This is a genomic window from Pseudomonas syringae, assembly GCF_000737245.1.
GTDB classification, from domain to species: Bacteria; Pseudomonadota; Gammaproteobacteria; order Pseudomonadales; family Pseudomonadaceae; genus Aquipseudomonas; species Aquipseudomonas syringae_J.
This window is the reverse complement of the sequence record NZ_JPQU01000016.1, coordinates 57,672-113,098: the sequence shown is the minus strand read 5'-3', so window position 1 is coordinate 113,098 and position 55,427 is coordinate 57,672. Positions and strand designations below refer to the sequence as shown.

Sequence of the window (55,427 nt, the reverse complement as noted above, 5' to 3'; positions counted from 1 at the left end):
TGTGGGCGAAACTCACAAACCCCAAGCGGCGGCAATGGAGAGAGTGGGTAATTCGCGGGTATTGCCTTTTGTTTCTTCAAGCAACCGATAAGCCACGGGAGTATTCCATGCAGGTTAACAACGATAACAAGGCCCAACCCTCAATGGCCGGGTTGCCAGAACCCGTGAAAAATGTGATCAGTACACCAGATGGCACGCCATCGTTCTCAACGGTCCTGACTCAGGTAACACCGTGTTATGAGCCTCAGCGACAGCTACCGGGTCGGATACCAAATCTGGAGATCAGGGAGAGCATCATGAGAGACGCAAGGTCCTCTCCTGAGGAAGCCTACAACCTTGCACATACGTATGCCTTCAACTCACTGACAATGCCGCTCGTGACATCACTGACAGTGGTCCCTCAACGCTATGCAACCGGCGAACTGATCACCGAGGAATCAAAGGCTTACTTCCAAAATACTATGCTCGCCATGCAGCGCGAGCGGACAGAACTTTATAAAGCAGAGATGGACAAGGGCACTCCCCCCGTGGAAATCGTCGAAAAAATCCTGAATTTCAACGACTCGCTGCCCCCTCGATTTCTTGACATGTGCGCTTGGTAAACAAAGGTTCGCACCCGCACAATGTGCAGGTGCGAACCTGATTAATCACCAATCGACAGTGATGCGACCGACCTGCCCCGCAATAGGGGCTGGACCAGAAGGAGACAGCTTCAGCTCATAATAAAACGGCTGCTTCGCGAGAAGGCCTTTGAACGCCGGCGTAGACCCAACTCGATTTCGAGACACATCGATACACCTGTGGGCGGCTTGGCAAAGTTGCACCTGCAATCCTCGGGGCCATCCCTGGACATTCCAATTCCAGCTCACGTTTTGGATAATTTGCCCCGCCCTCACACTAGCTGAAACTGGAACCCGTGCGGTATAGACATACCCCTTGGAATGCAGCACCGGCAAGTTGACAGAGGACGAGTAACTCCCTGCCATTGCCTGCTGTGAGCAAAAAACTGCAATAGAAGCAAAGAGTGCAGACGTAATGATACCTTTCAACTTTTTATAGTTTTTCATTTTTTCTTCCTGAAATTTGGATACAAACCTGCTGATCCGTAACTTCGAATCGTGCAGGCTCAAGGTATCGGAGCAGCTCTACTTATGAGCTTTGCCTCTCGACACATCCAACGTTACTCAGGAAGAAACCGGCAACCGCACTAATCTTATATATCTAACTGGATTTATTTATTGGCGCACCACACTAGCTTTTGGCACTAAATAAAACACCCCTGCGCCTTAATTAATTACCTACGCAACCCATTGCACTTGCTATTCACTGTTAGCGGCGGCGTTGGTTATTCCTGCAGACCGTCACAAATCCATCACCCGACCGCCACATAACCGCAACCATCGCAGCCGAGACTGGCTGTCATGAGCAAATCTCTTCATGTCACCCTCATCACCGAAACCTTCTCTCCCGAAATCAATGGCATCGCCACGACCCTGGGGCGGCTTTGTGACGGGTTGCGTTTGCGTGGGCATCGGGTCGAGTTGGTTCGGCCTCGTCAGGCGGAAGATACCGGCCCTCCGGCGGATGACCTGATGCTGTGTCGCGGCTGGCCGATTCCGGGCTATCCAGGGTTGCAGTGGGGGCAGTCGTCGATGCGTAAATTGCTGCGCCGTTGGCAGCGCCAGCGCCCGGACGTGCTGTATATCGCCACTGAAGGCCCACTTGGGTTGTCTGCCCTGCGTGCCGCGCGGCGTCTGGGGATTGCAGTGGTCAGTGGCTTTCATACCAACTTCGCGCAGTACGCTCGGCAATACGGGATTGGCATGATCAGCCGCATCCTGACCCATTACCTGCGCTGGTTTCACAATCGCTCGCATATCACCCTGGCGCCCAGCGTGAGCCAGAAGATGGAGTTGGAGCGACGGGGTTTCGAGCGGATCGAGTTGTTGTCCCACGGTGTGGACAGCCAGCTGTTTCATCCGTCGAAACGCAGCCAGTCATTGCGCGACAGCTGGGGATTGGCAGCGGACGACGTAGCGGTATTGCACGTGGGGCGGCTTGCGCCAGAAAAGAATCTGGGGTTGCTCAAGACGGGCTTCGAGGCGCTGAAAAGCCGATACCCGCAACGGACGTTGAAGCTGATTATGGTCGGCGACGGTCCGCAACGCGCCAGCCTTGAACAGCAGATGCCGGAGGCAATTTTCTGCGGGACTCAGCGGGGTGAGACATTGGCCGCGCACTACGCATCTGGGGACATGTTTCTATTCCCGAGCCTGACCGAAACCTTCGGCAACGTGGTACTCGAAGCGCTGGCGTCCGGGCTTGGCGTTGTGGCCTACGATGAAGCGGCTGCGGCGCAACATATACGCCATGGCCACAACGGAGCGTTGGCCATGCCGGGAGATGAAGAAGCGTTTATCGATGCCGCCTGCTGGCTGCTCGAAGACAGCGAAACCTTACGCAGAGTGCGCCTCAACGCCCGGCAGCACGCAAGCCGCCAAGGCTGGGCAGCGATTATCGATCTGTTCGAACGACAGCTGCTCAGCGTTTGCCCGGTGCCGCAATTGCTGGCTCTAGGGCAAGTCCCGCGCTGAGCTGAGCTCAATCCACATCAGATCAATGTGGTCAGGGCGTCGCGGCTGAAAGGCAGGATGTCCTGCTCACGGCCTTCACGCACTTTCAACGCCCAGTCCGGATCCACCAGCAACGCACGGCCCACCGCAACCAGGTCGAACTCGTCGTTGCCCAGACGCTGCAATAGATTTTCCAGGCTGGCGGGTTGAGCGACTTTGTCGGTATTGACCATGAACTGCAGAAATTCACCATCCAGTCCGACGCTGCCCACGGTGATGGTTGGCTTGCCGGTCAACTTGCGTGTCCAGCCTGCCAGATTCAGCTCGGAGCCTTCGAATTCGGGCTCCCAGAAACGTCGTGTGGAGCAGTGGAAAATATCCACCCCCGCGTCGGACAGCGGCTTGAGAAAGGCTTCCAGCGCCTCCGGCGTTTCAACCAGTCGAGCGCTGTAATCCTGCTGCTTCCACTGTGAGAAACGAAAGATGATGGGATAGTCCGGTCCAACGGCTGCACGTACCGCCTGGATCAACTCGATGGCGAAACGCGATCGGGCAGCCAGGTCACCGCCATATTCATCAGTACGCTGGTTACTGCCCTCCCAGAAGAACTGATCCACCAGGTAACCGTGGGCGCCGTGGATTTCCACGCCATCCATGCCGATGGTCTGCGCATCTTTAGCGGCCTGAGCAAAAGCCGCGATGACCTCGGCAATGTCTGAGTGGGTCATGCCGTGGACAACCACCTGGCCATCCTTGAGTTTCTCGCTGGGGCCATACGCCGGGACGCTGCCATCGGGCTCCGTGCCCAAGCGACGCACCGCACCGACGTGCCACAGCTGAGGAACGATCTTGCCGCCCTCGGCGTGCACTGCGTCGACGACTTTTTTCCAGCCAGCCAAGGGCGCTTCGCCAAAGAACTGTGGAACGTTGGGGTACCCGTTGGAGGCCTTGTGATTGACCGTCGTGCCTTCAGTGATGATCAGCCCGACGCCAGCAGCAGCTCGTCGACGGTAATACTCGATCACCTTTGAATTGGGTACATGGCCGGGCGAGAAGGAGCGGGTCATGGGTGCCATCACTACCCGTGATGACAATTCGAGGTTGCCGAGACGAAAGGGTTTGAACAGGGCTTTGACCGGCATGTGAGCGTCCTTGATGATTTTTCAATGGCCAAGGATAGAGCGCAGCATCACAGAGGTGACAGCACTATTGATTTGAGTGATTGGGGTTTAGAAGTGGATTGGGAAATAAATGAGATCAACCTCTGTGGGAGCGAATTCATTCGCGAAGAGGCCAGAACACTCACTGCATAGTCAGCGTCTGAAAGATAGATTCGCGAATGAATTCGCTCCCACAGAGTCGGTTGCGCAATTCACAACTCAAGCCAACGCTTTTTCAATCGCCTGAATCACCGCCGGATCATCCGGTGCAGTGCGCGGGGAGAAACGGGCGATGACGCCGCCGTTTTTGCCGACCAGGAATTTTTCGAAATTCCAGGTGATGTCGCCCGGGAACTCCGCGCCTTCGCCGGCCAGCAGGCGATACAGTGAATGGCGCTGCGGGCCGTTCACTTCAAGCTTTTCGCCCAACGCGAAGGTCACGCCGTAGTTGAGGCTGCAAAACGCCTGGATCTCTTCCTGAGTACCAGGTTCCTGTCCGGCAAACTGATTGCAAGGCAGACCGAGAACGTTGAAGCCTTTGCTTTTATACGTCTGATAGAGGGTTTCGAGCGCGGCGTATTGAGGCGTCAGCCCACATTTCGAAGCCACGTTAACGACGAGAACCACTTGCCCCTTGAACGGCGCCAGCGGCAGCTCCTGTCCATCCAGAGCTTTGAGTTTCATGTCGTGAAAAGCACTCATGACCAATTCCCCCTTGACTGCAATACGTACCAGCGGCGTACTAAAAAGGCGCCTTGCCAGGCCGCGCTAACATGTCGTCTACGCGGAACCGGCCTGGGCGCCTTTTCAGCTACCTGAGCTTAGCAGCTCAGATTAATGGTGGTGACCACCTTCGCCATGGACGTGACCATGAGCGATTTCTTCTTCACTCGCGTCACGGATATCAACGATCTTCACTTCGAAGTTCAGGCGCTGACCAGCCAGAGGGTGATTGCCGTCAACGGTCACATCGTCACCATCCAGGTCGCGAATGGTCACGATCTGCATGCTGCCGTCAGGGCCGGAAGCGTGGAACTGCATGCCGACTTCAAGTTCGTCGACACCTTCGAACATGCTGCGGCTCAGAGTGCTGACCAGTTCGGCAGAGTATTCGCCGTAAGCATCTTCGGGCTCGATGGCAACTTTCAGTTCGTCGCCGACGTTCTTGCCGTCCAGCGCTTTTTCCAGACCCGGGATGATGTTGCCTGCGCCTTGCAGGTAAACCAGCGGCGCGCCTCCGGCGGAGCTGTCGATGACCTCACCAGCGTCGTTGGTAAGGGTATAGTCGATGGAGACAGCCTTGTTGGCGGCGATCGGCATGAGGGCAAGACCTTTGCTTAAGATTGAAGAACGAGCAAGTTTAACCAAGCAATCGCCCGAAAGCGAACGCAACTCTGACAGACGGCCCAATTTGCAAAACCCGACGGTGGTTGATTTCCGGCAGGACGAGGACGGTCATTGGGTCGTGGTGTTGTCGTGCGGGCACACTCAGCACGTGCGCCACCAGCCGCCGTGGCAATCCCGCGCCTGGGTTCTCGATCCAGCGCAGCGCCAGAAGAAAATAGGTGAAAGCTTTCACTGTGGCTGGTGTGCGCAGGCCTCGGATAACGATAACCTTAGGCCCCGTTGAGACGCTGCGATTCGACAGCGCCCTGATTCCCGGTCGAGGCTGATCATTGGCGCCACGACCCTTGTACTGCTTACGCTTATGCGAGAACTCTGAATGCAGACTTTCTTTATTGCGCCCACCGACTTTGGTGTGGGCCTGACGTCCATAAGCCTTGGCCTGGTGCGCACCCTTGAGCGGGCCGGCCTGAAAGTCGGCTTCTTCAAGCCCATCGCCCAGCCGCACCCGGGCGATCTTGGGCCGGAACGCTCTACGGAGCTGGTCGCTCGCACCCATGGTCTCAATCCGCCACGGCCGCTTGCGTTGTCCCATGTTGAACGGATGCTCGGCGACGGGCAGCTTGATGAGCTGCTCGAAGAAATCATCAACCTTTATCAACAGGCAGCCATCGGCAAGGACGTGCTGGTGGTCGAGGGCATGGTACCGACCCGCAACGCCAGCTACGCGGCGCGGGTGAATCTGCATCTGGCCAAAAGCCTGGATGCGGATGTGATCCTGGTTTCCGCACCCGAAAACGAAGCGCTGACCGAACTGTCCGGCCGAGTCGAACTGCAGGCACAGTTATTCGGCGGACCCAAGGATCCGAAAGTGCTGGGCGTGATCCTGAACAAAGTTCGCACTGAAGAAAGCATGGAAGCCTTCGCCACGCGCCTCAAAGAACATTCGCCGTTGCTGCGCAATGGCGACTTCCGCCTGTTGGGCTGCATTCCTTATCAGGCTGAACTCAACGCTCCGCGCACCCGGGATGTAGCCGAGTTGCTGGGTGCACATGTGATCAACGCCGGCGACTACGAACAGCGCCGCATGTCGAAGATCATCATTTGTGCGCGCACCGTGCTCAACACCGTGCAGCTGCTCAAACCGGGCGTACTGGTGGTAACCCCGGGGGATCGCGACGACATCATTCTCGCCGTCAGCCTCGCCGCGATGAATGGCGTACCGTTGGCTGGCCTGTTGCTAACCAGTGACACGGTGCCTGACCCGCGGATTCTGGAACTGTGTCGCGGCGCACTGCAAGCCGGTTTACCGGTGCTGTCGGTGAGCACAGGCTCCTATGAGACCGCCACGCAACTCAACCAATTGAACAAAGAAATCCCCATTGATGACCGGGAGCGGGCCGAGATCATTACCGATTTCGTCGCCAGCCATCTGGACGCTGCCTGGCTGCATCAGCGTTGCGGCACGCCACGGGAATTGCGCCTGTCGCCAGCGGTGTTCCGCTATCAACTGATCCAGCGCGCACAGTCGGCCAACAAACGGATTGTTCTGCCCGAAGGCAGCGAGCCTCTGACCATTCAGGCTGCTGCGATTTGCCAGGCGCGGGGCATCGCTCGTTGTGTGTTGCTGGCCAAGCCCGAAGAAGTGCATGCGGTCGCCAAAGCTCAGGGGATCGAGCTGCCGCCGGGGCTGGAGATCCTTGATCCGGACGTGATTCGCGAGCGCTATATCGTTCCCATGGTCGAGTTGCGCAAAAGCAAAAGCCTCAATGCGCCCATGGCCGAGCAGCAACTGGAAGACACGGTGGTGATTGGCACCATGATGCTGGCACTGGATGAAGTGGACGGACTGGTTTCCGGGGTCATCCACTCCACAGCCAATACCATTCGCCCTGCCCTGCAACTGATCAAGACCGCACCGGGCTGCACGCTGGTGTCTTCGGTGTTCTTCATGCTGTTTCCGGAGCAGGTGCTGGTCTACGGCGACTGCATCATGAACCCACACCCGAGCGCCAGCGAACTGGCCGAGATTGCGCTGCAAAGCGCTGACTCTGCGGTGGCCTTCGGCATTGCTCCGCGGGTCGCGATGATCAGCTATTCCAGCGGCAACTCGGCCAGCGGTGAAGAAGTGGAAAAAGTCCGGGAAGCCACGCAACTGGCCCAGGAAGCCAAACGCGACCTGCTGATTGACGGGCCGTTGCAGTACGACGCCGCGGCCAATGAAAACGTGGCGCGGCAACTGGCGCCCGACAGCTCAGTGGCCGGGCGTGCCAATGTGTTTGTGTTCCCGGACCTGAACACCGGCAACACCACCTATAAAGCCGTACAGCGCAGCGCCGATTGCGTCAGCCTCGGCCCGATGCTGCAAGGACTGCGCAAGCCGGTCAATGATCTGCCACGTGGCGCTCAGGTCGATGACATCGTCTACACCATCGCACTGACGGCGATCCAGGCCGACACCCTTCACTGACACACAACCTCGGTACACTTCGCCGCTGTCGCTTCTCTGACGACAGCGGCCGAACATTTTCTGGAGTTTGATCCACCATGGATTTCCTGCCTGCCCCATTGCGCGGCGTTATTGCCTCGCTGCTGTTGGCGCTCAATACGGTCGTTTGTTGTACGCCGCTGTTCATCGTCGCCCTCTTCAAACTCTGCCTGCCCTTCACGGCGGCGCAACGGCTGACCGACTGGCTGATGAGCCATATCCACGAAGCCTGGGTCGCCAACAACAGCCGCTGGATGAATCTGCTGGGCCATACCCGCTGGCACATGAGAGGGCTGGAAGGCCTGGACTATGAACACTCCTATCTGGTGACCAGCAACCATCAGAGCTGGGTCGACATCATGGTGTTGCAGTACGTGCTGAACCGCCGGATCCGCCCTCTCAAGTTCTTCCTCAAGCAGGAGTTGATCTGGGTGCCGGTGATTGGTCTGGCGTGGTGGGCGCTGGGCTTTCCGTTCATGAAGCGCTATTCCAAGGCGTACCTGGCCAAGCATCCGGAAAAGAAAGGCAAAGACTTGGAAACCACTCGCCGTACGTGCGCGAAATTTCGCCATAACCCGGTAGGAATCTTCAATTTCGCCGAAGGCACACGCTTTACCGAGGGCAAGCATGCCCAGCAAAACTCACCCTTTCGCCATCTGCTAAAACCAAAGGCTGGCGGGATCGCTTTTGTGCTGGATGCAATGGGTGAGCAGCTGGAGTCGATCATCAATGTGACGATTCACTATCCCGACGGGCGTCCGGGTTATTGGGATCTGCTGTGCGGGAACGTCAAGGAGGTGGTTGCGCATTTTGAAGAAATCAAAATTCCGCAGCATTTCATCGGCAAGAACTACGACCAGGACGGCGAGTACCGCCTGGAGTTTCAGCAGTGGATCAACCATCTGTGGGAAGAGAAGGACCTTTTGCTGGATCGGTTGCATGCCGAGTATCCCGGCAAAACGCGTTAATGCTGGGGCGCGCCCGTCATCCGGACGCCGCTGTCGCGCAGCAAACACGGGACGCTGTAGCAACAGTCGAAGGTTACGACGTCGACGAATGCGGTTTGCCTCACACGCCACGTTCGCAGCCTTCGGGCAGTTTCTATAGGGCAACGACTAATGACTAGGCAGTGACTTGGCATGCCTGGCACAAGGCTGGACTGTAGGAGTGACCGGGGTGGCGCTCCACCTTGCTCGCGATAAAGTCGGAACGACTTTCCTGCGGTGGTGAATTCGATATTTTCACGACTGCTTCGCAGCCGATCGCGAGCAAGCTCACTCCTACAGATTCAGGGTGCACTTCACGGTTCTGAGCGCGCTTCGTCTGGGCCGCATCCGAAGAGGCAGTACATCATCGAAAACCGTGTTGCCTGACATGAGGCTATCGCGGGCAAGCGCGCTCCTACAAAAACAGCATTGCATTTCAAATAGTTATTTTTATGTTTGATGAGAGCTGCCAAAGCTGCGAATGGCGCCGTTTAAGATGCATAGCCTTCGGCAGCTCCTACAGGTTTTACTGCTGATACTGCTCGTATTGCTGCCCCGGAATCGGCTTGAGGTTGACCTCTACCCGACGATTCTGGGCGCGGCCGTTTGCGTCGGCGTTGCTTGCGATCGGCTGATCGGGGCCTGCACCGCGTACCGACAGGTGTGAAGAATCCACGCCCTGAGAAGTCAGGTAAGTGCTGACACTCTGCGCACGCTGCAAGGACAGGTCCATGTTGTGCTGACGCGAGCCGGTGCTGTCGGTGTAGCCAATGATTTCGATGTTGTTCTGGTTGAACTGCTTCAGCGAGCCCGCCAGGTTGTTCAGTGGCGAATAGAAGCTGCTGGCGATGGCCGAAGAGTCGGTGGCAAAAGTGATGTTGCCCGGCATGATCAGCTTGATCTGATCGCCTTGGCGCTGAACTTCAACCCCGGTATTGGCCATGCTGGCCCGCAACGCGGCTTCCTGCTTGTCAGCGTAATAACCGTAACCGGCCGAGGCTGCGCCCACGACAGCAGCACCAATCAAGGCCCCTTTGCCACGGTTGTTATGGTCGATGGCCGCACCGGCCAAGGCACCGGCCAGAGCACCCAGCCCACCATATTTAGCAGTTTTGCTGACACCACCAGAGCTTTGCGCCTGACCCTGGTTGTCATATGGATTCTGCGACGCACACCCGGAAAGCATGGCCAGAGCAGTAGCGGCAATAATCAAACGACGTGAGGTAAACATGGAGATGCTCCTGATTCTATGAACATCAAGCCTTACAGACTTGTGCGCGAATTAGAGCATGACACTCGTCAAAAATTCCTTAACCGGGCCTGAACAGCCCAGATCCGCCCGGAAAGCGATCGCGCCGCTGGGGCGATAGGCGCAAATGGCGATGAGTAAAGCCGGCTATTGGGTTGATGGCCATGGGCAACCGACACCGCTCAGTCATTACGACTCCAACAACACAAACAGCAGGGATTAAAAACGAACAGTTGCTTGATGCTTAACCGTTGAGGACGTTTTTAAGCACGTGCCTCGCCTCCCATTACTCATGTGTTCGACGCCAAAAAACAACACTCATAAATAGCAAATAACGAGTGATGGATGATGCATATGGCGCTTGCTTGATCGCCATCAAATCCCGGCTGTATTTTTAGATCTCCCCCTATGATGGCACATGGCAATCAGGCATCATCCGAGTGTGTACATTCCGCCCTCATGCTTATCTGCCAGCTTCAAAGCGAATGTCATGAATTGCCATGTCCCTAACTTCAAACTCGATGGTGCGCAAGGCAGCAGCACATCAAGGCCAAACAGGAATCAGGCAATGCTGAAAAAGATCCCGGTTTGCGAATTGATGCTGGGCATGCACATCCATGAGTTCTGTCGACCTGCGCTAAGCGAACCGTCGTGGGCAAGTCAGGTTGATCTTGAGCTTAATGACGCCGAACTGCTCAGACAGATTCAACAGTCCACTATCAATGAAGTCTGGATCGACACCAGCCTGGGCCTGCGACCCGACGGTACCGCTGTGCCCGCTCCAGACGAAGATGACCTTGGCAGCACCGCATCATCAAGCATGGCCAAGGAGCTGCTGCGAGCCAAATTGATCTGCGGCCGGGCCAAGAGCGCGGTCATGACCATGTTCACCGAAGCCAAAATGGGCAGAGCCATGAACGTGGCAGACGTTGAGCTGCTGGTCGAGGAAATCTCCAATTCGGTGTTGCGCCATCCTCATGCGCTGATCAGTCTCTCGCGTTTGAAAACTTCGGATGAATACACGTATATGCATTCCGTCGCAGTCTGTGCGCTGATGGTCGCATTGGCGCGGCGTATGTCCTTGAGCGAGGAAAAGGTGCGCGAGGCGGGGGTTGGCGGGCTGATGCATGACGTCGGCAAAATGATGATCGCGCCTGAGATCCTCAACAAACCCGGCCGGCTGACGGAAGAAGAATTTGCCGTCATGAAGTATCACCCTGAAGCGGGTCTGAAAATCCTTAAGGAAAGCAATACAGCCAACGCCACGGTGTTGGATGTTTGCCTGCATCACCACGAGAAACTTGACGGCTCGGGCTACCCGCACGGCTTGGTGGGCGAAAAAATTGGTCTGTTCGCCCGCATGGGCGCGATATGCGATGTCTACGATGCGGTGACTTCCGACCGGCCCTATAAAAAGGGCTGGGGCGCTGCACGTTCAATTCGTGAAATGGCCAGCTGGAAAGGTCATTTCGACGACGGGATCTTCCAGACCTTCGTCAAAACGCTGGGCATCTATCCTGTGGGCACGCTGGTGAGGCTCGAAAGCGGCCGTCTAGGGGTTGTGGTTGATCAGAATAGCCAATCGCTGTTGCTGCCACGGGTAAAAGTCTTCATGTCGGCGCGTACGCGGCGTCCCCTGGAACACAAGGTCATCAACCTGGCAAACCAGCAGGAGCACGACACCATCATCAGGGTCGAGTCCCCGGAAGACTGGGGCCTGACGGATATTGATGAGCTTTGGTTGGGGTTCAAGCCGGAGGGGAATTAAAAGCCGAGGGTGCACCGCATATCCATGGCGATTCGACGTGGGACCGGCTTTAGCCGGGAATAGGCCTGTACATCCAAACTATATTTATCGTCCGTGAGACCGCTTTCCCGGCTAAAGCAGGTGCCACGTCGCAATTCAGCTTGCGAGCAGCCATAGAATTTCCTGCAGGTTCTGCGGTGTCCTTAGCCCAACAACCCCAACTCCTGCGCCCGCGCCACCGCCTGGGTACGACGCTCGACCCCCAGTTTGCTGTTGATATGGCTGGCATGGGTTTTAACGGTGTGCAGCGAGATAAATAGCTGGTCGCTGATTTCCTGGTTCGAACAGCCCTGTGCGATCAGTTGCAGGACGCCCAGCTCTCGCACACTGAGAGTATCGACGGTATGTGTGGTTTCGCAGCTCTCCCGTTGCGCGCAGGCTGCGACCGGGAGTTTTTCCAGCAGCAGATCGCGAATGCGGCAAGGTTCGGCCTGGAGCAGCTGTTTGCGCATCCAGTCAGGGTGCTGTTCGATCAGCTCATTGAATGGCAACGATGCCCCACCACTCGCCGCGCGCAAACAGCGTTGCAACAAAGCAGTCCCCTGCCCCTCGTCCGCCGTACCCAGTACCAGTCGGATCTGCTGGATTAACGCCGCCATGAGCAATAATTGCGCATCGATCTTCTGCGCGTAGTCTTCCAGGGTTGCGAGCCGTCTCGCACAATCGCCGCTGCGCCCCTGAATACGTTCAAGCGCGGCGCAATGCAGCTCGACATGTTGAGGCAATTGCGGATCGCACTCCGGAGAGGGCGCCGGCTGCTCACTGTTGTAGGTCTGGGTCAGACGCAATAACCAGGCCTCGGCCAGATCGATGCGCCCCTGACGCAGCCATAACTCGCACTTGGCAAGGGTGATCATCGCCAAGTAGTAGATGGGCGGCACGTCCCAGATATGCATCAAGCGCTCGGCTTCAGCGAGTTCGGCGAACGCCTCGGCAAAGCGCCCTTCACGCCCTTCCAGCCCGGCGATGGCACAGTGCGCGATCAGCACACTGATATCGCGACAAGCACGCGCCTCGCCCAGGCCCGCCAGTAACTGCGCGCGACCGTCCTGGCCACGCAGTGTCAGCAAATAACCTTCGTACAAGGTCAGGCGGGCGCGCACGGCGTAGAGCCGCTGCGCGGACAACCCCTTGAGGCGCTGCAGCCCGTGGTGCACCTCGTCCAGGGCACGTAACACCTCGCCCCGAGCGTGCAATACCCTGGCGCGATCGTAATGCGCGAGCGCTTCGAAAAGCGGGTTGGCGACTCGCTGCGCCAATTCGAGAGCATCGCGATTCAACGCCCTTGCGCGCCACATATCGCCTTCGGTAATCGCCAAGCCGGCCAGCGTCGACAGGCACAACAGCCGCTGGCCATAGCGCTTGCGGGGCAGGCTGAGCAAGGCTTCGTTGCAGTAACGCTGGGTCTTTTCACTGTCACCTCGACCACGAGCGATAATGCCGCTGAGCGCCAGCCATTGAGCAAGCATGGATTGCTGCGCGGTGGCCGAAGGGGCAGGTAGAAAACGACTCAGATGGCTGGCCAGCTCCTCAGCGGCGTCGAGCTGACAGGCCAGCCCTAGCGCCCATGCGTAGAGCACGATCAAGCGCGGCGTGCTGATGAGCAAGCTATCGGGCAAATCCATTTTCCAGCGCAATAACATGCCGACATTCTGTTCGGCCAACAGCTGCTCTTCGGAAAGGTTCTGAACCAGATTGGCCGCCACATCCAGATGCCCGGCGCGCAATGCCTGCTCGACCGCCTCGTCCAGCAACCCCTGATCACTGAACCAGCGACACGCATTGAGGTGCAGGCGATTCTGTTGAGGTCCGGCCTGAGTGCGCGCGCGCAGCAGGTCGGTAAACAAATGGTGGTAGCGAAACCAGCGACCATGCTCGTCCAGCGGAACCAGAAACACTTGATGCGCTTGCAGATAACGGAGCATCTCCGGACTGTCGTGGCTGTCCCTGACCGCGTCGCACAACTGGCTGCAAAAACGCTCAAGGCAGGCGGTGTCATACAGGAAGGCTTGCACTTCGGCAGGCAGGCACTCGATGACTTCTTCGAGCAAATAGTCGCGAATCAACCCTTCACCGCCATGTAGCGCCTGTGGCAGCTCGCTGTCGGCACCGGCTTCGGATGCCGCCAGTAGCCAGAATCGCAGCCCTGCAACCCAGCCTTCGCTGCGTTCGATCAGGCTTTGCAGCGCATCAGCGTCCAGCGCGCGGCTGTGCTGGCCGAGCAGGGCCACTGATTCGGGGTGAGTCAGGCGCAGATCCTGCTCGTTGAGCTCCAGCAATTGCTGGCAAAGGCGCAGCCGTGCCAGGTGCCAGTCTGGACGTTGCCGGCTGGTGACCATGATGACCAGCCCGGCCGGGAGATGATTGAGAAAAAATTGCAGACAACGATCCAGCACCGAACCCTGAGCCAGATGGTAATCATCAAGCACCAGCAGCAACGGCTTGCTGAGCATCAGGTGCATGGCCAGCTCATCCAGCAAACCGTCGAGCCATTCTTCAAAAGCAAAGGGTTGGTGGCGCTGGCGCATTTTCAACAGACCTGACGCCTGCGCGCCCAGTTGCGGAAAAAATTGCTGCAAGGCCGTCAGCAAACGCTCAAGAAAACGCCCAGGATCGCTGTCGCGTTCGCTGAGCCCCAGCCATACGCTTTGCCATTGCGGCGGCAAGTTCTGGCAGAACTCCACCGCCAGTGAGCTTTTACCAAATCCTGCAGGCGCGCTAACCAACAACAGCCGCCCGGACAAACCCGCAGTCAATCGCTCGCACAAACGGCTACGGGCAACGTAGCCGTCAGGCAATGGTGGTCGAAAGAATCGCCCTTCCAGCGCGGGAAGGGCGCTGTTTGCGAATCCTTGCAAACGGGACAGGTCTGTCATGGCCGGCTCTGTTGTTTAAGTCTTATCGGCTTGGCGGATGCACCGGAGACTAGACGCTAACTGAGCTCTTTTGAAGGCTGGTACGGAAAAGACTGTAACAATTTCCCTACAATCATCGAACCGAATACGCGGCCATAAAAAAGCCCCCGTGAAGGGGCTTCGGGTGACAGGGTTGGTAATCATCTGTGGGAGATTCTATGTTTGCTCGCAAGCGGATCTGACGTGGGACCGGCTTTAGCCGGGAAGGCGGCATTTCAGACGATAAATATCGGATGGATGTACTGGCCTCTTCCCGGCTAAAGCCGGTCCCACGTCGTCGCGCCACTATTGAGATCACTCTTGTGGGTGCTTGCCCCGATAAGGACACCGCGATCTGAAGTGAACCGCGTCCAGCCTTATCGTCGGAATGCCGCCCAGAACAAGCACCGCTCCCACAGGTTTTTGATCTCCTACAAACTTACCGAACCCCCTCCTGGCGCAGTGCGTTAGGCGTGAATTCGCTGGTAGTTGCAGTGAAGCCGAAGTCGTAAGCACTCTTCTCTTCGTTCTTCATGCCCAGTGCCAGATAGCGTCCCGACTGCAGGTCGTACAGGGCTTCCAGGGCGTACCACGGAACCTGTTTGTCGTAGTAGTTCTCGGCATGAGCCTCGGCGACGCGCCACAGTTGGCCGCGACCGTCGTAGTGGTCGATCACCGCAGCCTGCCAGGTGTCTTCGTCGATGAAGAAATCGCGTTTGGCATAGATGTGGCGCTGACCTTCCTTCAGCGTGGCGGTGACGTGCCAGACGCGACGCAGCTCGTAACGGGCCAGATCCTGATTGATATGGCCGGCCTTGATGATGTCGGCGTATTTCAGCTTGGGATCGTCCAGCTTGTGGCTGTTGGACGCGATGTAAAGCTCCTGTTTGCCGATGAGCTTCCAGTCATAACGATCCGGTGCGCCGTTGTACATGTCCAGATTGTCGGAGGTGCGCAGACCGTCCGCCGCCGTACCCGGCCCGTCATAGGACACTTGCGGAGCGCGACGGACCCGGCGTTGTCCAGCGTTGTAAACCCAGGCAGACCGCGGCTCCTTCACCTGATCGAGGGTTTCATGAACCAGCAGCACGCCACCGGCCAGACGCGCCGGAGCAGTCACTTCCTGCTTGAAATAGAACAGCACGTTGCCGGGATTTTTCGGGTCGAAATCTTTCATCTTGTCGCGAAACACGAACTGATCGCGGAAATACACCAGACTGTAAGAGCCGTTTGGCTGCGGGGTCGCCTGGGTCACCAGACGGGTCACGCTGCCACCGCGATAGCGGGTGATGTGGTTCCAGATCACCTCATTGCCGTTTTGGGGAATCGGGAACGGCACGGCAGTTTCGAAGTTCTCCAGTCCATTGCCGCCAGCCGCCAGCTTGGTGCCGGTGGCATTTCTCTTGATCGCGGCATACACATCATCGGGCACAGTGGCGCCACGGTGTGAGGGATAGACCGGCATCTTGAAGCTTTCCGGGTAACGCTTGAACATCGCGTATTGGCCAGGGGCCAGATTGGCCTTGTACTGCTCAACGTTGGCCGCCGTGATGATGAACAACGGTTTCTCGCTGGCATACGGGTTGGCCAGGAAGCCTTTACTGTCCACCGCCCCCGCATTTTTCGGCATAGGGCTCCAGGCGGGAATGGTATTGGCGGCGTTACCGGCCTTTTCCGCGCCCATGGGTGTCAATGTGGTACCCAGCTTTGCTGCTTCCGATTCAGACACTGCGGCCATGACGCCGGTCGCCAACAACGACAGACTCAACACACCGACCTGCAACAGACCTTTTGTTATTTTCATTTTCATAGTCGTCCTGGAAAACCGTGTTCTTAGAAGTTCATGCCAAAGCTGAGGGCAACAAAGTCGCGATCATCGACAGTGGTGTACTTGCCATCAAAGAAGTTGGTGTACGAAAGGCTCGCGGTGTAAGTGTTCTGATACTCGGCATCCAGACCCAGGCTGACCGCCTTGCGACCTTCCTCGAAGTTGCCGCCAGGACCAGGCGAGTAACCTTCGACGTCATGGGACCAGGCCACGCTAGGGCGCAGGTTGACGCCGGCGAAGACGCTGTTGTAGTCCCAGATTGCCCGGGCGCGGTAACCCCAGGAGTTGGCGGTGGTGAAGCCGTCATTTTCGCAGTAGCGGGTGAGGTTGTTTTGCGCAGCGCCGGTCAGGGTGCCTGCGTTGAGGGTTGCGCACTGCCCGGCTGGCAGCGGACCAGGGCCATAGCTCGGGTCACGGCCGTAACGGATTTTCGACGTGTTTTCCAGACCGCCCACGTGGGTCCAGCCCACTTCACCGACCACGGTCAGACGCTCCGCACCCATGACCTGGTCAAAGAACTGAGTGAAGGTGGTTTGCATCTGGGTGATTTCTTTGCGGCGGTAGCCCGGCTGGTCGGTATTCGGCTGGCCTTGCAGCACCGACACGTTAGGGTTCAGCGGCGTGATGCCGGAATACAGAATGTCGGTGGTATTGACCTGCACCGGCGCATTCGGACGGTAGCTGATTTCGCCGCTCCACGCGGTGCCGGTAGGCAAGGTGGTGGAGAAGCTCAGGCCGTACAGGTGAATGTCTTCCGGGTATTCGACGTAATAACTGGAGTTACCGGCGACCACCACAGGCAGCAAAGTCGGCGCCAATGCCGTGGCAGTCGCCACTGGAATACCCGCCCGCGCCAGGGAACCGACTAAACCTGCCGCGCTGTAGGCGCTGGCCGGGCCGCCACGACCACTGAAGATCGGGGCGCGGCTGTGGTAGTTCATGAAGTACGCGCCGAACTCGGTGTCCAGCGGCTCAAAGTTGTAGTGCATTGCCAGACCGAACTGGCCGCCATCACGCGCATCCCGGTCAGGACCACGACGCACAATGGCGCCCTCGTCCGGGTTGCCGAAGCGAACGCCCTGTTGGGTCAGCGAATTGAGAATCGCAGTCCGAGCGCCTGCCGGCAGGCCCGCAGCAGTGAGCGAACTGTTCAAGCCATTGCGACTGCGCAGCACCGCCAGGTTGTTATCGCAGCCGTCGGAGATGACGTCAGGTTGCGAGAAGAATGTGCCGCAGTTGTCAGTAACGGTCTGATCCCATTCCAACTGGTAGAAACCTTCAGCAGAGAGGTTTTCAGTGAGGCTTTGGGACAGGTAGAACATGTTGACCGGAATCAGGCCTTCCTTGATTTCCGCGCCAGGACGGCGGAACGCTGAAACGTCCACCGGGTTGATGCTGTTGATACCGTTCTGGATAAAGGTACTCTCACCCCAGCTAACGACCTGTTTACCCAGACGTACCGAGCCTGGCTCATCGCCAATGCTGTAGTTGTGATACACGAAGGCGTCGAGAATCTGTCCGCCGGAAGACTTGGCGCCTTCCTTGCGATTGGAATCGCTGATGTCCTTGAATTCGCGCCCTTCGTCCTTGAGTTCAAAGTCATACCAGTACTTGCCCCGCACGAACACGCCGGTGTCGCCGTACTTCAGTTCCAGATCGTGAATGCCCTTGAAGATCTTCGAAAACGTCTCACCCCGTTTGAAGTTCAAGTGCCCGTCATCAGACGTTTGCGACAGGCCATGCCCGCCGTTGTTGGACCCGATCAGATTCTTGTTGGCCTTTTCGGTCGACCAACTGGCGCCAACGGAGAGCGACGAGTCGAACTTGCCTTCGATTTCGCCAATATTGAAACTGACGCCGAACGCAGGACCGGCGAGCGTAGAAGCGAGACTGACGGCCAAGGGCAGTTTCGCCCGGCGCCAGAACTGGTTTGCTGTTGTCATCGACGCTACTCCATGTGTTTTTTATTGTTTTGGCAGTGGTATGGGTTAAAAACGCTGCGAGCTTTATCTCGAAAATCGCTGGACGCTCATCGGGTAACCCAGAAGGTTACAACACGAAGGCGCATCCCCATTCGTTTTTACCCAGCCCATGCCGACTATATCCAGCCGGATGCACTGCATGATCCCTCTAAAGTGTGATTTGTTGCCTGAAACCGTCTGGGACGGGGATTGTGGGAATGTTGTCTCTGGAGGAACGGGGGCCAACGTGAGAGCGGTGCTTGGTCTGGGCGGCATTCCGACGATAAGACTGGACGCGGTTCACTTTAGACCGAAGTGCCTAAATCGCGGGCAAGCACCGCTCCCACAGAAAACCGCGTTTCAAAGCGGAAATGGGCTTGCCAAGGAAACTCAAAGAGTAGAAAGAAAAGCGCTATTCGCGCTCTGCCACTCGACGATATCCAGCCGCATGCGTTTCTTGTCGAGCTTGCCGACACTGGTCTTGGGAATTTCAGTAACAAGGGCTATCTGATGGGGGATTGCCCACTTGTTGATATGCCCCAACTCAACAAATGGCTTGAGGTGCTCTTTCAGTGCTCTGGCGTCGATGCTGTGGCCTTCACGTACCACCAGCAGCGCAAATGGCCGCTCGCCCCATTGCGGGTCGGCGATGCCCACCACTGCCACTTCGCGTACGCCCGGATGCCGACTGCAGAGATCTTCCAACGCCAGGGACGAGATCCATTCGCCACCAGTCTTGATCACGTCCTTGATACGGTCGCGAATATCAATCACGCCCATGCTGTCCAGCGTCGCCACATCCCCGGTGTGCAGCCAGCCGCCCGCCCAGAGCTCGGCACCCTTCTGTGGCTCACGGTAATAACCTTGGGTCAGCCAGGGGGCGCGCAGCACCAGTTCGCCCATGGTTTCACCGTCGGCGGGAAGAAAATTGCCGTTTTCGTCGACAATCGCCGCATCCACCAGAATCCCGGGCACTCCCGCCTTGATGCGATAGGTGACGCGCTCATCTTCAGTGCCGGCGCGCAATTGATCGTTAATATGCGCTACGGAAATCAGCGGGCCGGTCTCGGACATGCCATAAGCGCCGGTCAATGCGATGCCGCGCGCCTTGGCGGCTTCGTACAGGCTGCGAGTCAGGGAGCTGCCACCAATGATGATCTTCCAGCCGCTGAAGTCGACGTCCTGGGCGCTTTTGCAATTGAGCACCATCTGCATGATGGTCGGCACGCAATGGGAGAAGGTCACCTGCTCCTTACGCCACAACGCCACCAGCATTTCCGGATCATAACGACCTGGGTATACCTGTTTGATCCCCAGCATGGTTGCGGCGTAAGGCATGCCCCAGGCATGGACGTGAAACATCGGCGTGATGGGCATGTATACATCATCGGTGCCAAGCAAGCGTTCGGCACTGCCAACAATGGTCGCCACGCCCATGGTGTGCAGCACCAGCTGTCGATGGCTGAAGTACACGCCCTTGGGGTTACCCGTAGTGCCGGTGGTATAGAAAGTGGTTGCGACCGAATTCTCGTCGAACTCTTCGAACTCATATTCGCTGCTCGCCTGGGCCAGCAAGGATTCGTACTCGCCCACCAGATTCGGCAGATCAGCGGTTTTCTCCGGCAAATCCGTTAGCAGCAAGGTTTTTTCGACGGTGGTGAGATGCCCGGCAATGGCCTGGTACAAGCCGACGAACTCACTGTTGACCAGCACGAATTTATCTTCCGCGTGGTTCATCGTGTAAACGATCTGCTCGGGAGACAGCCGAATATTGACGGTGTGGATCACCGCGCCAATCATCGGCACGGCGAACATGCATTCCAGATAGCGATGGCTGTCCCAATCCATCACCGCCACCGTATCCCCGGCCTTGACCCCGGCTTCGGTCAGCACGTTGGCCAGCCGGGACACGCGCTCGACCAGCTCTGGATAGGTGTAGCGCATGATGTCGCGGTAGACGATTTCCCGGGTTTTTTCGTAGCGGCTGCCGGACATCAATAGCCGCTTGATCAAAAGTGGATACTGATAGGCACCATCGGCTGGCGGAATAACGCGGGTCTGCAACATAGGAGTTCCTTTTCAAAGTACACAGGCGTGGCTTGAAATATGGACTTTAGAGGCGGACCTCGCCAGCCAGATCAGCCGAAAGGATGATTTGCTGACCGAGCGCGGTGCAGGGATCAGGGTTGGGATCTTGGGAGTGGGACTTCCGACATGGGACCGGCTTTAGCCGGGAAGACTGCATTCCTGGCGCAACAGATGCAGCGCTTATACCACCCCTTCCCGGCTAAAGCCGGTCCCACGACAAATTGCGAGCAAGATCCTAAGGCTTCAATGCACCTCGGTAAACGCCAGCTTCAACCCCAATGCCACCAGCACTCCGCCCATGGCCCGGTCGAACCAGTGACCCATGCGCGCGAAACCTGCACGCACGCGCTCCTGGCTGAACAAACGCGCCACCAGGCAGAACCAGATACCGGTCGCCACGGCCAGATAAACGCCATAACCGGCCTGCACCCAGAGCGGGGTGTGGGGGTTGATGACCACGGTGAACAGCGACAGAAAGAACAGGGTCGCCTTGGGGTTCAGGCCATTGGTGATAAAGCCGCTGGTAAACGCGCCACGAGCGGTCCGCTCGCCCACCGCAACATTGACCGGAGCATCGCTGGCACTGGCCGGCTTGGCGCGCAGGGCTTTGAAACCGATGTACAGCAGATAAGCCGCCGCAGCCCATTTGAGCGCGTTGAACAGCACGATGGATTGAGAAACGATCAGGCCGATCCCCAGCAACGAGTAACCCACATGCAGGAAAATCGCCGTCCCTACACCCATGGCGGTATAAGTGCCCGCCCTGCGCCCATGGGCGACGCTTTCGCGCACCACCACAGCGAAATCAGGACCTGGGCTGGCAACCGCAAGTAAATGGATCAAGGCAACGGTCAGAAACTCTGCCCAGTACATAGGGTTCTCCAAAAATGTAAGCAAGCGTTTCGCTCTGTTAGGCTGACCACCTTAAGCCTTCAAAACCTCCAAGAACAGGTACAGCTGATGAGCAATCACGGTAAGGCAGTTTTCCTCGACCACACTTCTCTGGATCTGGGTGATCTTGACTTGAGCACACTGCGTGAGTGCTTCAGCGAGCTGATCTTGCACGCCAGCACCACTGCGGAGCAGGTGATCGAACGCTTGCAAGGTGCACAAGTGGCCATCAGCAACAAGGTCATGATTGATGCCGCCACGTTCGCCGCCTGTCCCGAGCTTAAGCTGGTGTTGGTGACCGCCACTGGCACTAACAATGTGGATCTGGTCGCTGCTCGCCAGCACGGGGTTACGGTCAGTAATTGCCAGGGTTATGGCACGCCTTCAGTTGCCCAGCACACGTTGATGCTGTTGCTGGCCCTGGCGACGCGCTTGCCTGACTACCAGAATGCCGTTCAACAAGGCCAATGGCAGAAATCCAGACAATTCTGTCTGCTGGACTTTCCTATCGTCGAACTGGAAGGCAAAACCCTGGGTCTGCTGGGCCATGGTGAGCTGGGCGGCGCCGTTGCGAAGCTGGCCGAGGCTTTCGGCATGCGCGTGCTGTTGGGGCAGATCCCCGGTCGCCCTGCCCGTCCTGATCGCATGCCGCTGGAAGAACTGCTGCCCCAGATCGATTCCCTGACCCTGCATTGCCCGCTGAACGACGACACTCGGGACATGATCGGCGCCCACGAACTGGGTTTGCTCAAGCCCCACGCTTATGTGATCAACACCGCCCGGGGTGGGCTGATCAATGAACAGGCGCTGGCCGATGCCCTGCGTAATGGCCATCTGGGCGGCGCGGCTACCGATGTGCTGACCGTCGAACCACCCCGCGATGGCAATCCGTTGCTGGCCGGGGACATCCCGCGGCTGATCATTACCCCGCACAGTGCCTGGGGCGCGCGGGAAGCCCGACAACGGATTGTCAGCCAGGTCACGGAAAATGCCTTGGGGTTCTTTGCGGGCAAGCCGATTCGGGTGGTGGGTTGAGGCGGTAGCAACACCCACCCCCTGTGGGAGCGAGCTTGCTCGCGAGTTGGGTAACGCGGTGCATCAGGCAAACCGCGTCATCGTTCTTCGCGAGCAAGCTCGCTCCCACAGGGATATGAAACCACAGCATCCTCCGGCTCGGCCTCCAAACTGTTAGACTCCGCGCTTTTTCGAGGAGCCCGCAATGGACCCGCGCAGTGAAGTGTTACTCCGTCAGGCCGAATTGTTTCAGGGCTCGCTGCTGTTGGCTGGTCTGCCTGCAGATGATTTGCTTGGCCGGTTGCCGCAAGCCCACGGCTGGTGCTGGCATGCGGGCGATCAGTCGGCACTGGAGGCGCGCTTCGAAGGCCGCAGTCATTTTGGTGTGGATGTCCCCGACCAGCCTTTCGAAGCTGCCGTGGTATTTCTGCCCAAGGCCCGCGAACTCACCAATTACTTGCTGAACGCGCTGGCCTCGCGCCTGGCAGGCCGTGAATTGTTTCTGGTGGGCGAAAAACGCAGTGGCATCGAAGCAGCCGCCAAACAGCTCAGCCCGTTCGGCCGCGCCCGTAAACTGGACAGCGCCCGGCATTGCCAGCTTTGGCAGGTCACCGTAGAAGACGCACCGCAAGCGGTTACCCTCGAGAGCCTCGCTCAGCACTACGAAGTGGAAATGGAAGACGGCCCGCTCAAGGTCGTCAGCCTGCCAGGTGTATTCAGCCAGGGTCGTCTGGACCGAGGCTCGGCGCTGCTGCTGGAAAACATCGACAAACTGCCCAGCGGTAACCTGCTGGATTTCGGTTGCGGTGCCGGGGTGTTGGGGGCTGCGGTAAAACGTCGCTATCCGCATAACAACGTGATCATGCTCGACGTGGATGCTTTCGCCACCGCCAGCACGCGCCTGACCCTTGCCGCAAATGGCCTGGAAGCCGAAGTATTGACCGGCGATGGCATCGACGCGGCGCCCATGGGTTTAAGCACGATTTTGAGCAATCCACCGTTTCATGTGGGGGTTCATACCGACTATCAGGCAACAGAAAACTTGCTGAGAAAAGCACGCCAACATCTGAAATCAGGGGGCGAACTGCGTCTTGTAGCCAACGCCTTCCTCAAGTATCAGCCGATCATCGAAGAGCATTTCGGCGTCTGCGCGATCAAGGCACAAGGCAATGGTTTCCGAATCTATCGGGCCAAACGGGCGTGAAAATAAGCACTTGCCGAAAGCGTCCGGCGTAGGCAGAATCCGCACCGTCCTAGGGGAGTAGTCTCCCACGAGCGCCATGCTCGTCCGGTACGCATCAACATACTTGGTCCTCAGACCATGGTGCGTACGACCCCGAATCCGCTCAGACGGATCGGTGGTTTGACAAGACCTATGACACGAACACCTTACCCGGGGCGGGAAGGCTGTACGTGTCATAGCCGTGTCGACCCGCCCCTTAGGAAAACCTGATGCTGGAATCCCTGTTGGTCCCCACGGCTGTCGTCGCGCTTGCCGAAATCGGTGACAAGACCCAACTCCTTGCCCTCATTCTCGCCGCTCGCTTTCGCAAGCCCTGGCCGATTATTGCCGGTATCGTCGCCGCGACTCTGGCCAACCATGCCGCTGCCGGCGCTGTGGGTGCCTGGTTCGGCAGCTTCTTCTCCAATGCCACGCTGCACTGGATCCTCGCCGCAAGCTTTACCGCGACCGCGCTCTGGACCCTGGTGCCGGACAAAATGGACGATGACGAAGCCAGTACCGGGCGCAAGTTCGGTCCTTTCCTGACCACGCTGATTGCCTTCTTTATCGCGGAGATTGGCGACAAGACACAGATCGCCACGGTGATGCTGGCGGCGCAATATTCGTATCTGTGGCTGGTGATTCTGGGCACGACGCTGGGCATGTTGATAGCCAACGTTCCGGTGGTACTGGCGGGCAACTTCGCCGCCGAAAAACTGCCTCTGACCCTGATCCGCCGCCTGGCCGCGAGCGCGTTCTTTGTGCTGGCGCTGGTGGCGGTATACAAGGCGATGCAGGTGAGTGGTTGGGTGTAGCAGGCTCGGCAGATACATGACCCGTGGGAGCGAGCTTGCTCGCGAAGACTTCAGTAAACTCGACACATTGCTCGGGACTGAAACACCGCCTTCGCGAGCAAGCTCGCTCCCACAGTAATCTCGATCAACTCAGGATCAAGATTTTTTCGCCGCCTCATACAACGGCATCACCTTGGGGATCGCCGCTTGCAAGGCAGCAATTCGGTTCTGTGAAGCCGGGTGAGTGCTCATGAACTCCGGTTGAGAACCGCCGGAATTCTGGGTCATCTTCTGCCAGAGGGTAATCGCGGCATTCGGGTTGTAGCCCGCACGCGCCGCCAGTTCCAGCCCCAACAGGTCCGCCTCGTTCTCGTTGCTGCGGCTGTTTGGCAAGGTCAGGCTGTAATTGACCACTGTATCGGCCAGCGCAAGGCTGTCCTGCCCCAACCCCAGAATCGCCCCGGCACCTTGCTTGGCCATGGCGACACCATAAGCCTTGGACATCGCTTCACGACCGTGTTCACGAAGGGCGTGGGCAATTTCGTGGCCCATCACCGCAGCGATTTCATCGTCCGTCAGCTTCAAGGTATCGATCAGGCCGGTATAAAAAATGATCTTGCCGCCTGGCCCGCAATTGGCGTTCAACTCATCGCTCTTGATCAGATTGACCTCCCACTGCCACTGCGCCGAATCAGGCCGCAGCTTGGGCGCCTGACCGATCAGGCGGTCAGCAATGGTGTGCACGCGCTTGGCGTAGGCACTGGTGGTATCGAGCACGCCTTTGCTGGACGCCTCGCCCACGGTTTCCTTGTAGGACGTCGCATACATCTGATTGACCTCATCGGTCGATAGCATGCTGAACATGTATTGCTTGCGCTCGACGCCGACCGAATCACCGCTGGTGGTATTCACGGACTGACAGCCGCCGAGCAGCAATGCAGCGCTCAAAGCACATAGAGCAAACGTCTGACGCATGGTGGATCTCCCTCTGAACATGGCGATCATCCTGGGCGGTGAAAGCATGGTGCGCCAGATACTGGCTGATAGCCCAGTTTGTCAGTTTATTCACCGAATGGTTCCAATTTCGACACATATCCATATACGACCATTCGGCATCATTTACGCCCATATGAATGGATTGCGTCACAGTTCCGAAATGCTCAGCCGATAGCTTGTTATAGCCGCATTTCCCTCCGGAGCTCCTATGAAGTTCAAGTCGATCCAGTTCTCAATCGCTGCTTTGGCGGGCGCAATCGTGCTCTCGGTGGTAGCCGCACTGGTGCTGTACTCGCTATTTGCCAGCGAACGTACCCAGGAACTGGTGGATCAGCGGACCCGGGCACAATTCGAACAGGCCATGGAGCAGCGCCTCAGTGCGCTGGCCCAGACACAGGCCAGCGAGATCAAACGCGAACTGGAAACTCCGTTGCAGATCGCAGCGGGCCTGGCGAATACCAACGCCCTGCTCGGCACAACCAACGCTCAAGGTCAGGCGCAGCTAGAGATCAGCCGCGAGCAGATGCTCAACCTGCTGCGCAATGCCGTCGAGCAGAACACCAAAGTGCTTGGCGCGTACATCGGCTGGGAACCCAATGCTGTTGATCACAATGATGCGGCATACACCGGCGCCACCGACAAAGGCGTCGACCCCAAGAATGGCCGCTTCATGCCTTGGTGGTATCGCAACACCGACGGCAGCCTTGCCATGGAAAAACTGGCCAGCCTGGAAGATCAGACGCTGCTCTCCACCGGCGTGCGCTCCAGCGAATATTATTTTTGCTCGAAAGAAACCAGAAAACCCTGCGTGATCGACCCCGCGCCCTACCCGCTCGGCGGCAAAGTCGTGATGCTGTCGTCATTCATCACGCCCATCATGGTCAATGGCGCGTTTCAGGGCATCGTGGGTGCCGACCTCTCGGTCAACTTTATTCAGGACATGCTCACCGCAGCTGACAAGAAACTGTACGACGGCGCAGGCGAGATGGCGCTTATCGCCACCAACGGCGGCCTGGTCGCCTATACCAAAGACCCTACCAAGCTCGGCCAGAAAGCCACCACCATCCTTGATGCCAGCGAAGTGGCGAATCTGGCCAAGATCAGCCTCGGTGAAGTGCGCTATGACATCGACAAGGAACATGGCCACATCGAGGTGTACATGCCATTCGGCATCGGTGCCACCGACGCCCGCTGGACCTTGATGATTCAACTGCCACTGACCGCCGTCATGGCGGACCTGAACAAGCTGCAAAGCGATCTGGCCGCACAGCGTCAATCCGACATTGTCGGCATGACTGTGGTCGGGCTGATCATTGCCGCACTGGGCTTGCTGGTGATCTGGTTGGTAGCCAGAGGAATTGCCAGTCCACTCAAACAGATGGTGCTGATGCTCGATGACATCGCCCAGGGCGAAGGTGACCTGACCAAACGCCTGACCAGCGACCGCGCCGATGAGGTCGGGCAGATCGCTGTGCGCTTCAATACCTTCCTGAGCAAGCTGCAAGCCATGATCAGCCAGGTAGTGACGTCGGTGCAGAAGGTCAGCGACTCATCGGAGCACACGGCCGACATCGCCATCCGCACCAATCAGGGCGTGCACAGGCAGATGTCGGAAATCGAACTGGTCGCCACCGCCGTGCATGAAATGACTGCCACCGCCCAGGACGTGGCACGCAATGCCACCCAGGCAGCACAAGCGGCCAATCATGCTGATGATGCGGCCAATCAGGGCCTGCAGATCGTGCAGAACACATCGAACTCCATCAGCGCACTGGCTTCGGAAATCGGTCGGGCGGTGGGCGTGGTACAGACCCTGGCCGCCGACAGCGAGAACATCAACGCCATCCTGACCACCATCCGCGGCATCGCCGAACAAACGAATCTTCTGGCGCTGAACGCCGCCATCGAAGCTGCACGAGCCGGTGAACAGGGCCGTGGCTTTGCGGTAGTGGCCGACGAAGTACGCAACCTGGCGCAGAAGACTCAACAGGCAACCCAGGAAATCCAGAGCATGATCCAGCAGCTGCAAAGTGGCACGCGCCAGGTGGTGCAGGTCATGGAGGACAGCCAGAGTAAGACCCAAGAAAGCGTCGGGCATGCCGCCGAAGCAGCGCAGGCCCTCGAAACCATCACCAAGGCCGTGTCGGTGATCAACGATATGAACACCCAGATCGCCAGCGCCGCCGAGGAGCAAAGCTCGGTGGCGGAAGACATCAATCGCAACGTGACCAACATCGGTCAGGTCGCCAACGAAGTCGCCGGTGGCGCCACCGAATCCAGCCAGGCCAGCGCTGAACTGACCAAACTGGCCGAACAGCAGCGGCGGTTGATCAATCAGTTCAGGGTTTAGATCCTCGCTCCAACAGCCACGCCCCCGTCTGTGGGAGCGAATTCATTCGCGAAGAGGCCGGGACATCCGATAAAGATATGTCGGCTGGACTACAGCATTCGCGAATGAATTCGCTCCCACAGCAATCCGGTTTTTTCAGATATGCCAAGGCATCGTTTGCCGTCGGAATGCGACCCAGACCAAGCATCGCTCTCACAGACGACCGCGTTCTCATGTGGGACCGGCTTCAGCCGGGAAGAGGCCAGTACATCCACCCGATATTTTTCGTCTGAAATGCCGCCTTCCCGGCTAAAGCCGGTCCCACATGAATGTGCACTGCAGGCAACATAGAATCTCCCACAGGTTCTGCGCTCTACTGGCAATGTCCTACAACGGCGTCAAACACTCCGGCGCGTTGAGCTTGGGATCGTTGATCAGATTGGCCAGCGGCCGTTCGCGCAGGGCGGTTTGTGGACTGGCGAGCAAGGCTTGCAAGGTCGGCAGCGGTGTGTCGGCGCTTAGCCAGTCTTTCTGGCCCTGGGCATCGAGAATCAGCGGACGACGCTGGTTGGCGGCGAGCTGTGTGACCACGGCCACACTCAGATAAGTGTGTTCCTGTACGGGATACGCCTCCCAGATCGCGGCAAAAAACAGCGCCGAGCCCTCCCCCGGCGTCAGCCAGAACGGGCGTTTGCGGGTTGTGCCGCGCCACTCGTAGAAGCCGTTGGCGGGCAGCAGGCAACGCCGCAAACGAAACGCCTCACGAAACATCGGTTGCTCGACAATGGTTTCGGCCCGGGCATGGGCCGGCGTGCGGGACAGATCGGTCAGCCACGGCGGCGTTAGCCCCCAGCGTGCCCTGGCCAGTTCAAGATCACCGTCTGCGGCGGCCGTGGCGCGCAACATCAGCACTGAATCAGCAGGAGAGATATTCCATTGCGCCTGCTGGTCTGCCGGGAAACCGGGCAAGGCCGCAAAAGCGGGCGTCCAACGGAACAGCGCATAACGTCCACACATGGGGCAACAAGACTCTTTCAGGCGACGCTCAACACACCAGCACGTCGGGAAAATGGTCCGGTTCATTACCGGGCTCTTCATTGATGAAGGGCTGCGCCGCATTGTACGCAGTGATCAACGCGCGCGCCCGTTCGACGTCATCGTTACCCACGCTGATCCCCAGCAGGCCCAACGCCGGCAGCTCGCCAAGGCCGCCCAGCAAATGCCGGCCGGTCACATGGGCGTCAATACCTTCACTGGCCAGCATGCCTTGCAGTAGCTCGGCCTCCATCAGGTTTTCCGGCTCGTAGACTTTCTGCATCATTCGTTCTCGCTGCGCACTGCCAGATTCCAGTCTTCGCCATCGGTTTGCAGGTCGAACACAATAGGCCGGCAACAGACCGGACAATCCTCGATGTACTGCTGGTCACCACCGGACAGGTCCAACACGGCTTCCACGGGCTCGCCGCAGTAAGGGCAGTCGTAATCCTGAATTTCCTGCATCGCGGTCTCCAAGGTCAGTTGTGCGTATAATCGCGCTCTTTGCAGATGGAGTCTGGACGCATTTTTCAGACCATCCCTAATTATTTTTCACCCCCTACAAGAGAGCATGATGGGCGAATTTGATGCCATCCGACCTTACAACGACGCTGAAGTCTCCGCGGTGCTTGCGCGCCTGCTCAGCGACAAAGAGTTTCTCTCGATCCTGACCCGCTTCCGCTTTCCGCGCCTGGCCGGTGCTCTGGGCTGGGCCTTGCAGCCCGTTATCGCGCGCAAGCTGCGCCGCCAGTTTGTGGGCATCAATTCAGTCGCCACACTGCAGGACAAGGTCGAATACTACGTCGATCACACGATCGAACGCGCCACCGACGGTGTGACCTATACCGGCGTCGAGCAGTTCAAGTCAGGTAGCGCCTATCTGTTTCTTGCCAACCACCGGGACATCGTCATGGACCCGGCCTTCGTCAATTACGCGGTGTATCACGCCGGTTTGCCGACACCGCGCATTGCCATTGGCGACAATCTCCTGCAAAAGCCCTTCGTCAGCGACCTCATGCGCCTGAACAAGAGCTTCATCGTGCACCGCTCCATTATCGGGCGGCGGGAAAAAATGGCCGCCTATCAGTTGCTGTCGGCCTACATCAACCATTCGATTCGCAACGACTGCCAGTCGATCTGGATCGCCCAGGCCGAGGGCCGCGCCAAAGACGGCGACGACCGGACTGAATCGGCGATCCTGAAAATGTTCCACATGAGCCGCAAGGATGAACCGTTCGCCGAGGTGATTCGCTCGCTGAACCTGACCCCGGTGTCGATCAGCTACGAGTACGATCCTTGCGACCATGCAAAGGCTCGTGAACTCTACATCCGCGACACGACTGGCAGCTACGCCAAGGTGCCGGGCGAGGATGATGTGAGCATCGCCCTGGGAATCACCGGCTACAAGGGGCGCGTGCATGTGAACTTTGCATCGCCGATCACCGAGCTATTCGAAGACACCAAAGCGCTGGCGATCGAAATGGATCGGCAGATCCTCGGCGGTTATCGCTTGTTCCCGGTGCATTACCTGGCCTATGCACAATGGGCAGACGCCGACCCGAGCCTCAATGTGCCGCTGGCGAAGGATATCTTCCCGGCGCCAGAACTGGCCAAAGCTCAGGAAGAATGGCAACGCCGTCTCGACGAGTGTCCGGTAGAACATCGCCCGTATCTGGTCCTGCAATACGCGACCCCGGTGCGCAATCAATATCGGGTCAAGGCTGGCATCCCGCTCTGATCGTCACGTTGCTGGAAAAAAGGCGCTCAATCAGAGCGTCTTTTTTTGTCGGACAATTCTGCCTGCCGTCACTTAACCGTAACCTCAACCGGGCACTGTATGGCTCCTTCGAGGCGCGACCTCGACCCCTTATGGAGCTTGTCATGCTGCATGCAAAAAATCAGGACCGCCTTTATCTGATCACGCCCAGCGATGAGCAGGAAGACTTGATCAACGGCCTGGCCTTCAATGTCCAGGACCGCCATTGGCTGGTCTATTGCGCCCTCGGCGGCCATCAGCACCACGACCTTCCGGACATGGACCTGCAGACGGGTTTCAGCTTTCTGGATTTTTATCAGCAGGCGGCGTGATTGAATAACGTGGGGCCGATGATGGCTGTGGGAGCGGTGCTTGCCCGCGATGAGGCTTGACGCGATTAACCTGATATCGGTGTCGCCCTTATCGCGGGCAAGCACCGCTCCCACAGGGTTCCATGGAAAAAGTGCCATCGGTAGTCCATAAAAAAGCCCGGTCTCTCACGAGAGCCGGGCTTTTTTACAAGCGCTGAATTACTGAGCCAGCGTGCTACCGATGGTCTGATCCTGGAACAGACGCGTCAGGGCATCGCTCAGCACGTCGCTGACCAACCGGGTGTTGGTTTCCTGGTTAGGCGCCATGCCAAAGCGCTGATCCAGCGACGCGGCGTAACGACCGGAGTAGCTGCGACCGTTGTTCTGCACATCGGCACGGAATGTCGAGCTGATAGTCGCCTCAGTCACGTACAGACCTTCCTTCGGCGATTGGTATTTCAGATCCGCGAGGGTAACGGTCAATGTCGGGCCGCTGCCGCTCGAGGTAGGCGTGAAACCCAGCAGACGAACTGCCGCTTCAGCCTGGGCCTGCAACTTGGGCAACACATCGGCACTGGCAACACTCACCGCGCTGGTTTCCGGGTACATGCCACCGCGGGTGCCCAGCGTCGGGCTCGGACGGCCGTCAACCACACGCACGACCACAGGCTGTCCACGTCCAACAGCGGCGAACTGAGCGTTCAGCTTGGGTTGCGGGCTAAGTTGTTGCGGGCTGTGGGCACAGCCGACCAGCGTCAAACTCGTTACAGCAAGCAAACCAAACACAATGCGACGCAGCATGCTCATCTCTCCATGGGCCAGGCACTAAATGTGCCGCAGTATAGCGGCCTCCAGCCACCGCCAACCAGTTGAAAATCCGACCGCCGCGCAAGTGCAATGGTTCAGCAACCCGGTCGTCATCATGATGTCACGTGGGTCTTGCAAGCTTGTGCTCACATCAACAGGAGCCGCCCATGGACTTTCTCTGGTCATTGTTCAACTCGCGCCGTAACGACCGTCACTTTGCACGCGTGGATGCCAGCGGGATCTGTCACGCCTTCAAGCAATGTCGCCAGCCGCCGCAGGGCCAGGACTGGGTGGAAATCACCGAACAGAAACTGTCCTGGCTGGGCAACCCGCTACCCAACAGCGCCCGCGTGATCCCGCGCCCTGAACGTTCTTCGCCGCTGCGGCTGTATGCCGCCTGACTGCCTAGTCACCAAATAAAAGTCAGTTAATCAGATCAATTCCTGTCGTTTCATCGCTATAATCTCCGCCCGACTATAAGGACGTCTCCTGATCGGGCCTCGCAGCATGGCTAATCCCCGGATTAGCGCCTTCGTAACGCCCACAGAGAGCCGCCCACACAGGTCATTTGCACGCAGATGTGCTCGTTGGTCGGTACTGAAAGCTCGAAACAATTCGAACCTTTGCTGCCCCCCGACGCCTTAACTGCATGCATTGACCTGCCGGTGCTGCCATCGTGCAGCCCTTTTGAGGTTGAGGTTCACGTTTCCAAAAGGACGTGAAAAAACGGGTTTCACTACTTCACAAGAGTGTGGCGAGCAAATGAACAGTTACGCGTTTGTAAATGCACCATTAGCATCTCACCCAGCCCCATTGCACAGGATCGAGCGCTGCTGCGCAGTCTCCACAACCGGAGTCTGAGGCCTGTCCACTACGGATTTGGTTGCATAACCGGAAGCCTTGACGATAGTCGAATGGCTGACCGGACTGAAAAATGCGTTCATGCTGCCTTGATGAACCTTCATTCATGTCCGTTTGGTGGCCTCCGTTGAAATGCGAAGAATTGCGAAGAATCGGACATGCTGATCCTGGCCATGGTCATCGGGGCACAACTTTGAACAAAGCCCCGCGACCAGGCATCTGTCCTCGGGATCGTATGCCGTCAATTTGGTGCTGCAGATTTTTGGAGACGCATTAATGGCGCATAACGAAGCAGTCGACGTGGTATTGGTCGGGGCCGGCATCATGAGTGCCACCCTTGCCGTACTGCTCAAGGAGCTCGACCCCGGCATCAAGCTGGAAGTCGTTGAGCTGATGGACTCAGGCGCTGCGGAGAGTTCCAACCCGTGGAACAACGCTGGTACCGGTCATGCCGGGCTGTGTGAACTCAACTACACACCGCCAGGCACCGATGGCTCCATCGATATCAAAAAAGCCGTGCAGATCAACACCCAGTTCGAAGTCTCGAAACAGTTCTGGGCTTATCTGACGCAAAAAGGCACCTTCGGCTCCTCGAAGTCTTTTATAAGCCCGGTGCCGCACCTGAGCTTCGTGCAGGGCGAGAAAGGCGTTGCCTTCCTAAAGACCCGTTTCGAAGCCATGCACAAGCACCATGCCTTCTCGTCCATGGAATACACCGAAGACAAGGCCACCCTTGCCGAGTGGATGCCGCTGATGATGCCCGGCCGCCCAGCCGACGAACAGATCGCCGCGACCCGTGTGATGAATGGCACAGACGTCAATTTCGGTAACCTGACCAATCAGTTGCTCAAGCACCTGACCAGCAGCCAGGACGCTCAGGTCAAATACTGCAAGCGCGTCACCGGCCTGAGCCGCAAAGGCGCAGGCTGGAGCGTCAGCATCAAGGACGTGAATAGCGGCAGCACCCGCGAAATCGACGCCAAGTTCGTTTTCCTCGGCGCTGGCGGCGCAGCACTGCCATTGCTGCAAATGTCCGGCATCGAAGAAAGCAAAGGCTTCGGCGGTTTCCCGGTGAGTGGCCAGTGGCTGCGGTGCGATAACCCGGAAGTGGTCAAGCATCACCAGGCCAAAGTTTACAGCCAGGCCGCCGTGGGTTCACCGCCCATGTCCGTGCCGCACCTGGATACACGCGTCGTGGATGGCCAGAAATCCTTGCTGTTCGGACCTTACGCCGGCTTCACCACCAAGTTCCTCAAGCACGGCTCGTTCCTCGACCTGCCGCTGTCGGTACGGATTGCCAACATCAAGCCGATGCTGGCCGTAGCCCGCGACAACATGGACCTGACCAAATACCTGGTCAGCGAAGTGATGCAGTCGATGGAACAACGCCTCGAATCGCTGCGCCGCTTCTACCCTGAAGCCAAGGCGGAAGACTGGCGTCTGGAAGTCGCCGGTCAACGCGTGCAGATCATCAAGAAAGATCCGAAAAAAGGCGGCATCCTGCAGTTTGGTACCGAACTGGTTTCGGCCAAGGATGGTTCCCTTGCTGCGCTGCTGGGTGCTTCCCCAGGCGCCTCGGTGACGGTTTCGATCATGCTCGATCTGATCGAACGCTGCTTCCCGGAAAAAACCCATGGTGAGTGGGCTGCCAAGCTCAACGAAATATTCCCGGCGCGGGAAAAGGCTCTGGAGACTGACGCTGAACTCTACGAGCGCGTCAGCACTCAGAACAACGAACGCCTGGAACTGGTCGAGAAACACAGCGAAACCCAAAGCTTCGCGTGAAGCATGACCCATAAAAAAACGCCCTTCGGGGCGTTTTTTTATGACCGCGCAATCTTAGCCGCGGGCTTTCTCGATCAACTCGATGTACTCGTCGGCGTTGCGCTGATCCTTGATGGTCGCAATAAAGTCATTGCCGTGCTCGTCTTTGCCATCCAGGTCGTAGCCGGCTTCGAGGAAGAACACCAGGAAGCGCTCGAAATCATTGACCCGCAGGCCACGGTAAGCCTTGATCAGCTTATGCAGTGACGGCGAAGTGGCATCAACCGGTTCAAAGGCCAGGAACTGTTTAACCTGCTCATCGCCGATCTCGTCACCAATCAACTGCTTCTTATCTTTACGCATTGCGTGCTCCAACAGGATCGCGGACATGTTAACCGGCGGGCAGTTTACCCCTGGCTCAGCTCAAGGCTCAACGAGTACGCACGGCACCGGTGTGCAAATCAGCCCAGACATGGCCGTTGGCGTAGCTCAGGAACTGGCAATAGAGCTTTTCGTTGCGCAACAGATCCATCAGCGTGCGGTATTGAGCCACCGGGTAATACAGATTCAGCACCCGGGTCTTGTCGTCGAACACCGGCTTCTTCAGGCTTTTACTTTCGCTGTCGAAATGGATCAGCACTTCGGAAATGGTCGCGCCCTTGTTCATCGGCTTGCCTTTTAGGCGCAGCAAGACAGGCGATGTCACCGGGATGGGGGTCTGATTGGACTGACGCTGATTGCCCACTACCACCGAATATTCGGTGATTTGCAGCAATTGTTGCTGCTCAGGTTCGCCTTCGCGCAGATTCAGATCGTCAGGCGGCAGGTATTGCGCATGCATCGGTTCAGCTGAAACAGGTGCCACAAACGGCAGACTGCACAACAGAGCCAGCGCAGCAGTACGGATCAAGCACTTCATGTCGACTTCCCGCAAGGACTGGGCTGGCACTTTAGCATGTCGGATACAGGCAGATCGCCCTCGCGGCTAAAGCCGCACCTACGGATCCCCCACTTTCCGTAGGAGAGGCTTCAGCCGCGAGAGCAATATTCCAACCAACGAATATGCGTCGAGTCTACTGGCCTCTTGGCGAATGAATTCGCTCCCACAAAGAAAGACCTCAATCTGAATTACATCCCCTTTACCGCATAAATCCCCGCAGCATTGCGCCAGTAGCCTTTGTAATCCATGCCGTAACCAAAAATGAAGCGGTCGATGCACGGCAGGCCGACGAAGTCTGCTTTCAGGTCCGGGCGGGCTTTGCGGTCGTGGTCTTTGTCGATCAGCACGGCGGTATGCACAGCGCGGGCGCCAGCGTGTTTGCAGAAGTCGATGATCGCGCCGAGGGTGTGACCTTCGTCGAGAATGTCGTCGATGATCAGCACGTCACGGTCAATGAACGAGACTTCAGGCTTGGCCTTCCAGAACAGGTCGCCGCCGCTGGTTTCGTTGCGATAGCGGGTAGCGTGCAGGTATGACGCTTCCAGCGGGAAGTTCAGATGCGTCAGCAGCTTGCCGGAGAAAATCAGGCCGCCATTCATCACGCAGAACACCACAGGATTGCGTTCAGCCAGTTCGGCGTTGATCTGCGCACCGACACGGGCGATGGCAACTTCGACTTCAGCCTCTGTGTACAGGCAGTCAGCCTCGCGCATGATTTGACGGATATGCTCGAGATCAGCAGACATGACGCTCTCCAAGGGTGGGCAGTGTAAGAAAAGCGGGCAAAGGTACGCATCCGCAGAAGTCAGAGCAAGCAATTCTGGACTAACGTGTCAGGATTCGTCCGAAAACGCCGCAAGCCGTGTAGGACAGTACCAGCTGAATAGATTAACCTAGGCCGCTTTTTTTGCCCCTCCGCCGGAGCTTTATTCCTATGCCTATCCGTGAGATCCGTCACCCGCTGATCCGCCATAAACTCGGCCTCATGCGCCGCGCCGACATCAGCACCAAGAATTTCCGTGAGCTGGCTCAGGAAGTCGGTGCCCTGCTCACTTACGAAGCCACCTCTGACCTGCCACTGGAAACCTACGACATCGAGGGTTGGGCCGGGACTGTTGCAGTTGAAAAAATCGCCGGCAAGAAAATCACCGTGGTGCCTATCCTGCGCGCCGGCATCGGCATGCTCGATGGCGTGCTCAGCCTGATTCCGGGCGCCAAGGTCAGCGCCGTGGGCGTGGCCCGCAACGAAGAAACCCTGGAAGCCCACACGTATCTGGAAAAACTGGTTCCGGAAATCGACGAACGTCTGGCCATGATCATTGACCCGATGCTCGCCACCGGCGGCTCCATGGTTGCGACCATCGATCTGCTGAAAAAAGCCGGCTGCAAGGAAATCCGCGCCATGGTCCTGGTTGCCGCGCCAGAAGGCATTGCCGTAGTAGAGAAGGCTCACCCGGACGTCATCATCTACACCGCATCCATCGATGAGCGCCTCAACGAACACGGCTACATCATTCCGGGCCTCGGCGATGCCGGTGACAAGATTTTCGGCACCAAGCAAAAGGACGCGTAATGAAGCAGGACGAGTTCAACGATCCACTCTGGCGCACGGTTCTGTCCGGCGCACAGATGCTCTTTGTGGCGTTCGGCGCGCTGGTGTTAATGCCGCTGATCACCGGGCTGGATCCTAACGTTGCACTGTTCACCGCTGGTCTGGGTACCTTGCTGTTCCAGATCGTGACGGGCCGTCAGGTGCCGGTTTTCCTGGCGTCGAGTTTTGCATTCATCACCCCGATCATCCTCGCCAAAGGTCAGTTCGGCCTCGCTGCGACCATGGGTGGTGTGATGGCGGCAGGCTTCGTCTACACCTTCCTCGGGCTGGCGGTGAAGGTCAAAGGTACTGGCTTCATCGACCGGTTACTGCCACCGGTGGTGATCGGCCCGGTGATTATCTCCATCGGCCTGGCCATGGCGCCGATTGCCGCCAACATGGCAATGGGCAAGAGCGGTGACGGCGCTGAGCTGATTCCGTACAAAATCGCCATGTGGATCTCCATGCCTGCCCTGCTCACCACGCTGATCGTGGCAGTGTTCGGCAAAGGGATTTTCCGTCTGGTGCCGATCATCTCCGGCGTGCTGGTGGGCTTTGCGCTGGCGTTCTATTTTGGCGTGGTCGACACCGCAAAGATTGCCGCCGCACCGTGGCTGGCGATTCCGCACTTCACCGCACCGGAGTTCAACTGGCAGGCAATCCTGTTCATCGTGCCCGTCGCCCTGGCGCCAGCCATTGAGCACATCGGTGGCGTGATTGCCGTGGGCAGCGTGACCGGTCGTGATTACCTGAAGAAGCCAGGCCTGCATCGCACCTTGTTTGGTGACGGGATCGCCACTACGGCGGCCGGTCTGTTTGGCGGCCCACCCAACACCACCTACGCCGAAGTGACTGGCGCTGTGATGCTGACCAAGAACTACAACCCGAAAATCATGACCTGGGCGGCGATCTTCGCCATCAGCCTGGCCTTCATCGGTAAGTTCGGCGCACTGCTGCAAAGCATTCCGGTGCCGGTCATGGGCGGGATTCTCTGCCTGCTGTTCGGCTCGATTGCGGCGGTGGGGATGAACACTCTGATTCGTCACAAGGTCGATCTGGCTGAAGCGCGCAACCTGGTGATCGTCTCGGTGACGCTGGTGTTCGGGATTGGCGGGGTACTGATCGGCACCGGCAACGGCCCGGACGACTTCGGCCTCAAGGGCATCGCCCTGTGCGCCGTGACAGCCATCGCCCTGAACATGTTGTTGCCGGGCAATGACGGGTGGAAGAAAAAGCGGCTGGATGATCAATTGCCGTAGGGGCAATCCCATGTGGGAGCGGTGCTTGCCCGCGATAAGGTTGAATGCGATCTAGCATGAATCGCATTGACCTTATCGCGGGCAAGCACCGCTCCCACATTCAATCTCATTCCAATCCAGATCGCCTCACAACATCAACGGCGCCCGCTCACACAGCTTGCTCAACGCCGCGGCCCAGTTAGGGTCGTCGTTCAGGCACGGGATCAGTACCAACTCCTCGCCTCCCGCTTCTTTGAACTGCTCGGCACCGCGATCACCGATCTCTTCAAGAGTCTCGATGCAGTCAGCAACGAACGCCGGGCACATCACCAGCAGTCTCTTCACGCCTTGCGCAGCCAACTCCTCCAGATGCGCCTCGGTGTAGGGTTCGATCCACTTCGCGCGGCCCAGCCGTGACTGGAACGACACCGACCATTTACCGTCAGGAATGCCCATCAGTTTGGCGAAGGCTTCTGCTGACTGGATGCACTGCGCGCGGTAACAGGTAGCGAGTACTTCTGGCGGCGCAGTTTTGCAGCAATCCGGGCCTTTCAGGCAGTGATTACGGGTTGGATCGAGTTTGAGCAGATGGCGCTCGGGCAAACCATGGAAACTCAACAGCAGGTGATCATAGGGCTGTTGCAAATGCGGTCGCACACTCTCAACCAGCGCCTGCAAGTATTCCGGCTGATCGTAAAAAGCCTGCAGTACCGAGAAGTTAACCTTCAGCGACTTGGCCTTGACTACTCGCCTGGCTTCTTCGATGACGGTGGTCACGGTGCTGTCGGCAAACTGCGGATACAACGGCGCCAGGGTGATGTTCTTGATGCCCTGAGACGCCAGGCGGGTGAGCACGGTTTCGATGGACGGTTCGCCATAGCGCATCGCCAACTCCACCGGGCCGCGAGTCCATTCCTGGGTCATCGCCTGTTGCAAGCGCTTGCTCAGCACCACCAACGGCGAGCCCTCGTCCCACCAGATAGATGCATAAGCGTGGGCCGACTGCTCAGGACGTTTGACCAGAATCAGCGAAACCAGCAGCCGCCGGACCGGCCATGGCAGGTCGATGACGTAAGGGTCCATCAGAAACTGATTGAGATAACTGCGGACATCCGCCACAGAAGTAGAGGCTGGCGACCCCAGGTTTACCAGCAGCAGGGCGTGATCGGTCATGCAACTTCCCAATTCAAATTAAGCGCTCAGTAAATCGTTCAATGCAGCAGGCAGTTCGGTGTATCTGAAGGTGAAACCCGCCTCTTCCAGGCGAGCCGGTCGGGCACGCTGGCCACCCAGCAGGAGCACCGACAACTCGCCCATCAATACTTTCAGGGCCAGGCCAGGCAATGGCATGAAGGCCGGCCGGTGCAGCACGGCAGCCAGGGCCTTGGCAAAGTCCCGGTTACGCACAGGTGACGGCGCGCAGAGATTATACGGACCTTGCGCATCACTCCGGTTTAACAGGAAATCTATTGCAGCGATTTGATCGTGAATATGAATCCAGGGCATCCACTGCCGACCGTTGCCGATCGGGCCGCCCATGCCGAACTTGAACGGCAACAGCAGCCGCTGGAGAAAACCGCCCTGATCGGACAGCACCAGACCGGTACGAATGATCACCACCCGAACACCCAACGCCTGAGCCCGTTGCGCCGTTTCTTCCCAGGCGCCGCACAAGTGACTGGCAAAATCCTCTTTGACCGGCTGCGCAGCTTCATCCAGCTCACGCTCGCCACCATCGCCGTACCAGCCCACCGCCGAACCGCTGATCATCACCTGCGGTTTATGTTCACGCTGCTCCATCCAGGCCAGCAATTGCTCAGTCAGACCGATACGACTGTCCCATAACAGCGTACGCCGCTTGCGAGTCCAGGGACGGTCTGCAATGGGCGCACCCGCCAGGTTGATCAGCGCATCCACCGGCTGATCGCCAAGGTCTTTGAGGTGGGCGATGCCCCGCACCGTCTCGCCACACAGGCGCGCAACATCTTCGGGCCTGCGGCTCCAGACGGTCAGCTGATGCCCTTGTTGATGCAGTTGCTGACAGAGCTGACGCCCTATCAACCCAGTACCGCCGGTCAGCAATATGTGCATGGCAGGTTTCCTTGCGTGGCGTTCGGGAGCAATGCGTAGTCTATTTTTTATGGCCCACTGTGTTTATGGATGCAGATCATCGTGAACGGCATCTTGAACAACAATAGGCCAAACCTGCCGCCCTCGGAGCGAACCATCCTTTTGGACAGTTGCTCCAGGCCCTCAGGTATCGGATTTTATGCTCGTGCCGTACGAGACAAGCGCTGCAATTCCGCATGAGATCGCAGCAAGTTATACCAAAAAACAATATTGTACAGGTTTTAACTACGGCGTAGTCTGTGCAGACAAGGTAACGAGGCCCCTATGACTGTACCCATCGCAATCATCGGTACCGGCATCGCCGGACTCTCCGCCGCCCGCGCGCTCAGCGCCGCCGGGCACTCCGTTCATCTTTTCGACAAAAGCCGCGGCAGTGGCGGCCGTATGTCCAGCAAGCGCAGTGATGCTGGCTCGCTGGACCTGGGCGCGCAGTATTTCACCGCTCGCGACCGCCGCTTCATGAGTGCGGTACAACAATGGCAGGCTGAAGGCTGTGCCGCCCAATGGACGCCTTCGTTGTATAACTTCCATGGCGGGCAGCTCAGCCCTTCGCCGGATGAACAAGTGCGCTGGGTTGGCACGCCCGGCATGAGTGCGATCACTCGGTCCATGCTTGGCGATCTGCCGGTGTCCTTCGCTTGCCGGATTACCGAAGTGTTTCGCGGCGAACAGCACTGGAATCTGCAGGATGCCGAAGGCCAGAGCCACGGCCCGTTCAGCCACGTGATCATTGCCACACCCGCTCCTCAGGCCACTGCACTACTCGCTTCAACGCCCAAGCTTGCCGGCGCTGCTGCCAGCGTGAAAATGGACCCGACCTGGGCCGTCGCGCTGGGTTTTGACAACCCGCTGAAAACCCCGCTGGAAGGCTGCTTTGTGCAAGACAGCCCGCTGGACTGGCTGGCCCGCGACCGCTGCAAACCTGGGCGCGACAGCAGCCTGGACACTTGGGTGCTGCATGCCACCAGCACCTGGAGTCGTCAGCATCTGGACATGCCCAAGGAAGCGGTGATTGAACATCTGCACGGCGCGTTTGCCGAACTGATCGGCTGTGCAATGCCCGCGCCGAGCTTCAGCCTGGCCCACCGCTGGCTGTATGCGCGGCCCGCTACCGCCCACGAATGGGGCGCGCTGTCCGATCCTGACCAAGGCATTTACGTGTGCGGCGACTGGTGCCTGTCAGGCAGGGTCGAGGGCGCATGGCTCAGTGGCCAGGAAGCGGCGCGACGCTTGTTGGAGCACATTAATTGAACGCAACTGGATTGAACCGCCTGAACCCCCGCAAGCTGCTGCTCTCGAAATGGACAGCTGCTCAGCCGCTGAACCGTGAGAAACATTTTCTGGTCACCGAGTTGTTTCGTGACGAAGAAGGCACCGTGCTGGAGATCGAACTCCAGGCGGTGCTGACCCAGCGCAGCGAGCGCTTGCCGTGGCAGACGCTGCAGGATGCCGAGGCGTGGAAGATGGGCTGGAAGTAAGTCTTGTCGGAGCGAGGCTTGCCCGCGAAGAATGATGACGAGGTACACCTGAAGCACCGCATTGCCTGGTTCGCGGGCAAGCCTCGCGCCAACAGATCACATCATACAAACCCTATACAAATAATTTGACTTGTACAGCCGCCCACCTATGATGAGAGCAGGTTGTACAGCGAATCCACTCTGTACAATTTTGTACAGAGGTTCGCGATGCTTGCGCCAGCAGTTCATAAGCCCAAACTCGGTATCAGTGCCTGCTTGATGGGCGCCGAGGTTCGCTTCAATGGTGGTCATAAAGAATCCCATTTGTGCACCCGCGCACTGACCGAGTATTTCGAATTCGTCACTGCCTGCCCGGAAGTCGCCATCGGCCTGGGCATTCCTCGGGAACCCATTCGTTTGGTGGGCGATGCGCAAAGTCCGCAAGCCGTGGGCACCGTCAATCGAGAACTGAACGTTACAGAGGCGCTGGCCGACTACGGCGTACAGATGGCAGAAGAACTGGGCGATATCTGCGGCTACATCTTCATGCAGAAATCACCGTCCTGCGGCCTTGAGCGGGTCAAGGTCTACACCGAAAAAGGCGCGCCAGTTGACGGTGGCGGGCGTGGCATCTATGCCCAGGCGTTCTGCGAGCGCCATCCGAATCTGCCGGTCGAAGAAGATGGTCGCCTCAATGACCCGGTCCTGCGGGAAAACTTCATCACCCGCGTGTTCGCCTACGCCGCCTGGCAGGATTTGCTCAAGACTGGCATCACGCGCCGCGCCCTGACCGAATTTCACTCCCGCTATAAATACCAGCTGATGGCCAATGATCCGGTGCAATACAAGGCGCTGGGCAACCTGCTGGGCAACATGGGCCGCAGCGACCCTAACGACATCGCCCCGCAGTATTTCAGCGACCTGATGGCCGCGCTGAAGAAACCCGCCAGCCGACGCACCCACACCAATGTCCTGCATCACCTGAGCGGCTATCTGAAGCAGACCATCAGCGCCTCGGACAAACAGGAAATCCAGCAGCTCATCACGCAATACCACCAAGGCATCGTGCCCTTGATCGTGCCGCTGACGCTGCTCAAGCATCACTTCCGCCAACACCCGGATCCCTATGTAGCGTTGCAGGTTTACATGCAGCCGCATCCGGAAAATCTCAGCCTGCGAAATGCGATCTAACCTATGAATGACTTTAGCGACCCAGTGCCTGACGACGAGTCAGGCATAGCAGAAGACTGGCTGCCGATCCGAGAGGTGGCACGCCAGACCGGTGTCAATGCAGTCACCTTGCGCGCATGGGAGCGCCGTTACGGGCTGATCGTTCCTCATCGCACGCCCAAGGGCCATCGGCTTTACTCCGATGCCCATGTTCAGCGGGTGATGACCATCCTGACCTGGCTCAACCGTGGCGTATCGGTCAGCCAGGTGAAAAATCTGATCGACAGTCGCCAGCCAGATACTGCTGCTCCGGCCAGCGACTGGGAAATACTCAAGCAGAATCTGACCAAGGCCATTGCTGAATTGGCCGAACGCCGGCTGGATGACCTGTTCAACCAGGCCATGTCGCTGTATCCGCCGCGAACCTTGTGTGAACAGTTGCTGTTGCCACTACTGGCTGAACTGGAAACCCGTTGGCAGAGCCAATTTGGCGGGCAGATGGAACGCACGTTCTTCTACTCATGGCTGCGCAGCAAGCTCGGCGCCCGGATTTACCACAACAATCGCCAGGTCGGCGGCACGCCCGTGTTGCTGGTCAATCATTCCGACCTGCCGCTGGAGCCGCATCTGTGGCTCTGTGCCTGGCTGATCAGCGGTGCCGATTGCCCGGTGGAAGTGTTCGACTGGCCGCTGCCCAACGGCGAATTGGCCTTGGCTGCAGAGCTTCTCCAGCCCCGTGCGGTGCTGCTGTATTCCAGCAAATCCCTGAATACGACCCAGCTCTCCAGATTATTGAGCAACGTTCACTGCCCAGTCGTGCTGGCCGGCACCAGCGTGCGCATCCACAGCGACGAACTCGGCGACTCAATCAGCAGCATACAAGGCCTGCATCTGGCGCAAGACCCGCTGGGCGCGCTGGCTGCCTTGCAACTACTGGATCTTTTCAAGGAATGACCATGCAACTGCTATGGCTGCGCAGCGATTTGCGCGTTCACGACAACACCGCGCTCACTGCTGCCCTTGAGCAAGGGCCGACTGTTGCTGTGTACCTGATCAGTCCAACCCAATGGCTCAACCATGATGATGCCCCGTGCAAGGTAGATTTCTGGCTGCGTAACCTGGTAGAGCTGCGCACCGCCTTGAGCGACTTGAATGTGCCGCTATTGATTCGCCACGCCGACACTTGGGACATGGCGCCTGAGGTGCTCCTTGACCTATGCCGCGAACACAAGATTGAAACAGTGCATGCCAACGAAGAGTACGGCATCCACGAAAGCCGCCGGGATGAAGCTGTAGCCCAGGCACTGCAACACGCTGGCATCCACTGGCGCAGCCATCTGGATCAGCTGTTCTTCAAGCCGGGCAGCGTGCTGACCAAAACCGGCAGCTACTTCAAGGTCTTCAGCCAGTTTCGCAAGGTGTGCTACACCCGCATGCATCACGCGATGCCAACGCTGATCCGCCTGCCGAAAAAGCAGCAAGCGCTGGGGATCAATAGCGACGATATTCCGCATCAGGTTGAAGGCTTTGCCACGCCATCCAAGACGCTCATAGCCTTATGGCCCGCCGGAGAAGAAGAAGCACGGCGGCGGCTCGCGGCTTTCAGTGACGAACAGATCGACTACTACAAAGATGAGCGTGACCTGCCCGCCAAACCCGGCACCAGTCAGTTGTCGGCGTATCTGGCAGCCGGCGTGATCTCGCCACGCCAATGCCTGCACGCAGCGCTCAACAGTAACCACGGTGAGTTCGAGACCGGCAGCGTCGGCGCTGTCACTTGGATCAATGAGTTGCTCTGGCGCGAGTTCTACAAGCACATTCTGGTGGGCTATCCACGGGTGTCCCGGCATCGGGCGTTTCGTCCGGAAACCGAAGCCTTGCAATGGCGCAACGCACCACAGGATTTGAAGGCCTGGCAAGAGGCGCGCACCGGTTTGCCGATCATCGACGCCGCCATGCGCCAGCTGCTTGAAACCGGCTGGATGCATAACCGCCTGCGCATGGTGGTGGCGATGTTCCTGACCAAGAACCTGCTGATTGACTGGCGCGAAGGCGAACGGTTTTTCATGCAGCACCTGATCGATGGCGATCTGGCCGCCAACAACGGCGGCTGGCAGTGGAGCTCGTCAACCGGCACCGACTCGCAGCCCTACTTCCGGATATTCAACCCTTTGTCTCAGTCGGAGAAATTCGATCCCGAGGGGCTTTTTCTCAAGCACTGGTTGCCGGAGCTGGCCGGGTTGAACAAAAAAGAAGTCCACAACCCCGCAGCAGCCGGTGGCCTGTTCGGTGTTGCCAGTTATCCAAAGCCGATCGTCGATCTGCGCAGCAGCCGGGTCCGTGCCCTGGATGCATTCAAAGCGCTGCCGCACCGGCAACCGGTCGCGGAGTTTGAAGATGAGTGATTTTCTGCGTGGTTTCGCTCGGGAATTCGCCGCTCTGGATAAAGACAATCTGGATCGGCTGAACACGCTGTACACCGAAGACGTGCAGTTCACCGACCCGCTTCATCAAATTCGCGGCATCCAGGCTATGCAACGGTACTTCGCCGAGCTGTACGCCAACGTCAGCCAGCTGCATTTCGATTTCTATGGCTTCGACGAAGTCAGCCCCGGCAAGGGATATCTGCGCTGGACCATGAGCTATTCCCATCCGCGTCTGGCCAAGGGCCGCACGATTCGGGTCGACGGTTGCTCGCACCTGATGTGGCGCGGGGACAAGGTTTACCAACACCGGGATTACTTCGATGCCGGTGCCCTGTTGTACGAGCACTTGCCGGTCATGGGCACGCTTATCGCGTGGCTGAAAAGGAGATTGGGATGAACAATCCGAACGTCAAACGGATCTGGTTGACCGGTGCCAGCAGTGGTATCGGCCTGGCGTTGGCCGAAGAGCTGCTAAAGGCCGGTCACCGGCTCGCGCTCACCGCCCGCACCATGGCGCCACTCGAAGCCCTCGATCAACGCTTTCCGGAGCAAGTGTTGCTGGTGCCGGGGGATGTCACCGACGGCGAACAGGTCACCGGCATCGGCGATCGCATCAACCAGGTCTGGGGAGCGCTGGACTGCGCGATTCTCAACGCAGGCACCTGTGAATACGTCGACAGCAAGCAGTTTGACGCTGCGCTGGTGGAGCGTGTGATCCGCACCAATCTGCTGGCCACTACTTATTGCATCCAGGAAGCCCTGCTGTTGCTGCGCCATGGCCACAGACCGCATCTGGTCGGCGTTTGCAGCTCGGTGACCTATCTGCCGCTGACCCGTAGCGAAGCGTATGGCGCGTCCAAGGCTGGCCTGCGCTACCTGCTGGAGTCGCTGCGTATCGACCTGGCCCATGAAAACATTGACGTAACCATTGTTAGTCCAGGTTTCGTCGACACCCCGCTGACCGAGAAAAACGATTTCCCCATGCCGATGCGCTGGCCAGTGGCGAAAGCCGCTGTTTATATCGCCGAGCGTTTGCAACGTGAGCGCCGCCCCATGGAAATTGCCTTCCCCGGCCCGTTCATTCTGGTGCTGCGTCTGCTGGCCTTGTTGCCCACCCGCCTGCAACTGGCGTTGGGCAAACGAATGGCACGCTCACAGAACAAGGAAGCGCAATGAAAATCGCCATCGTCGGCAGCGGTATCGCCGGATTGACCTGCGCCTATCTGCTCAATCGCAAACATGACATCAGTGTTTTCGAAGCAGCGGACTGGGTCGGCGGGCATACCCATACGGTCGATGTGAATCTGGCGGGTCGCGATTACTCCGTCGACACCGGCTTCATTGTCTTCAATGACTGGACCTACCCGAATTTCATCAAACTGCTGGGCCAGCTCGGTGTGGGTTTCAAACCCACCGAGATGAGTTTCTCGGTATGCGATCCCAAAACCCGCACCGAATACAACGGCAATAACCTCAACAGCCTGTTCGCCCAGCGCAGCAACCTGCTTTCCCCAACGTTCTGGGGCATGTTGCGCGACATTCTGCGCTTCAACCGCGAAGCCCTGGCCGATCTGGAAAGCCAGCGCATAGGCTCTGACACAACCCTCGGCGACTATTTGCAAAGTCACGGCTACGGCCAGCGCTTCATCGAGCATTACATCGTACCCATGGGCGCGGCGATCTGGTCGATGTCACTGGCAGACATGCTCGCGTTCCCATTGCAATTCTTCGTGCGCTTTTTCAAGAATCACGGCTTGCTATCGGTCAGCAATCGCCCGCAGTGGTGTGTGATCGAAGGCGGTTCGAGCAGTTATATCGAGCCTCTGACCGCGTCTTTCCGTGAGCGGATTCGCCTGTCATGCCCGGTGCACAGGGTTGAGCGCGATGAACAAGGCGTTGCCGTGCACAGCGCCGATGGCAGTGAACGCTTCGACAAAGTCATCTTCGCCTGCCACAGCGATCAGGCCCTGAAAATGCTCGCCCAGCCGACGACTGCCGAGCAGGACATCCTCGGCGCCCTGCCCTATGCCGAAAATGATGTGGTGCTGCATACCGATATCAACCTGTTGCCCAAGCGCAAGCTGGCCTGGGCGAGCTGGAATTACCGGCTCGGCGGCGGCACGCAGCAATTGGCCGCTGTGACCTATGACATGAACATCTTGCAAGGCATCGACAGCGACACGACCTTTTGCGTAAGCCTCAACCAGACCGATGCCATCGACCCGAACAAGATTCTTGCTCGCTACCGCTACGCCCATCCGCAATACAGCCTTGCCGGGGTTGTGGCTCAGGGCCGCTGGGAAGAATTGAATGGCGTCAACCACACCTGGTTTTGCGGCGCTTACTGGACCAACGGTTTTCATGAGGACGGTGTGGTCAGCGGGCTGCGGGTCGCGCAAGCGTTCGGAGAACGGCTGTGAACAGCGCCCTCTACAGCGGCTGGATCGCTCATCGGCGCTTTGCACCCCGCGCCCATGACTTCCGTTACCGGATCGGCCTGCTGTATCTGGACCTGGACGAGCAAGACGCTGTGCTGGGCCTGTCGCCACTGGCGGGCAACGGGCGCTGGGCACCGTTCGCGTTTCGCGAGACCGACTACTTGCGCGAATCAACCCGCCGTGGCGTGCCCTTGGTAGACGCAGTGCGCAAACGGGTCGGCCAGGCCATCGGCCATACGCCGCTGGGTAAAGTCTGCCTGCTGACCCAGGCGCGCAGTTGGGGTCTGGCGTTCAACCCGGTGAGTTTTTTCTATTGCCACGAAGCCGACGGCTCACTGGCGGCGATCCTCTGCGAAGTCACCAACACGCCCTGGCGCGAACGCTATCACTATGTGCTGCCCGCCAACGGCGAAGGTCATCAGCACTTTGCGGTGGCCAAGGCGTTCCACGTCTCGCCGTTTCTACCCCGTGATCTGGAATACCGGATGAGCTTCAGCCCACCGGATGCCCGGCTCGGCGTGCACATGGCCGACTGGCAAGGCGAGTTCAAGATCTTCGATGCGACGCTGAGCCTGCATCGCCAGGAACTGAATCGTCACAACCTGCATCGCTACTTGCTTGCGTTTCCCTGGATGACCGCCAAGACCTGCCTGGCCATTTACTGGCAAGCCTTGCGCCTGTTGCTCAAACGTACCCCGATTTCCCCTCATCAGGCCGCCGATGGCGAATACCGCACTGCCGCCACGCAACCGAAGGATCAGCGCTATGAAAAGTAGCAGCAGTAGTTTTTCTGCCAATCTGGGCACCAACAGCCTGACGGCCAGCATCCTGCGCCGGGGCGTTCTGCGCCAGCTCGCACAGCTGCGCAATGGTCAGTTGGTGATTACCGAGGGCAGTGAACGCCATGTTTTCGGCACTGCCGGCGCATTGGTTCAGGGCGAGATCCAGATTCTGGATTCGGCCACCTGGGGCATGGTCGCCAGCAACGGCTCCATTGGCGCGGGCGAAGCGTTCATACATGGTTACTGGACATCGCCGGATCTGACCGCCGTGATTCGGGTTTTCGTCAGCAACCTCGATGTGCTTGATGCTATGGAACGTGGCATGGCCCGGCTCAGTCGCCCATTCATTCAGGGCCTGCATTGGCTTAACCGAAATACTCGGGAAGGTTCGCAGAAGAACATCGCCGCTCATTACGACTTGGGTAACGATCTGTTCGAACGATTTCTCGACCCGACCATGATGTATTCCGCTGCACAATTCCTCAGCCCTAACGACACGCTGGAGCAGGCGCAACTGAACAAGCTGGAGCGCATCTGCCAGAAGCTGGCGCTCAAGCCTGAAGATCACTTGCTGGAAATCGGCACCGGCTGGGGCAGCATGGCGATCTATGCCGCGCAGCACTATGGCTGCAAAGTCACCACCACCACGCTGTCCAAAGAACAGTTCGCCTACACCGAGCGCCGCATTGCCGAGCTTGGCTTGCAGAATCAAGTCACGCTGCTGCTCAAGGACTACCGAGACCTTACCGGCCAGTTCGACAAACTCGTGTCCATCGAAATGATCGAAGCGGTAGGTCATCGCTTCCTGCCGACCTACTTCAAACAATGCGCGTACCTGCTCAAGGCCGACGGTTTGATGCTGCTGCAGGCCATTACCATTCGAGACCAACGCTACGAGCAGGCCAAACGCAGCGTCGACTTCATCCAGCGGCATATCTTCCCTGGTGGCGCCTTGCCTTCTGTGCAGAAAATGCTGGAGATCGTCACCCGCGAAACCGACATGAACCTGCTGCACATGGAAGATTTCGGCCTGCACTACGCCAAGACCCTGCGCATCTGGCACGACAACTTCCGCCACGCCCACGGCTCGCTCACCGAGCTGGGCTACGACGATTACTTCCTGCGGCTCTGGGAGTTTTATCTGTGTTACTGCGAAGGCGGTTTCCTGGAACGCGCCATCGGCACCGCGCAGTTGCTGCTGGCCAAACCGTCAGCTCTGCCGCAACCGTTGCTGGGCCGCTTCAATGCTTAAGCAGATCGCCAATGCGGCGCTGTTCCAGATCGGCTGGTTTGCCTGCGTGATGGGCGGCAACAGCTATTGGCTGCTACTGGCGGTCGGCGTACTGGTCGCGCATCTGCTGTGGATAAGTTCGTGGGCCGCAGAGGGTAAATTGCTGCTGTGGATAACCGCGCTCGGCATAGTGCTCGACAGTTTATTGATGAATCTGGGGGTCTTTGCGTTCAGCAACGAAGGCTTGTTGATTCCGCTGTGGTTGATCGTGCTTTGGCCGGTACTGGCCACGACCCTCAATCATTGCCTGGCCTGGACCGCCAAACCCTGGTGGCGCGCCAGCCTGCTGGGCGCCATCGGCGGGCCAATGTCGTATTACGCCGGCTCGCAACTGGCGGGCGTGCAACTGCCACTGGGGCTGTTGCCGAGCATGCTGATACTGGCGGTGATCTGGGCTGGTGTGTTTCCGTTGCTGCAATGGCTCGCTGGGCGTTCAATCGCTGGTCAGGCAATCCACACCCGCGACACGCACTGACATACACTGCGCGCCTATGACGTCGACCCTCATCCCGATTAACACGATTCCCACAGAAACAGCCATCACGTGCTCAACCTGTGCGGCCTGCTGCTGCCAACTGGAAGTGATGCTGATCACCGACACCGGCGTGCCTGAACGCTTCATCGACCAAGACGACTGGGGCGGCGAAGTCATGCTGCGCCTGGACGACGGCTGGTGCGCGGCGCTGGATCGCAACACCATGATGTGCACCATCTACGAAAAACGCCCACTGATCTGCCGCGAGTTCGAAACCGGCTCGGAAGAGTGCATGAATGAGCGGATGGGGATTGAGACGGCTTATCTCTGAAATCTGCAGGAACCGCTCCGGCAACTCTGACACCACACTGCCGGGCAGCAAACACGAACGCTGTAGGAGTGACCGGGGTGGCGCTCCACCTTGCTCGCGAAGAGGCCGGGACATCGGCATATATTTCTCAAGGCAGGAACATTGCTTCGCGAGCAAGCTCGCTCCCACAGATCCTGTGTTTGCTGCGCGACAGCGCGTCGTCTGGACGACGGGGGATCTCCTACTGGCCAGTGCTTGCTCTAATAGCACTCAGCTCCACGCATCAAATATATAAATAAGCGACACCGCCAGCGCCAAACATATAAGCGAGTAGTGCCAGATTTATTCGGAATAATATGACAGTTTTTCGCTTGAGCTTTGCAGGAAAGCTTTCCAAATCTCCCGCAACGGCACCTCCGTCCTTGAGATAGATACTGGGGTACATGAGCACAGACGCTATCCCGCCCAGCACGAACAGCCGTCCCCACACCCCAGTTTTATGAAATAAAGCTCGATTCATAACAAATGGACAATTTCTTAAATGAGCAAGCATTACGTCCATTTTGGTGTGGGCAAAATGAAGCGCAATACCTAGCCAAATAGCCATGCCTGAAAATCCTGTTAACGTTATGCCTAGAAAAATCTTTTCGGCGAGAGTTATGCTCATTTGCTCACCCTATAAATTATATCTCCGGCGGCTTCACCCATTTTGCCGAAGAACGCACCCGATGCTAAAGCCGCAGCGGCAACAACTACCAATCCGCAGACCATCGTGCCAGCCCCAAGCGTCGGCACGCTAAACGCCGCACAGACAGTTCCGGTCGCTCCTAAACTCGCGGCTGCGCCCGCCGCAGCGCCGCCTAAGACGCTTCCCGCAAATCCTCCAGCCTCGGTATATTTCACCCTCTCACAAGCCTCGCTTTCCCCCGCCGCACACACTTTCTGGACTTTGACATACGACGCACCGCCACCAATCGCCGTACCAATCCAACCGCCGTACTTTAGGTATTGGCTCGCCTTCGCCACACGACCGAGATGGGTGTAATAACCGGGGTTCTGGCCAGTTGCGCCCGCTCTGCCATAGCGGTGGACCAGGCTACGGCTGGATATACCCAAGGCGGTTTTGAGTTTGGGGTGGTCGGGGAAACCGATGCCTTTCCTGGTCAGTGAGTTGAGGTGTCTATCGAGCGAGTTAAGCAGGGTTTTGCGTTGAGCGAAGAACTCTGGGGGCGCAGGTGTCCATGTTGTTGCAGCGTTTTAGTGTGCAATTCGTCTATGTCGACCAGCAGTTTTTGCACATCGCCCAAGTGCTTGGAGAAGATCGATGTGCCGACCCCAATCGCGGAAGAGCCATGGGTGAGGAAGCTCTCGATTTCATCCCGATGCCGAACCATGAAATCCGCCTCCTCAGGGCTCATTTCATCCAGCACGCTTTTGACGTTTTGTGCGGTGCTCATCAGCAGCGTTTCTTCTAAGGTACAGCGCGGGTTTTGCGGGTCGCTCAATACGATCAGCTGACCGGCCCTGACAACCTTGCCCAGCCCTGGATTCAGCGCCCTGAATTTATCGAGCACCGCGTTGGAGGGCGAGGTAAACAGGTCTGTCTGTAGTTGAGCCGCAGTTGTGCTTCTAGGCACGATGTAAAACCCCGGCTCATGCAGTTCGATGGGCTCAGGCCATTGCTCTTGAGGGAAAAAATCGAAGGGGTCTGGTTCTTTCGGGCGCAGAGGGTTGCCCGGTTTTCGCGCCTTGTGCTCCAGCGCTCTGAGGTGCTGCTCGTGTACGAAGCGCAGCAGGCGCTCGGGGTCGCGACGGTATGAAGGCTGAAGCAGCCAGATGCGCTGAATGCGTCTGACCGCAGGGGTGATCGCGCTTTGCGGGTCGCGCTTGAGCGCTCGTGACTGGGCCAGCAGGTCCGTACGCTCTTGTTGCAACACCCGCACGGCCTGTGCAGCAGGTGTAAGGCCTTGCTCAACCTTGCGAACGACACCCTTCGTGTACCTTGCCACTTGTTGCTGAAACCGCACCCGCGGTATGCCCGGTTCGAGATGCGCCAGGCTCAGCGCTCGCGCCTTGCTGATCAGCCGGGTGGCGAGCTTTCGCACATCTTCAGCCACATACTGTTGATAATTCATGGCTTCTCATCCCAGAACGTCTGACCGCTGGTACTGGTCAGATGGTTCGTCCAGGTGATGTCCTGATAACGCAGCGCGAGGTGTTCTTGTGGTTCTGCATCGGGCTCCTCGAGCACGTGGGGAAGATCTAAAGTCAGGCCAGCGATGATCCCGCCGTTAATGCTGACCGAGTATAACTTGACCAACCCGGCCTCGCCCGCCGCCCGATAGAAATCGACAGTCGCGGCAATCTCCTCCCGCTGCGCCAGCGCTCGCGCCAACAGGGGTGAAGATTTATCGATGTACTTGGTAATGACGATGGGGCTATGGGAAGGCTTGTCGAGATTTTCAAGGTTGGCCAAGTCATGGGTGCAGGCCAGCACCATGATTTCGTCGACATGCGCAGCCTGAAATTTGTTGCCGATGGATTCCTTCGTCGAGCATCCCGCTGAAATCAGTTTCTGCTTTTTGCCTTCGAGCTTCATGTAGCCGTGGATAGCCATGCTTACGATTTCCTTGTTCGCAGGCAGGGGAGTCTATTTAAGCGAAGGATTTGACAGCTGTAGGCTTATTCGGTGCGGGATGTAGGATCATGGCTGTAGCTGGATAGTACGAATCGTACCGTAATGCGGGTATTCGGAGCGGAGTTCGGCTGTAGGTGCTGCCGAAGGCTGCAAATGGCGGTGTGTCAGATGGAATGCTTTCGCAGCCTTCGACAGCACCTGCCAATCGGCGTCATGCCTGCAAGATGCCGCCCCTGTGGAGCAAATTCTCATCTGCCGCGAGTTCGAAACCGGCTCGGAAGAGTGCATGAATGAGCGGATGGGGATTGAGACGGCTTATCTTTAATTCCCGCAAACTTCTGTGGGAGCGAGCTTGCTCGCGAAGAGGTCAGTACAACCGGCGCATTTCTTGTGCCTGAAATACCGTATTCGCGAGCAAGCTCGGCTCCCACAAATGAGTCACTACCCTTCTTTTACAAAGGCATCGTGTAGTGTAGTGCGTAGCTTTCTATACCGTCGTTTGGCTGTTTAATACCCGCATTCGAATAGTGAGTCGCGCGAATGCCGATTTCGTGGCCGCCGTTGAAGCGCAGGCCGAAGCCGATGCGGTCTTCGAAGTTGAAAGCCGAGCCGAAGTTTTTGTCTTCGTATTTGGTATTGGAGAACACTGCGACTCCGATACCCGCCTCAACGTAAGGCTTGACTGTTTCGCCTGCAAATTCGTAAACCAGTACCGGCGAGAACGACAGGCTGTTGTTACTTGAGCCTTTGTCGCCATCCCAGTAGGTATAAGCCCCATCCCAATAGCCGGTCAAACGGCCGACGTCACTTTGCAGCCAGCTCTGATCCCAATCAAACTTCATACCCAGGCGATAGGTCTGGGTCGTCTGCCCGGTCTGACCGACCGAAAACTCGACGCCTGCAGCTTGAGAAAGAGAGGTTTGCCCCAGTAAAGCGGCCGCAATCGCAGCCAGACAAAACAGACGCTTCATCAGAAACTTCCTATTTATACATACAGTTTTTAGGTTTTTTTACAGCCAATCTGTTGCTATAGAAATCTGCACGCGTGGCTTAGTTCAGAGCAAAACAGGGCTTTTCACGATTTTTTTACAAACCGAAGCTTCGCACACTGTCAGATTTTTTCCATAGGGCAGGTAGGATGTTTCTGAAATTAGTTGGATCTGCACTGGTCCAGAACACAGTTTCTCGGGCTGGCCCCTGTGCCAATCCGTCTTGCTGGGCAAGAAGACGTTGGAGTTGCCGCGCTACCGCGTGCCCGGTATCGATCAGGATGACCGATTCGGGGATCATTTCCCGCAGCAGGGGTTTGAGGAAGGGATAGTGAGTGCAGCCGAGAATGATCGTGTCGCAGCCTTCATTGAGCAGAGGCTCGACGTAGCTTTGCAGCAAGGCACGAATCATCGGGCTGAACAGGTCGCCGGTTTCGATCAGTTCCACCAGGCCAGGACACGGCTGAGTCACGACCCGCACGTTGCCTGCAAACCGATCCAGTAATGCGGCGAACTTGGCGCTCCGCAAGGTGCCTGTGGTGGCCAGCACGCCAACCACACCGCTGCGCGTCGCTGCCGCTGCGGGTTTTACGGCGGGCTCCATGCCGACAATCGGCCAGTCAGGATACTGCTCTCGCAGTTGCGCCCCCGCTGCCGCTGTCGCGGTATTGCACGCCAGCACTAGCGCTTTGGCACCCTGCTCACGAAAGAAGCCAGCGATGGTCAGGCACCGCTGGCGAATGAATTCCGGGGATTTCTCACCGTACGGGATGTGCCCACAATCGGCTACGTAAAGCAGCGACTCGTTGGGCAACAGGCTGCGTATTTCACCCAAAACCGACAGGCCACCAACGCCTGAGTCAAATACGCCTACCGGCGCATCACTTGCTCTGTTCATGCCAACCCGCAAACGCTGCAACCCGGATCCCGCTTGACCTTGAGTTCGCGAAAGCGCGTGGTCAAGGCGTCGATCAACAACAGACGCCCTACCAACGGCTCACCGAAGCCCACCAATAGTTTCAGCGCTTCCAGTGCTTGCAGGCTGCCCACCAATCCCACCAGCGGGCCAAGCACACCGGCTTCGCTGCAGGTCAGTTCGGCTTCGCTGCCGTGACCGTACAAGCAGTGATAACAAGGGCTTTCAGCACGACGCGGGTCGAACACCGACAATTGACCTTCGAGACGAATCGCCGCGCCGCTGACCAAAGGTTTGCGCGCAGCAACACAGGCGGCGTTGACCGCACCCCGGGTGGCGAAATTGTCTGAACAGTCCAGGACCAGATCGACCGCCTGCACCGCCGTCGACAGCGAGTCGGCATCCAGCGCGACAGGATGAGCGACCAAAGCAATCTCAGGGTTGATCGCCCTCAGCCGGGCCATCGCCGAATCGACTT

The 55,427-nt window shown here is 58.0% G+C and carries 55 protein-coding genes, 1 pseudogene and 1 riboswitch (2 of these 57 cut by a window edge); of the genes and pseudogenes, 29 read left to right on the top strand and 27 right to left on the bottom strand.

Features of this window, described 5'->3' with window-relative positions; all coding sequences use genetic code 11:
- Together IV01_RS22000 and IV01_RS26945 are read left to right on the top strand one after the other, a co-directional pair.
- Positions 1 to 91, top strand: the end of a protein-coding gene (locus IV01_RS22000) for a hypothetical protein (RefSeq protein WP_032625721.1). It extends 200 nt beyond the left edge of the window; only the last 91 of its 291 coding nucleotides appear in the window; its start codon lies beyond the left edge, outside the window; its stop codon occupies positions 89 to 91.
- 16 nt (positions 92 to 107) lie between these two features.
- Complete coding sequence (locus tag IV01_RS26945; RefSeq protein WP_229636082.1) at positions 108 to 602, top strand: hypothetical protein; 495 nt, start codon at positions 108 to 110, stop codon at positions 600 to 602.
- 45 nt (positions 603 to 647) lie between these two features.
- Here the strand turns inward: IV01_RS26945 and IV01_RS22010 are convergent, their stop codons facing one another.
- Positions 648 to 1,067 (bottom strand): flagellar protein FlhE, encoded by a 420-nt coding sequence (locus IV01_RS22010; RefSeq protein WP_032625719.1) that lies wholly within the window; start codon positions 1,065 to 1,067, stop codon positions 648 to 650.
- Between the two features lie 354 nt (positions 1,068 to 1,421).
- Here IV01_RS22010 and IV01_RS22015 point away from each other — a divergent pair.
- Positions 1,422 to 2,555: pseudogene (locus IV01_RS22015) on the top strand (glycosyltransferase family 4 protein); the annotation flags it as partial.
- Positions 2,556 to 2,611: 56 nt separating this feature from the next.
- Here the strand turns inward: IV01_RS22015 and IV01_RS22020 are convergent.
- The 3 genes from IV01_RS22020 to IV01_RS22030 all read right to left on the bottom strand — a co-directional run bounded on the left by IV01_RS22020 (position 2,612) and on the right by IV01_RS22030 (position 5,053).
- Positions 2,612 to 3,715, bottom strand: coding sequence for an NADH:flavin oxidoreductase (locus IV01_RS22020; protein ID WP_032625715.1), 1,104 nt, complete (start codon positions 3,713 to 3,715; stop codon positions 2,612 to 2,614).
- 237 nt (positions 3,716 to 3,952) lie between these two features.
- Entirely contained in the window at positions 3,953 to 4,435 is a 483-nt protein-coding gene (locus tag IV01_RS22025) for a glutathione peroxidase (protein ID WP_032625714.1), read from the bottom strand.
- Positions 4,436 to 4,567: 132 nt separating this feature from the next.
- Complete coding sequence (locus IV01_RS22030; protein ID WP_032625713.1) at positions 4,568 to 5,053, bottom strand: FKBP-type peptidyl-prolyl cis-trans isomerase; 486 nt, start codon at positions 5,051 to 5,053, stop codon at positions 4,568 to 4,570.
- A gap of 13 nt (positions 5,054 to 5,066) precedes the next feature.
- Here IV01_RS22030 and IV01_RS26125 point away from each other — a divergent pair, with 13 nt between their 5' ends.
- From IV01_RS26125 to IV01_RS22040, 3 genes are all read left to right on the top strand, one after another.
- Positions 5,067 to 5,363, top strand: coding sequence for a DUF3565 domain-containing protein (locus tag IV01_RS26125; protein WP_195758742.1), 297 nt, complete (start codon positions 5,067 to 5,069; stop codon positions 5,361 to 5,363).
- 93 nt (positions 5,364 to 5,456) lie between these two features.
- Positions 5,457 to 7,547: a phosphate acetyltransferase gene (pta, locus tag IV01_RS22035; protein WP_032625712.1), complete on the top strand. Its 2,091-nt coding sequence runs from the start codon at positions 5,457 to 5,459 to the stop codon at positions 7,545 to 7,547.
- Positions 7,548 to 7,624: 77 nt separating this feature from the next.
- On the top strand, positions 7,625 to 8,533 hold the full coding sequence (locus IV01_RS22040; protein WP_032625710.1) for an acyltransferase: 909 nt from the start codon (positions 7,625 to 7,627) through the stop codon (positions 8,531 to 8,533).
- Between the two features lie 544 nt (positions 8,534 to 9,077).
- Here the strand turns inward: IV01_RS22040 and IV01_RS22045 are convergent.
- Positions 9,078 to 9,782: an OmpA family lipoprotein gene (locus IV01_RS22045; protein WP_032625708.1), complete on the bottom strand. Its 705-nt coding sequence runs from the start codon at positions 9,780 to 9,782 to the stop codon at positions 9,078 to 9,080.
- 586 nt (positions 9,783 to 10,368) lie between these two features.
- On the opposite strand from IV01_RS22045, the gene IV01_RS22050 reads away from it, so the two are divergent.
- Positions 10,369 to 11,568 carry an HD-GYP domain-containing protein gene (locus tag IV01_RS22050; RefSeq protein WP_032625705.1) on the top strand — a complete coding sequence of 400 codons (1,200 nt, stop codon included), beginning with the start codon at positions 10,369 to 10,371 and terminating at the stop codon, positions 11,566 to 11,568.
- Positions 11,569 to 11,750: 182 nt separating this feature from the next.
- Here the strand turns inward: IV01_RS22050 and IV01_RS22055 are convergent, their stop codons facing one another.
- The 5 genes from IV01_RS22055 to IV01_RS22075 all read right to left on the bottom strand — a co-directional run bounded on the left by IV01_RS22055 (position 11,751) and on the right by IV01_RS22075 (position 21,251).
- Positions 11,751 to 14,483, bottom strand: coding sequence for a LuxR C-terminal-related transcriptional regulator (locus IV01_RS22055; protein ID WP_032625703.1), 2,733 nt, complete (start codon positions 14,481 to 14,483; stop codon positions 11,751 to 11,753).
- A 457-nt stretch (positions 14,484 to 14,940) separates the two neighbouring features.
- Positions 14,941 to 16,305: a DUF1329 domain-containing protein gene (locus tag IV01_RS22060; RefSeq protein ID WP_032625819.1), complete on the bottom strand. Its 1,365-nt coding sequence runs from the start codon at positions 16,303 to 16,305 to the stop codon at positions 14,941 to 14,943.
- A gap of 29 nt (positions 16,306 to 16,334) precedes the next feature.
- Positions 16,335 to 18,272 carry a DUF1302 domain-containing protein gene (locus tag IV01_RS22065; protein ID WP_032625701.1) on the bottom strand — a complete coding sequence of 646 codons (1,938 nt, stop codon included), beginning with the start codon at positions 18,270 to 18,272 and terminating at the stop codon, positions 16,335 to 16,337.
- 408 nt (positions 18,273 to 18,680) lie between these two features.
- The gene (locus IV01_RS22070; RefSeq protein ID WP_032625699.1) at positions 18,681 to 20,357 is read right to left on the bottom strand and encodes a fatty acid--CoA ligase; all 1,677 of its coding nucleotides are present in this window, start codon (positions 20,355 to 20,357) and stop codon (positions 18,681 to 18,683) included.
- Between the two features lie 264 nt (positions 20,358 to 20,621).
- On the bottom strand, positions 20,622 to 21,251 hold the full coding sequence (locus IV01_RS22075) for a LysE family transporter (RefSeq protein ID WP_032625698.1): 630 nt from the start codon (positions 21,249 to 21,251) through the stop codon (positions 20,622 to 20,624).
- Positions 21,252 to 21,338: 87 nt separating this feature from the next.
- On the opposite strand from IV01_RS22075, the gene IV01_RS22080 reads away from it, so the two are divergent.
- The 3 genes from IV01_RS22080 (at position 21,339) to IV01_RS22090 (ending at position 24,320) form a co-directional block, all read left to right on the top strand.
- Entirely contained in the window at positions 21,339 to 22,304 is a 966-nt protein-coding gene (locus IV01_RS22080) for a 2-hydroxyacid dehydrogenase (RefSeq protein ID WP_032625697.1), read from the top strand.
- 184 nt (positions 22,305 to 22,488) lie between these two features.
- Positions 22,489 to 23,487 (top strand): methyltransferase, encoded by a 999-nt coding sequence (locus IV01_RS22085; RefSeq protein WP_032625696.1) that lies wholly within the window; start codon positions 22,489 to 22,491, stop codon positions 23,485 to 23,487.
- Between the two features lie 40 nt (positions 23,488 to 23,527).
- Positions 23,528 to 23,647, top strand: a riboswitch (yybP-ykoY riboswitch).
- A gap of 88 nt (positions 23,648 to 23,735) precedes the next feature.
- On the top strand, positions 23,736 to 24,320 hold the full coding sequence (locus IV01_RS22090; protein WP_032625694.1) for a TMEM165/GDT1 family protein: 585 nt from the start codon (positions 23,736 to 23,738) through the stop codon (positions 24,318 to 24,320).
- Positions 24,321 to 24,455: 135 nt separating this feature from the next.
- Here the strand turns inward: IV01_RS22090 and IV01_RS22095 are convergent, their stop codons facing one another.
- Positions 24,456 to 25,274, bottom strand: a complete 819-nt coding sequence (locus IV01_RS22095; RefSeq protein WP_032625692.1) for a M48 family metallopeptidase — start codon at positions 25,272 to 25,274, stop codon at positions 24,456 to 24,458.
- A gap of 229 nt (positions 25,275 to 25,503) precedes the next feature.
- On the opposite strand from IV01_RS22095, the gene IV01_RS22100 reads away from it, so the two are divergent.
- Positions 25,504 to 27,645 (top strand): methyl-accepting chemotaxis protein, encoded by a 2,142-nt coding sequence (locus IV01_RS22100; protein WP_032625689.1) that lies wholly within the window; start codon positions 25,504 to 25,506, stop codon positions 27,643 to 27,645.
- 366 nt (positions 27,646 to 28,011) lie between these two features.
- Here the strand turns inward: IV01_RS22100 and IV01_RS22105 are convergent, their stop codons facing one another.
- Genes IV01_RS22105 through IV01_RS22115 form a run of 3 tightly spaced genes read right to left on the bottom strand, consistent with a single transcriptional unit; the run spans position 28,012 to position 29,124 of the window.
- Complete coding sequence (locus IV01_RS22105; RefSeq protein ID WP_032625687.1) at positions 28,012 to 28,641, bottom strand: SOS response-associated peptidase; 630 nt, start codon at positions 28,639 to 28,641, stop codon at positions 28,012 to 28,014.
- 28 nt (positions 28,642 to 28,669) lie between these two features.
- Positions 28,670 to 28,942 carry a DUF2007 domain-containing protein gene (locus IV01_RS22110; protein ID WP_032625817.1) on the bottom strand — a complete coding sequence of 91 codons (273 nt, stop codon included), beginning with the start codon at positions 28,940 to 28,942 and terminating at the stop codon, positions 28,670 to 28,672.
- The gene (locus tag IV01_RS22115) at positions 28,942 to 29,124 is read right to left on the bottom strand and encodes a CPXCG motif-containing cysteine-rich protein (protein WP_032625684.1); all 183 of its coding nucleotides are present in this window, start codon (positions 29,122 to 29,124) and stop codon (positions 28,942 to 28,944) included. The genes IV01_RS22110 and IV01_RS22115 overlap by 1 nt, the downstream gene beginning before the upstream one ends.
- Before the next feature lie 109 nt (positions 29,125 to 29,233).
- Here IV01_RS22115 and IV01_RS22120 point away from each other — a divergent pair, with 109 nt between their 5' ends.
- A complete protein-coding gene (locus IV01_RS22120) occupies positions 29,234 to 30,397 on the top strand; it encodes a 1-acyl-sn-glycerol-3-phosphate acyltransferase (RefSeq protein WP_195758741.1) in 1,164 nt (387 codons plus the stop codon).
- A 143-nt stretch (positions 30,398 to 30,540) separates the two neighbouring features.
- Positions 30,541 to 30,747 (top strand): hypothetical protein, encoded by a 207-nt coding sequence (locus IV01_RS22125; protein WP_032625679.1) that lies wholly within the window; start codon positions 30,541 to 30,543, stop codon positions 30,745 to 30,747.
- A 198-nt stretch (positions 30,748 to 30,945) separates the two neighbouring features.
- Here IV01_RS22125 and IV01_RS22130 read toward each other — a convergent pair whose 3' ends face one another.
- Complete coding sequence (locus tag IV01_RS22130; RefSeq protein WP_032625677.1) at positions 30,946 to 31,527, bottom strand: YajG family lipoprotein; 582 nt, start codon at positions 31,525 to 31,527, stop codon at positions 30,946 to 30,948.
- 173 nt (positions 31,528 to 31,700) lie between these two features.
- On the opposite strand from IV01_RS22130, the gene IV01_RS22135 reads away from it, so the two are divergent.
- Complete coding sequence (locus tag IV01_RS22135) at positions 31,701 to 31,934, top strand: hypothetical protein (RefSeq protein WP_032625675.1); 234 nt, start codon at positions 31,701 to 31,703, stop codon at positions 31,932 to 31,934.
- 399 nt (positions 31,935 to 32,333) lie between these two features.
- On the opposite strand, the gene IV01_RS26815 is transcribed toward IV01_RS22135, so the two are convergent.
- Positions 32,334 to 32,498 carry a hypothetical protein gene (locus tag IV01_RS26815; protein WP_195758740.1) on the bottom strand — a complete coding sequence of 55 codons (165 nt, stop codon included), beginning with the start codon at positions 32,496 to 32,498 and terminating at the stop codon, positions 32,334 to 32,336.
- 172 nt (positions 32,499 to 32,670) lie between these two features.
- Between IV01_RS26815 and mqo the strand changes: the two genes are divergently transcribed.
- Positions 32,671 to 34,179 (top strand): malate dehydrogenase (quinone), encoded by a 1,509-nt coding sequence (gene mqo / locus IV01_RS22140; RefSeq protein WP_032625673.1) that lies wholly within the window; start codon positions 32,671 to 32,673, stop codon positions 34,177 to 34,179.
- A gap of 54 nt (positions 34,180 to 34,233) precedes the next feature.
- Here the strand turns inward: mqo and IV01_RS22145 are convergent, their stop codons facing one another.
- From IV01_RS22145 to IV01_RS22155, 3 genes are all read right to left on the bottom strand, one after another.
- Positions 34,234 to 34,521: a PA4642 family protein gene (locus IV01_RS22145; RefSeq protein ID WP_032625815.1), complete on the bottom strand. Its 288-nt coding sequence runs from the start codon at positions 34,519 to 34,521 to the stop codon at positions 34,234 to 34,236.
- Positions 34,522 to 34,588: 67 nt separating this feature from the next.
- Complete coding sequence (locus IV01_RS22150) at positions 34,589 to 35,077, bottom strand: hypothetical protein (protein WP_032625671.1); 489 nt, start codon at positions 35,075 to 35,077, stop codon at positions 34,589 to 34,591.
- A 209-nt stretch (positions 35,078 to 35,286) separates the two neighbouring features.
- Positions 35,287 to 35,844, bottom strand: a complete 558-nt coding sequence (locus IV01_RS22155; RefSeq protein ID WP_032625668.1) for a hypoxanthine-guanine phosphoribosyltransferase — start codon at positions 35,842 to 35,844, stop codon at positions 35,287 to 35,289.
- Positions 35,845 to 36,032: 188 nt separating this feature from the next.
- On the opposite strand from IV01_RS22155, the gene upp reads away from it, so the two are divergent.
- Both upp and IV01_RS22165 read left to right on the top strand, forming a co-directional pair.
- On the top strand, positions 36,033 to 36,671 hold the full coding sequence (gene upp, locus IV01_RS22160; RefSeq protein WP_032625666.1) for a uracil phosphoribosyltransferase: 639 nt from the start codon (positions 36,033 to 36,035) through the stop codon (positions 36,669 to 36,671).
- Positions 36,671 to 37,948 (top strand): uracil-xanthine permease family protein, encoded by a 1,278-nt coding sequence (locus tag IV01_RS22165; RefSeq protein ID WP_032625664.1) that lies wholly within the window; start codon positions 36,671 to 36,673, stop codon positions 37,946 to 37,948. Before upp ends, IV01_RS22165 begins: the two co-directional genes overlap by 1 nt.
- Positions 37,949 to 38,074: 126 nt before the next feature.
- On the opposite strand, the gene hemH is transcribed toward IV01_RS22165, so the two are convergent.
- Positions 38,075 to 39,100, bottom strand: a complete 1,026-nt coding sequence (gene hemH, locus IV01_RS22170) for a ferrochelatase (protein ID WP_032625662.1) — start codon at positions 39,098 to 39,100, stop codon at positions 38,075 to 38,077.
- Between the two features lie 18 nt (positions 39,101 to 39,118).
- A complete protein-coding gene (locus IV01_RS22175) occupies positions 39,119 to 40,018 on the bottom strand; it encodes a TIGR01777 family oxidoreductase (RefSeq protein ID WP_032625659.1) in 900 nt (299 codons plus the stop codon).
- Positions 40,019 to 40,321: 303 nt separating this feature from the next.
- On the opposite strand from IV01_RS22175, the gene IV01_RS22180 reads away from it, so the two are divergent.
- From IV01_RS22180 to IV01_RS0124545, 12 genes are all read left to right on the top strand, one after another.
- On the top strand, positions 40,322 to 41,308 hold the full coding sequence (locus IV01_RS22180) for an NAD(P)/FAD-dependent oxidoreductase (protein WP_032625657.1): 987 nt from the start codon (positions 40,322 to 40,324) through the stop codon (positions 41,306 to 41,308).
- A gap of 11 nt (positions 41,309 to 41,319) precedes the next feature.
- Positions 41,320 to 41,535: a TIGR02450 family Trp-rich protein gene (locus IV01_RS22185; RefSeq protein ID WP_032625813.1), complete on the top strand. Its 216-nt coding sequence runs from the start codon at positions 41,320 to 41,322 to the stop codon at positions 41,533 to 41,535.
- Between the two features lie 207 nt (positions 41,536 to 41,742).
- Positions 41,743 to 42,705 carry a YbgA family protein gene (locus IV01_RS22190; RefSeq protein ID WP_032625655.1) on the top strand — a complete coding sequence of 321 codons (963 nt, stop codon included), beginning with the start codon at positions 41,743 to 41,745 and terminating at the stop codon, positions 42,703 to 42,705.
- 3 nt (positions 42,706 to 42,708) lie between these two features.
- Positions 42,709 to 43,638: a MerR family transcriptional regulator gene (locus IV01_RS22195; protein ID WP_032625653.1), complete on the top strand. Its 930-nt coding sequence runs from the start codon at positions 42,709 to 42,711 to the stop codon at positions 43,636 to 43,638.
- A 2-nt stretch (positions 43,639 to 43,640) separates the two neighbouring features.
- The gene (gene phrB, locus IV01_RS22200; RefSeq protein ID WP_032625652.1) at positions 43,641 to 45,089 is read left to right on the top strand and encodes a deoxyribodipyrimidine photo-lyase; all 1,449 of its coding nucleotides are present in this window, start codon (positions 43,641 to 43,643) and stop codon (positions 45,087 to 45,089) included.
- The gene (locus IV01_RS22205) at positions 45,082 to 45,507 is read left to right on the top strand and encodes a nuclear transport factor 2 family protein (RefSeq protein WP_032625649.1); all 426 of its coding nucleotides are present in this window, start codon (positions 45,082 to 45,084) and stop codon (positions 45,505 to 45,507) included. Before phrB ends, IV01_RS22205 begins: the two co-directional genes overlap by 8 nt.
- Positions 45,504 to 46,286, top strand: coding sequence for an SDR family NAD(P)-dependent oxidoreductase (locus IV01_RS22210; RefSeq protein WP_032625647.1), 783 nt, complete (start codon positions 45,504 to 45,506; stop codon positions 46,284 to 46,286). Before IV01_RS22205 ends, IV01_RS22210 begins: the two co-directional genes overlap by 4 nt.
- Positions 46,283 to 47,530: an NAD(P)/FAD-dependent oxidoreductase gene (locus IV01_RS22215; RefSeq protein WP_032625646.1), complete on the top strand. Its 1,248-nt coding sequence runs from the start codon at positions 46,283 to 46,285 to the stop codon at positions 47,528 to 47,530. Before IV01_RS22210 ends, IV01_RS22215 begins: the two co-directional genes overlap by 4 nt.
- Positions 47,527 to 48,324 carry a DUF1365 domain-containing protein gene (locus tag IV01_RS22220; protein WP_032625644.1) on the top strand — a complete coding sequence of 266 codons (798 nt, stop codon included), beginning with the start codon at positions 47,527 to 47,529 and terminating at the stop codon, positions 48,322 to 48,324. The genes IV01_RS22215 and IV01_RS22220 overlap by 4 nt, the downstream gene beginning before the upstream one ends.
- Positions 48,314 to 49,582 carry an SAM-dependent methyltransferase gene (locus IV01_RS22225; protein ID WP_032625642.1) on the top strand — a complete coding sequence of 423 codons (1,269 nt, stop codon included), beginning with the start codon at positions 48,314 to 48,316 and terminating at the stop codon, positions 49,580 to 49,582. The genes IV01_RS22220 and IV01_RS22225 overlap by 11 nt, the downstream gene beginning before the upstream one ends.
- The gene (locus tag IV01_RS22230) at positions 49,575 to 50,096 is read left to right on the top strand and encodes a DUF2878 domain-containing protein (protein ID WP_032625640.1); all 522 of its coding nucleotides are present in this window, start codon (positions 49,575 to 49,577) and stop codon (positions 50,094 to 50,096) included. The genes IV01_RS22225 and IV01_RS22230 overlap by 8 nt, the downstream gene beginning before the upstream one ends.
- Positions 50,097 to 50,133: 37 nt before the next feature.
- Positions 50,134 to 50,427, top strand: coding sequence for a YkgJ family cysteine cluster protein (locus tag IV01_RS0124545; protein WP_032625810.1), 294 nt, complete (start codon positions 50,134 to 50,136; stop codon positions 50,425 to 50,427).
- 262 nt (positions 50,428 to 50,689) lie between these two features.
- Here IV01_RS0124545 and IV01_RS22235 read toward each other — a convergent pair whose 3' ends face one another.
- The 6 genes from IV01_RS22235 to IV01_RS22255 all read right to left on the bottom strand — a co-directional run.
- Entirely contained in the window at positions 50,690 to 51,073 is a 384-nt protein-coding gene (locus IV01_RS22235; RefSeq protein ID WP_032625639.1) for a hypothetical protein, read from the bottom strand.
- A 496-nt stretch (positions 51,074 to 51,569) separates the two neighbouring features.
- Entirely contained in the window at positions 51,570 to 52,541 is a 972-nt protein-coding gene (locus IV01_RS26115; protein ID WP_080290200.1) for a hypothetical protein, read from the bottom strand.
- A complete protein-coding gene (gene tssD / locus IV01_RS22240) occupies positions 52,538 to 53,023 on the bottom strand; it encodes a type VI secretion system tube protein TssD (protein ID WP_032625637.1) in 486 nt (161 codons plus the stop codon). The genes IV01_RS26115 and tssD overlap by 4 nt, the downstream gene beginning before the upstream one ends.
- 473 nt (positions 53,024 to 53,496) lie before the next feature.
- Positions 53,497 to 54,015 (bottom strand): acyloxyacyl hydrolase, encoded by a 519-nt coding sequence (locus IV01_RS22245; RefSeq protein WP_032625635.1) that lies wholly within the window; start codon positions 54,013 to 54,015, stop codon positions 53,497 to 53,499.
- A 115-nt stretch (positions 54,016 to 54,130) separates the two neighbouring features.
- Entirely contained in the window at positions 54,131 to 54,931 is an 801-nt protein-coding gene (gene murI, locus IV01_RS22250) for a glutamate racemase (protein ID WP_032625632.1), read from the bottom strand.
- A protein-coding gene (locus IV01_RS22255) for a molybdopterin-synthase adenylyltransferase MoeB (RefSeq protein ID WP_032625629.1) crosses the window boundary here: on the bottom strand, positions 54,928 to 55,427 show its 3' portion. 250 nt of this gene lie beyond the right edge of the window; the window shows 500 of its 750 coding nt (coding positions 251–750); its start codon lies off the right edge, out of view — the gene reads right to left on this strand; it ends in the stop codon at positions 54,928 to 54,930. The genes murI and IV01_RS22255 overlap by 4 nt, the downstream gene beginning before the upstream one ends.

What these genes read in the sequence shown, in the direction of transcription:
- IV01_RS22090 (WP_032625694.1), top strand. Translation starts at nt 23,736, where the DNA reads ATGCTGGAATCCCTGTTGGTCCCCACGGCTGTCGTCGCGCTTGCCGAA.
- IV01_RS22055 (WP_032625703.1), bottom strand. Translation starts at nt 14,483, where the DNA reads ATGACAGACCTGTCCCGTTTGCAAGGATTCGCAAACAGCGCCCTTCCC.
- IV01_RS22230 (WP_032625640.1), top strand. Translation starts at nt 49,575, where the DNA reads ATGCTTAAGCAGATCGCCAATGCGGCGCTGTTCCAGATCGGCTGGTTT.
- IV01_RS22245 (WP_032625635.1), bottom strand. Translation starts at nt 54,015, where the DNA reads ATGAAGCGTCTGTTTTGTCTGGCTGCGATTGCGGCCGCTTTACTGGGG.
- IV01_RS22235 (WP_032625639.1), bottom strand. Translation starts at nt 51,073, where the DNA reads ATGAGCATAACTCTCGCCGAAAAGATTTTTCTAGGCATAACGTTAACA.
- IV01_RS22175 (WP_032625659.1), bottom strand. Translation starts at nt 40,018, where the DNA reads ATGCACATATTGCTGACCGGCGGTACTGGGTTGATAGGGCGTCAGCTC.
- IV01_RS22125 (WP_032625679.1), top strand. Translation starts at nt 30,541, where the DNA reads ATGCTGCATGCAAAAAATCAGGACCGCCTTTATCTGATCACGCCCAGC.
- IV01_RS22095 (WP_032625692.1), bottom strand. Translation starts at nt 25,274, where the DNA reads ATGCGTCAGACGTTTGCTCTATGTGCTTTGAGCGCTGCATTGCTGCTC.
- IV01_RS22105 (WP_032625687.1), bottom strand. Translation starts at nt 28,641, where the DNA reads ATGTGTGGACGTTATGCGCTGTTCCGTTGGACGCCCGCTTTTGCGGCC.
- IV01_RS22050 (WP_032625705.1), top strand. Translation starts at nt 10,369, where the DNA reads ATGCTGAAAAAGATCCCGGTTTGCGAATTGATGCTGGGCATGCACATC.
- murI (WP_032625632.1), bottom strand. Translation starts at nt 54,931, where the DNA reads ATGAACAGAGCAAGTGATGCGCCGGTAGGCGTATTTGACTCAGGCGTT.
- IV01_RS22100 (WP_032625689.1), top strand. Translation starts at nt 25,504, where the DNA reads ATGAAGTTCAAGTCGATCCAGTTCTCAATCGCTGCTTTGGCGGGCGCA.
- mqo (WP_032625673.1), top strand. Translation starts at nt 32,671, where the DNA reads ATGGCGCATAACGAAGCAGTCGACGTGGTATTGGTCGGGGCCGGCATC.
- phrB (WP_032625652.1), top strand. Translation starts at nt 43,641, where the DNA reads ATGCAACTGCTATGGCTGCGCAGCGATTTGCGCGTTCACGACAACACC.
- IV01_RS22145 (WP_032625815.1), bottom strand. Translation starts at nt 34,521, where the DNA reads ATGCGTAAAGATAAGAAGCAGTTGATTGGTGACGAGATCGGCGATGAG.
- IV01_RS22135 (WP_032625675.1), top strand. Translation starts at nt 31,701, where the DNA reads ATGGACTTTCTCTGGTCATTGTTCAACTCGCGCCGTAACGACCGTCAC.
- IV01_RS22075 (WP_032625698.1), bottom strand. Translation starts at nt 21,251, where the DNA reads ATGTACTGGGCAGAGTTTCTGACCGTTGCCTTGATCCATTTACTTGCG.
- IV01_RS22045 (WP_032625708.1), bottom strand. Translation starts at nt 9,782, where the DNA reads ATGTTTACCTCACGTCGTTTGATTATTGCCGCTACTGCTCTGGCCATG.
- IV01_RS22195 (WP_032625653.1), top strand. Translation starts at nt 42,709, where the DNA reads ATGAATGACTTTAGCGACCCAGTGCCTGACGACGAGTCAGGCATAGCA.
- IV01_RS22115 (WP_032625684.1), bottom strand. Translation starts at nt 29,124, where the DNA reads ATGCAGGAAATTCAGGATTACGACTGCCCTTACTGCGGCGAGCCCGTG.
- IV01_RS22065 (WP_032625701.1), bottom strand. Translation starts at nt 18,272, where the DNA reads ATGACAACAGCAAACCAGTTCTGGCGCCGGGCGAAACTGCCCTTGGCC.
- IV01_RS22130 (WP_032625677.1), bottom strand. Translation starts at nt 31,527, where the DNA reads ATGCTGCGTCGCATTGTGTTTGGTTTGCTTGCTGTAACGAGTTTGACG.
- IV01_RS22040 (WP_032625710.1), top strand. Translation starts at nt 7,625, where the DNA reads ATGGATTTCCTGCCTGCCCCATTGCGCGGCGTTATTGCCTCGCTGCTG.
- IV01_RS26115 (WP_080290200.1), bottom strand. Translation starts at nt 52,541, where the DNA reads ATGAATTATCAACAGTATGTGGCTGAAGATGTGCGAAAGCTCGCCACC.
- IV01_RS22010 (WP_032625719.1), bottom strand. Translation starts at nt 1,067, where the DNA reads ATGAAAAACTATAAAAAGTTGAAAGGTATCATTACGTCTGCACTCTTT.
- IV01_RS22205 (WP_032625649.1), top strand. Translation starts at nt 45,082, where the DNA reads ATGAGTGATTTTCTGCGTGGTTTCGCTCGGGAATTCGCCGCTCTGGAT.
- IV01_RS22070 (WP_032625699.1), bottom strand. Translation starts at nt 20,357, where the DNA reads ATGTTGCAGACCCGCGTTATTCCGCCAGCCGATGGTGCCTATCAGTAT.
- IV01_RS22155 (WP_032625668.1), bottom strand. Translation starts at nt 35,844, where the DNA reads ATGTCTGCTGATCTCGAGCATATCCGTCAAATCATGCGCGAGGCTGAC.
- IV01_RS22150 (WP_032625671.1), bottom strand. Translation starts at nt 35,077, where the DNA reads ATGAAGTGCTTGATCCGTACTGCTGCGCTGGCTCTGTTGTGCAGTCTG.
- tssD (WP_032625637.1), bottom strand. Translation starts at nt 53,023, where the DNA reads ATGGCTATCCACGGCTACATGAAGCTCGAAGGCAAAAAGCAGAAACTG.
- IV01_RS22215 (WP_032625646.1), top strand. Translation starts at nt 46,283, where the DNA reads ATGAAAATCGCCATCGTCGGCAGCGGTATCGCCGGATTGACCTGCGCC.
- IV01_RS22060 (WP_032625819.1), bottom strand. Translation starts at nt 16,305, where the DNA reads ATGAAAATAACAAAAGGTCTGTTGCAGGTCGGTGTGTTGAGTCTGTCG.
- upp (WP_032625666.1), top strand. Translation starts at nt 36,033, where the DNA reads ATGCCTATCCGTGAGATCCGTCACCCGCTGATCCGCCATAAACTCGGC.
- IV01_RS22025 (WP_032625714.1), bottom strand. Translation starts at nt 4,435, where the DNA reads ATGAGTGCTTTTCACGACATGAAACTCAAAGCTCTGGATGGACAGGAG.
- IV01_RS22210 (WP_032625647.1), top strand. Translation starts at nt 45,504, where the DNA reads ATGAACAATCCGAACGTCAAACGGATCTGGTTGACCGGTGCCAGCAGT.
- IV01_RS22080 (WP_032625697.1), top strand. Translation starts at nt 21,339, where the DNA reads ATGAGCAATCACGGTAAGGCAGTTTTCCTCGACCACACTTCTCTGGAT.
- IV01_RS26945 (WP_229636082.1), top strand. Translation starts at nt 108, where the DNA reads ATGCAGGTTAACAACGATAACAAGGCCCAACCCTCAATGGCCGGGTTG.
- IV01_RS22110 (WP_032625817.1), bottom strand. Translation starts at nt 28,942, where the DNA reads ATGCAGAAAGTCTACGAGCCGGAAAACCTGATGGAGGCCGAGCTACTG.
- IV01_RS26815 (WP_195758740.1), bottom strand. Translation starts at nt 32,498, where the DNA reads ATGAAGGTTCATCAAGGCAGCATGAACGCATTTTTCAGTCCGGTCAGC.
- IV01_RS22030 (WP_032625713.1), bottom strand. Translation starts at nt 5,053, where the DNA reads ATGCCGATCGCCGCCAACAAGGCTGTCTCCATCGACTATACCCTTACC.
- pta (WP_032625712.1), top strand. Translation starts at nt 5,457, where the DNA reads ATGCAGACTTTCTTTATTGCGCCCACCGACTTTGGTGTGGGCCTGACG.
- IV01_RS22190 (WP_032625655.1), top strand. Translation starts at nt 41,743, where the DNA reads ATGCTTGCGCCAGCAGTTCATAAGCCCAAACTCGGTATCAGTGCCTGC.
- IV01_RS22180 (WP_032625657.1), top strand. Translation starts at nt 40,322, where the DNA reads ATGACTGTACCCATCGCAATCATCGGTACCGGCATCGCCGGACTCTCC.
- IV01_RS22120 (WP_195758741.1), top strand. Translation starts at nt 29,234, where the DNA reads ATGGGCGAATTTGATGCCATCCGACCTTACAACGACGCTGAAGTCTCC.
- IV01_RS22085 (WP_032625696.1), top strand. Translation starts at nt 22,489, where the DNA reads ATGGACCCGCGCAGTGAAGTGTTACTCCGTCAGGCCGAATTGTTTCAG.
- IV01_RS22165 (WP_032625664.1), top strand. Translation starts at nt 36,671, where the DNA reads ATGAAGCAGGACGAGTTCAACGATCCACTCTGGCGCACGGTTCTGTCC.
- IV01_RS22020 (WP_032625715.1), bottom strand. Translation starts at nt 3,715, where the DNA reads ATGCCGGTCAAAGCCCTGTTCAAACCCTTTCGTCTCGGCAACCTCGAA.
- IV01_RS22225 (WP_032625642.1), top strand. Translation starts at nt 48,314, where the DNA reads ATGAAAAGTAGCAGCAGTAGTTTTTCTGCCAATCTGGGCACCAACAGC.
- hemH (WP_032625662.1), bottom strand. Translation starts at nt 39,100, where the DNA reads ATGACCGATCACGCCCTGCTGCTGGTAAACCTGGGGTCGCCAGCCTCT.